Source organism: Mycobacterium kyorinense (assembly GCF_002101735.1).
GTDB lineage: Bacteria > Actinomycetota > Actinomycetes > Mycobacteriales > Mycobacteriaceae > Mycobacterium > Mycobacterium kyorinense.
Window position 1 is genome coordinate 1 of record NZ_LQPE01000016.1, and the last position, 57671, is coordinate 57671.

General features: G+C 65.6%; 53 protein-coding genes and 3 tRNA genes (1 of these 56 running past the window's edge). 35 read left to right on the top strand and 21 right to left on the bottom strand.

From position 1 onward, the window contains the following. Both trxA and AWC14_RS02795 read left to right on the top strand, forming a co-directional pair. Positions 1–309, top strand: a 309-nt coding sequence (gene trxA, locus AWC14_RS02790; protein WP_249026298.1) for a thioredoxin, incomplete at its 5' end; no start/stop codon positions are given. A gap of 121 nt (positions 310–430) precedes the next feature. Beyond that, positions 431–1651 (top strand): N-acetylmuramoyl-L-alanine amidase, encoded by a 1221-nt coding sequence (locus AWC14_RS02795; protein ID WP_045384709.1) that lies wholly within the window; start codon positions 431–433, stop codon positions 1649–1651. On the opposite strand, the gene AWC14_RS02800 is transcribed toward AWC14_RS02795, so the two are convergent. The 9 genes from AWC14_RS02800 to rpmH form a co-directional block, all read right to left on the bottom strand. Further along, entirely contained in the window at positions 1638–2369 is a 732-nt protein-coding gene (locus AWC14_RS02800) for a hypothetical protein (RefSeq protein WP_045384707.1), read from the bottom strand. The two genes, AWC14_RS02795 and AWC14_RS02800, sit on opposite strands and share 14 nt — an antisense overlap. A 205-nt stretch (positions 2370–2574) precedes the next feature. Continuing rightward, positions 2575–3561, bottom strand: a complete 987-nt coding sequence (locus AWC14_RS02805; RefSeq protein ID WP_045384705.1) for a ParB/RepB/Spo0J family partition protein — start codon at positions 3559–3561, stop codon at positions 2575–2577. Continuing rightward, positions 3558–4502 (bottom strand): ParA family protein, encoded by a 945-nt coding sequence (locus AWC14_RS02810; RefSeq protein WP_045384704.1) that lies wholly within the window; start codon positions 4500–4502, stop codon positions 3558–3560. Before AWC14_RS02810 ends, AWC14_RS02805 begins: the two co-directional genes overlap by 4 nt. Next, on the bottom strand, positions 4499–5203 hold the full coding sequence (gene rsmG, locus AWC14_RS02815) for a 16S rRNA (guanine(527)-N(7))-methyltransferase RsmG (RefSeq protein WP_162835666.1): 705 nt from the start codon (positions 5201–5203) through the stop codon (positions 4499–4501). The genes AWC14_RS02810 and rsmG overlap by 4 nt, the downstream gene beginning before the upstream one ends. 70 nt (positions 5204–5273) lie before the next feature. Beyond that, positions 5274–5828: a Jag family protein gene (locus tag AWC14_RS02820; RefSeq protein ID WP_045384701.1), complete on the bottom strand. Its 555-nt coding sequence runs from the start codon at positions 5826–5828 to the stop codon at positions 5274–5276. 92 nt (positions 5829–5920) lie between these two features. Then, positions 5921–6940 (bottom strand): membrane protein insertase YidC, encoded by a 1020-nt coding sequence (gene yidC / locus AWC14_RS02825; RefSeq protein ID WP_045384716.1) that lies wholly within the window; start codon positions 6938–6940, stop codon positions 5921–5923. Between the two features lie 43 nt (positions 6941–6983). After that, positions 6984–7307 (bottom strand): membrane protein insertion efficiency factor YidD, encoded by a 324-nt coding sequence (gene yidD / locus AWC14_RS02830; protein ID WP_045384699.1) that lies wholly within the window; start codon positions 7305–7307, stop codon positions 6984–6986. Continuing rightward, complete coding sequence (gene rnpA, locus AWC14_RS02835; protein WP_057003370.1) at positions 7304–7654, bottom strand: ribonuclease P protein component; 351 nt, start codon at positions 7652–7654, stop codon at positions 7304–7306. Before rnpA ends, yidD begins: the two co-directional genes overlap by 4 nt. 21 nt (positions 7655–7675) lie before the next feature. Beyond that, entirely contained in the window at positions 7676–7819 is a 144-nt protein-coding gene (gene rpmH / locus AWC14_RS02840) for a 50S ribosomal protein L34 (RefSeq protein ID WP_081968348.1), read from the bottom strand. A 560-nt stretch (positions 7820–8379) separates the two neighbouring features. Here rpmH and dnaA point away from each other — a divergent pair. The 9 genes from dnaA to AWC14_RS02885 all read left to right on the top strand — a co-directional run bounded on the left by dnaA (position 8380) and on the right by AWC14_RS02885 (position 19256). Further along, a complete protein-coding gene (gene dnaA, locus AWC14_RS02845) occupies positions 8380–9882 on the top strand; it encodes a chromosomal replication initiator protein DnaA (protein ID WP_045384695.1) in 1503 nt (500 codons plus the stop codon). Between the two features lie 467 nt (positions 9883–10349). Next, positions 10350–11549 carry a DNA polymerase III subunit beta gene (gene dnaN / locus AWC14_RS02850; protein ID WP_045384694.1) on the top strand — a complete coding sequence of 400 codons (1200 nt, stop codon included), beginning with the start codon at positions 10350–10352 and terminating at the stop codon, positions 11547–11549. 8 nt (positions 11550–11557) lie between these two features. Further along, entirely contained in the window at positions 11558–12697 is a 1140-nt protein-coding gene (gene recF, locus AWC14_RS02855) for a DNA replication/repair protein RecF (protein ID WP_045384693.1), read from the top strand. Further along, positions 12694–13218, top strand: a complete 525-nt coding sequence (locus AWC14_RS02860) for a DUF721 family protein (RefSeq protein ID WP_045384692.1) — start codon at positions 12694–12696, stop codon at positions 13216–13218. Before recF ends, AWC14_RS02860 begins: the two co-directional genes overlap by 4 nt. A 218-nt stretch (positions 13219–13436) precedes the next feature. After that, positions 13437–15464, top strand: a complete 2028-nt coding sequence (gene gyrB, locus AWC14_RS02865; protein ID WP_045384691.1) for a DNA topoisomerase (ATP-hydrolyzing) subunit B — start codon at positions 13437–13439, stop codon at positions 15462–15464. 8 nt (positions 15465–15472) lie between these two features. Further along, entirely contained in the window at positions 15473–17983 is a 2511-nt protein-coding gene (gyrA, locus tag AWC14_RS02870) for a DNA gyrase subunit A (protein WP_045384690.1), read from the top strand. A gap of 50 nt (positions 17984–18033) precedes the next feature. Next, on the top strand, positions 18034–18921 hold the full coding sequence (locus AWC14_RS02875; RefSeq protein ID WP_045384714.1) for a DUF3566 domain-containing protein: 888 nt from the start codon (positions 18034–18036) through the stop codon (positions 18919–18921). Between the two features lie 49 nt (positions 18922–18970). Beyond that, positions 18971–19044, top strand: a tRNA-Ile gene (locus AWC14_RS02880). A 139-nt stretch (positions 19045–19183) separates the two neighbouring features. After that, positions 19184–19256 (top strand) — tRNA-Ala (locus AWC14_RS02885). Between the two features lie 662 nt (positions 19257–19918). Here AWC14_RS02885 and cwsA read toward each other — a convergent pair. Then, a complete protein-coding gene (cwsA, locus tag AWC14_RS02890; protein ID WP_045384689.1) occupies positions 19919–20344 on the bottom strand; it encodes a cell wall synthesis protein CwsA in 426 nt (141 codons plus the stop codon). 109 nt (positions 20345–20453) lie between these two features. Between cwsA and AWC14_RS02895 the strand changes: the two genes are divergently transcribed. After that, a complete protein-coding gene (locus tag AWC14_RS02895) occupies positions 20454–21002 on the top strand; it encodes a peptidylprolyl isomerase (protein WP_045384712.1) in 549 nt (182 codons plus the stop codon). Here the strand turns inward: AWC14_RS02895 and AWC14_RS02900 are convergent. Beyond that, positions 20999–21418 carry a PH domain-containing protein gene (locus AWC14_RS02900; RefSeq protein ID WP_045384688.1) on the bottom strand — a complete coding sequence of 140 codons (420 nt, stop codon included), beginning with the start codon at positions 21416–21418 and terminating at the stop codon, positions 20999–21001. The genes AWC14_RS02895 and AWC14_RS02900 overlap by 4 nt on opposite strands. A 155-nt stretch (positions 21419–21573) precedes the next feature. Then, the gene (gene crgA / locus AWC14_RS02905; protein ID WP_045384686.1) at positions 21574–21855 is read right to left on the bottom strand and encodes a cell division protein CrgA; all 282 of its coding nucleotides are present in this window, start codon (positions 21853–21855) and stop codon (positions 21574–21576) included. A gap of 124 nt (positions 21856–21979) precedes the next feature. Here crgA and AWC14_RS02910 point away from each other — a divergent pair, with 124 nt between their 5' ends. Both AWC14_RS02910 and AWC14_RS02915 read left to right on the top strand, forming a co-directional pair. Next, positions 21980–22717: a DUF881 domain-containing protein gene (locus AWC14_RS02910; RefSeq protein ID WP_211282288.1), complete on the top strand. Its 738-nt coding sequence runs from the start codon at positions 21980–21982 to the stop codon at positions 22715–22717. Positions 22718–22737: 20 nt separating this feature from the next. Next, positions 22738–23409 carry an aminodeoxychorismate/anthranilate synthase component II gene (locus AWC14_RS02915; RefSeq protein WP_057003368.1) on the top strand — a complete coding sequence of 224 codons (672 nt, stop codon included), beginning with the start codon at positions 22738–22740 and terminating at the stop codon, positions 23407–23409. Here the strand turns inward: AWC14_RS02915 and pknB are convergent. From pknB to AWC14_RS02950, 7 genes are all read right to left on the bottom strand, one after another. Continuing rightward, positions 23387–25267, bottom strand: a complete 1881-nt coding sequence (pknB, locus tag AWC14_RS02920) for a Stk1 family PASTA domain-containing Ser/Thr kinase (protein ID WP_045379978.1) — start codon at positions 25265–25267, stop codon at positions 23387–23389. The genes AWC14_RS02915 and pknB overlap by 23 nt on opposite strands. Next, positions 25267–26568 carry a serine/threonine-protein kinase gene (locus AWC14_RS02925; RefSeq protein WP_045379975.1) on the bottom strand — a complete coding sequence of 434 codons (1302 nt, stop codon included), beginning with the start codon at positions 26566–26568 and terminating at the stop codon, positions 25267–25269. Before AWC14_RS02925 ends, pknB begins: the two co-directional genes overlap by 1 nt. Beyond that, the gene (gene pbpA / locus AWC14_RS02930) at positions 26565–28040 is read right to left on the bottom strand and encodes a D,D-transpeptidase PbpA (RefSeq protein ID WP_045379972.1); all 1476 of its coding nucleotides are present in this window, start codon (positions 28038–28040) and stop codon (positions 26565–26567) included. Before pbpA ends, AWC14_RS02925 begins: the two co-directional genes overlap by 4 nt. Further along, positions 28037–29476 carry an FtsW/RodA/SpoVE family cell cycle protein gene (locus AWC14_RS02935; protein ID WP_428838933.1) on the bottom strand — a complete coding sequence of 480 codons (1440 nt, stop codon included), beginning with the start codon at positions 29474–29476 and terminating at the stop codon, positions 28037–28039. The genes pbpA and AWC14_RS02935 overlap by 4 nt, the downstream gene beginning before the upstream one ends. Further along, positions 29473–30954: a PP2C family protein-serine/threonine phosphatase gene (locus AWC14_RS02940; protein ID WP_045379969.1), complete on the bottom strand. Its 1482-nt coding sequence runs from the start codon at positions 30952–30954 to the stop codon at positions 29473–29475. Before AWC14_RS02940 ends, AWC14_RS02935 begins: the two co-directional genes overlap by 4 nt. Beyond that, on the bottom strand, positions 30951–31418 hold the full coding sequence (locus tag AWC14_RS02945) for an FHA domain-containing protein FhaB/FipA (protein ID WP_045379966.1): 468 nt from the start codon (positions 31416–31418) through the stop codon (positions 30951–30953). The genes AWC14_RS02940 and AWC14_RS02945 overlap by 4 nt, the downstream gene beginning before the upstream one ends. A gap of 115 nt (positions 31419–31533) precedes the next feature. Continuing rightward, the gene (locus AWC14_RS02950; protein ID WP_057003367.1) at positions 31534–33090 is read right to left on the bottom strand and encodes an FhaA domain-containing protein; all 1557 of its coding nucleotides are present in this window, start codon (positions 33088–33090) and stop codon (positions 31534–31536) included. 235 nt (positions 33091–33325) lie between these two features. Here AWC14_RS02950 and AWC14_RS02955 point away from each other — a divergent pair. From AWC14_RS02955 to AWC14_RS02970, 4 genes are all read left to right on the top strand, one after another. Then, positions 33326–33411, top strand: a tRNA-Leu gene (locus tag AWC14_RS02955). 263 nt (positions 33412–33674) lie between these two features. Next, positions 33675–34541 carry a hypothetical protein gene (locus AWC14_RS02960; protein ID WP_249026299.1) on the top strand — a complete coding sequence of 289 codons (867 nt, stop codon included), beginning with the start codon at positions 33675–33677 and terminating at the stop codon, positions 34539–34541. Positions 34542–34792: 251 nt separating this feature from the next. Further along, the gene (locus AWC14_RS02965; protein WP_045379964.1) at positions 34793–36592 is read left to right on the top strand and encodes a serine/threonine-protein kinase; all 1800 of its coding nucleotides are present in this window, start codon (positions 34793–34795) and stop codon (positions 36590–36592) included. Between the two features lie 203 nt (positions 36593–36795). Beyond that, the gene (locus tag AWC14_RS02970) at positions 36796–37839 is read left to right on the top strand and encodes an MPT63 family protein (RefSeq protein WP_428838934.1); all 1044 of its coding nucleotides are present in this window, start codon (positions 36796–36798) and stop codon (positions 37837–37839) included. Between the two features lie 118 nt (positions 37840–37957). Here AWC14_RS02970 and AWC14_RS02975 read toward each other — a convergent pair whose 3' ends face one another. Beyond that, positions 37958–38248: a WhiB family transcriptional regulator gene (locus AWC14_RS02975; RefSeq protein WP_081968174.1), complete on the bottom strand. Its 291-nt coding sequence runs from the start codon at positions 38246–38248 to the stop codon at positions 37958–37960. 518 nt (positions 38249–38766) lie between these two features. On the opposite strand from AWC14_RS02975, the gene espM reads away from it, so the two are divergent. Continuing rightward, positions 38767–39855, top strand: coding sequence for an ESX-1 type VII secretion system transcriptional regulator EspM (gene espM / locus AWC14_RS02980; RefSeq protein WP_045379961.1), 1089 nt, complete (start codon positions 38767–38769; stop codon positions 39853–39855). An 8-nt stretch (positions 39856–39863) separates the two neighbouring features. Here espM and AWC14_RS27950 read toward each other — a convergent pair whose 3' ends face one another. After that, entirely contained in the window at positions 39864–40544 is a 681-nt protein-coding gene (locus AWC14_RS27950; RefSeq protein WP_142281533.1) for a hypothetical protein, read from the bottom strand. Positions 40545–40831: 287 nt separating this feature from the next. Between AWC14_RS27950 and AWC14_RS27955 the strand changes: the two genes are divergently transcribed. From AWC14_RS27955 to AWC14_RS03065, 16 genes are all read left to right on the top strand, one after another. Next, positions 40832–42373: an EspA/EspE family type VII secretion system effector gene (locus AWC14_RS27955; RefSeq protein ID WP_142281534.1), complete on the top strand. Its 1542-nt coding sequence runs from the start codon at positions 40832–40834 to the stop codon at positions 42371–42373. A gap of 98 nt (positions 42374–42471) precedes the next feature. After that, positions 42472–42789 (top strand): ESX-1 secretion-associated protein, encoded by a 318-nt coding sequence (locus AWC14_RS02995; protein ID WP_045379952.1) that lies wholly within the window; start codon positions 42472–42474, stop codon positions 42787–42789. 3 nt (positions 42790–42792) lie between these two features. Next, positions 42793–43635: an ESX secretion-associated protein EspG gene (locus AWC14_RS03000; protein WP_045379949.1), complete on the top strand. Its 843-nt coding sequence runs from the start codon at positions 42793–42795 to the stop codon at positions 43633–43635. Positions 43636–43654: 19 nt separating this feature from the next. Next, positions 43655–44197: a hypothetical protein gene (locus AWC14_RS03005; RefSeq protein WP_045379946.1), complete on the top strand. Its 543-nt coding sequence runs from the start codon at positions 43655–43657 to the stop codon at positions 44195–44197. Beyond that, complete coding sequence (gene eccA, locus AWC14_RS03010; protein ID WP_045379988.1) at positions 44190–45911, top strand: type VII secretion AAA-ATPase EccA; 1722 nt, start codon at positions 44190–44192, stop codon at positions 45909–45911. The genes AWC14_RS03005 and eccA overlap by 8 nt, the downstream gene beginning before the upstream one ends. Positions 45912–45914: 3 nt before the next feature. Beyond that, complete coding sequence (eccB, locus tag AWC14_RS03015; protein ID WP_057003366.1) at positions 45915–47354, top strand: type VII secretion protein EccB; 1440 nt, start codon at positions 45915–45917, stop codon at positions 47352–47354. Next, positions 47354–49585, top strand: a complete 2232-nt coding sequence (gene eccCa, locus AWC14_RS03020) for a type VII secretion protein EccCa (RefSeq protein ID WP_045380260.1) — start codon at positions 47354–47356, stop codon at positions 49583–49585. Before eccB ends, eccCa begins: the two co-directional genes overlap by 1 nt. After that, on the top strand, positions 49585–51360 hold the full coding sequence (gene eccCb / locus AWC14_RS03025; protein WP_045380263.1) for a type VII secretion protein EccCb: 1776 nt from the start codon (positions 49585–49587) through the stop codon (positions 51358–51360). Before eccCa ends, eccCb begins: the two co-directional genes overlap by 1 nt. A gap of 96 nt (positions 51361–51456) precedes the next feature. After that, positions 51457–51753 carry a PE family protein gene (locus AWC14_RS03030; protein WP_045380266.1) on the top strand — a complete coding sequence of 99 codons (297 nt, stop codon included), beginning with the start codon at positions 51457–51459 and terminating at the stop codon, positions 51751–51753. Positions 51754–51797: 44 nt separating this feature from the next. Then, positions 51798–53150: a PPE family protein gene (locus AWC14_RS03035; protein WP_249026300.1), complete on the top strand. Its 1353-nt coding sequence runs from the start codon at positions 51798–51800 to the stop codon at positions 53148–53150. 87 nt (positions 53151–53237) lie between these two features. Further along, the gene (locus AWC14_RS03040; RefSeq protein WP_045380271.1) at positions 53238–53543 is read left to right on the top strand and encodes a WXG100 family type VII secretion target; all 306 of its coding nucleotides are present in this window, start codon (positions 53238–53240) and stop codon (positions 53541–53543) included. A gap of 33 nt (positions 53544–53576) precedes the next feature. Next, the gene (locus AWC14_RS03045; protein WP_045380274.1) at positions 53577–53864 is read left to right on the top strand and encodes a WXG100 family type VII secretion target; all 288 of its coding nucleotides are present in this window, start codon (positions 53577–53579) and stop codon (positions 53862–53864) included. 93 nt (positions 53865–53957) lie between these two features. After that, a complete protein-coding gene (locus AWC14_RS03050) occupies positions 53958–55343 on the top strand; it encodes a MinD/ParA family ATP-binding protein (protein ID WP_057003365.1) in 1386 nt (461 codons plus the stop codon). Next, positions 55340–56872 (top strand): type VII secretion integral membrane protein EccD, encoded by a 1533-nt coding sequence (eccD, locus tag AWC14_RS03055; RefSeq protein WP_142281535.1) that lies wholly within the window; start codon positions 55340–55342, stop codon positions 56870–56872. The genes AWC14_RS03050 and eccD overlap by 4 nt, the downstream gene beginning before the upstream one ends. Positions 56873–56950: 78 nt before the next feature. Next, positions 56951–57133, top strand: a complete 183-nt coding sequence (locus AWC14_RS03060; protein WP_052425605.1) for a hypothetical protein — start codon at positions 56951–56953, stop codon at positions 57131–57133. Then, on the top strand, positions 57130–57671 hold the 5' portion of the coding sequence (locus tag AWC14_RS03065) for a hypothetical protein (RefSeq protein ID WP_052425606.1). 121 nt of this gene lie beyond the right edge of the window; only the first 542 of its 663 coding nucleotides appear in the window; its start codon is at positions 57130–57132; its stop codon lies beyond the right edge, outside the window. Before AWC14_RS03060 ends, AWC14_RS03065 begins: the two co-directional genes overlap by 4 nt.

Below are 57671 nucleotides of genomic sequence, written 5' to 3' on the forward strand. Positions count from 1 at the left end.
GTGGAAGTCTCTGACGCGACTTTCGCAACCGAGGTGTTGTCCAGCAATACGCCTGTGCTGGTTGACTTTTGGGCCACGTGGTGCGGACCGTGCCGGATGGTGGCACCCGTGCTGGCCGAAATCGCCGCCGAAAAAGCCGGGCAACTCACCGTTGCCAAACTCGACGTGGACGCCAATCCGGAAACCGCGCGTGATTTCCAGGTGGTCTCGATACCCACGCTGATTTTGTTCAAGGACGGTCAGCCCGTGAAACGGATCGTCGGCGCCAAGGGCAAGGCGGCGCTGTTGCGGGAGCTTTCCGACGTGTAGTCACGACACCGTCGCGATTTGCCTGGGGTTTTCCCGAAATCGAAGACCGTCTGAGACAATACCGCCAAGCCTGTCAAGCAAAGGGCAGGGCTGATCACACCGGCTCACCGGAGGCCTTGGAATGTCGACTCCGCATCGCGGCGCCGGCGAAGCGCTGCGCTGTGGTGACCGCTGCGCAGCGGTCACTGAGATTCGCGCCGCGCTGGCCGCGTTGGGCCATTTGACCAGTCCCGACGAAGACCTCACCACCGGAAGACATGTCGCGCTCGACCTGTTCGACGACGAGCTCGACCACGCGGTTCGCGCATTTCAGCAGCATCGCGGCCTGTTGGTGGACGGTGTCGTGGGCGAGGCCACCTACCGTGCGCTCAAAGAAGCGTCGTATCGGCTCGGTGCCCGCACGCTCAGTCATCAGTTCGGCGCGCCGATGTACGGCGACGACGTCGCTACCCTGCAAGCCAGGCTGCAGGATCTCGGTTTCTACACCGGACTGGTCGACGGATACTTCGGGTTGCAGACGCACAACGCGCTGATGTCGTACCAGCGTGAGTACGGGCTGTATGCGGACGGCATCTGCGGCCCGGAAACGTTGCGCTCCTTGTACTTTCTCAGCGCACGGGTCAGCGGCGGGTCACCGCACGCCATCCGCGAAGAGGAGCTGGTGCGACGGTCCGGCCCGAAACTGTCCGGCAAGCGAATCATCATCGACCCGGGCCGTGGCGGTGCCGACCACGGGCTGATCACACAGAACGCGGCCGGTCCGATCAGCGAAGCAGATATCTTGTGGGACTTAGCAAGTCGTCTCGAGGGCCGGATGACCGCGATCGGCATGGAGACATTCCTGTCGCGGCCGACCAACCGCAGCCCGTCGGATGCCGAACGGGCCGCAACGGCCAACGCCGTCGGCGCCGACCTGATGATCAGCCTGCGCTGTGCAACTCTGGCCAGCCCGTCGGCCAACGGCGTCGCGTCGTTCCACTTCGGCAACTCGCACGGCTCGGTGTCCACCATCGGGCGCATGCTGGCCGACTTCATTCAACGAGAAGTGGTGGCGCGCACGGGATTACGCGATTGCCGCACCCACGGCCGGACGTGGGATCTGCTACGGCTGACCCGTATGCCGACGGTTCAGGTCGACGTCGGCTACATCACCAACCCGCGCGACCGGGCGATGCTGGTTTCCACCCAGACCCGCGACGCGATCGCCGAGGGCATCCTCGCCGCCGTCAAGCGGTTGTATCTGCTCGGCAAAAACGACCGTCCCACAGGGACTTTCACGTTCGCGGAGCTACTTGCTCACGAGTTGTCGGTGGAGCAGGCCGGCCGGCTCAGTGGTTCGTAGCCGACGAGCCCGCCGCCACCGGCTGCTGCAGTTGCGCGCTTTCCAGTAGTCGCTCCAGGGCGGCCTCGACCTCGGCTTTCCAGCCCAGCCCCTTGTCGAGTTCCAGCCGCAGCCGCGGGAAATACCGGTGCGGCGCGACCTCGACGAATCCGACGTCGCGCAAAAAGTCGGCGCTGATCACACAGTGGTCCACCGAACAGTCGCCGACCGATTCCAGCACCGGCCGCAACTCGGGGTCGACGGCGTGCGGATCGGCCAGCTCGGCGACCTCCTCCGTGCGCCCGAAGGCCTCCAACGCCCGCACCCCCCGACGGACCAGCTCGTCGACCACCCGGGCAATCAGGCTGTACGGCAGGTCGTCGGCGCCGCGCCCCGGCTCCACCCCCATCGAGGTGAGCAGAACCGCGTCGGCCGACACCGGGGCGGTCGGAAACCGGTGAGCCCGCGGCACCGCCCGCGGCGGCGCATAGAGCACATACCCGAGGCAGGGCGGTTCGCTGGGCTCGCACTCCGCCGGCGGGGCCGTGGCCACCTGGCCGCACGATCCCCACTCCAGCATCACCATCGACAGCCAGGCTTCCTTTTCGAATTCCGGGTCGGCGAGGTGGTCACCCTTGCGCAGGATCGCGGGATCCACTTCCCAGAAGACGCAGCGGCGCGCATGCTTGGGCAGCTGCTCGAAGGCCTCGAGCCGCAGCGGTGTGATTCGAGCAGTCACTAGACTCCTGCGCCTCCGTGCTGACAGCCCTTCCAGGATAGGAGCATCGGGCCCCGCCGGGCCAGTAACGCCGTGTGGCCGACGTCGCACCGGCGCGCGTGACGAAAAGTGATGGGGGGCAGCATGATTGGCGGATATCGACGTTGACGGGCCGGGTGGGGCGGCGCCAGTGTCACAGTGACGTAATTACCCGGTGTGTGTGTATTCAGGCCTTCGACGAGTTCATCAAGTCGACGATGCGCTGCAAATCGTCCACCGACGCGAACTCGACGACGATCTTGCCCTTGCGTTTGCCGAGGCTGACGGTGACGCGGGTGTCGAAGGCGCTGGAGAGCCGCTCAGCAACGTCCTGCAGCCCGGGCATGTGGATCGGCTTGCGCTTGGGCGCGGCGGGCTTGCTCGCATCGCCGCGATTGGCCAACGTCACCGCCTCTTCGGTGGCTCGCACCGACAACCCCTCCGCGACGATCCGGGCGGCGAGTTCTTCTTGGGCTTCCGGCCCGCCCTCCAACGACAGCAACGCGCGGGCATGGCCCGCGGACAGCACCCCGGCGGCGACCCGACGCTGCACCGCGATCGGCAGCCGTAGCAGCCGAATCATGTTGGTGATCAGCGGCCGGGACCGGCCGATGCGGGCGGCCAGTTCGTCGTGGGTGACCCCGAACTCGTCGAGCAGCTGCTGGTAGGCCGCCGCCTCTTCCAACGGGTTCAGCTGCACACGATGGATGTTCTCCAGCAGAGCGTCGCGGAGCAGGTTGTCGTCGCCGGTCTCGCGCACGATCGCAGGGATCGCCGTCATCCCGGCCTGCTGCGCGGCGCGCCAGCGCCGCTCCCCCATCACCAACTGGTAGCGCTGACCGTCCTGGCCCGCGCCCAGCGCTCGGACCACGATCGGTTGCATGAGGCCGAATTCGCGGATCGAGTGCACCAGTTCCGCCATCGACTCGTCGTCGAAGACCTGGCGCGGCTGGCGCGGATTGGGCTCGATCAGTGCCGGGTCGATCTCGCGGTAGACCGCGCCCATCGGGGCCGCTGCCGTGCCCGCCGGGCCGCCCAGCACCACGTCGGCAGCGGCGTCGCCCATCCGCGGCCCCAGGCCCTGCGAGCCGGCTTCGCCGTCGGTCGGTCCGGTGGGAATCAGCGAAGCCAGGCCGCGCCCGAGGCCGCCCTTCCTGCGCAACGGCTGACTCATGGTTGCCCCTTCACTGGTCGGTCTCGTTCGGCGAGTTCGCGGCTGGCGTCGAGGTAACTCATCGCCCCGCGCGAGCCGGGATCGTAATCGATGATGGTCATGCTGTAGCCGGGCGCCTCGGACACCTTGACGCTGCGCGGGATGACCGTACGCAACACCTTGCCGCCGAAGTAGCGGCGCACCTCGTCGGCGACCTGGTCGGCGAGCTTGGTCCGGCCGTCGTACATGGTGAGGATGACGGTGGTCACCTCGAGCTGTGGGTTAAGGTGCGCCTTGACCATCTCGATGTTGTTCATCAGCTGCGAGACGCCCTCGAGAGCGTAGTACTCGCATTGGATGGGAATCAGCACCTCCGGCGCGGCGACCAACGCGTTGATGGTCAGCAGGCCGAGCGATGGCGGGCAGTCGATGAAGACGTAGTCGAAGTCCGACTGGTCCAATTCGGCCAGCGCGGTCCGCAGCCGGTTCTCACGCGCGACCATGCTGACCAATTCGATCTCGGCGCCGGCCAGGTCGATGGTGGCCGGCACGCAGAACAGCCGTTCGCTGTGCGGGCTGCGGCGCAGGGCGGCCCGCAGCGGCATCTCGCCGAGCAGCACCTCGTACGACGACGGGGTGCCGGAGTGGCGCTCGGTGATTCCGAGCGCGGTGCTGGCGTTCCCCTGCGGGTCGAGGTCGATGACGAGTGTCTTGAGCCCCTGGATCGCCAGCGCCGCGGCCAGGTTCACCGCCGTCGTGGTCTTCCCCACCCCGCCCTTCTGGTTGGCGATCGTGAACAGCCGGCGGTGACTTGGCCGCGGCAGCCGGTCGTGGGCGGTGTGCAGCACCTGCATCGCCCGCTCGGCGGCGGCGCCGATCGGAGTGTCGTATTCGGCCGATGTTTCACGTGAAACATTCGGCGCGGGCATCTGGGGAGCTTCGGGCCTACGCGGCGCAGTCATAGGCTCTCCCTGTTTGATCGTCGAGGCCGCTGGCGCGGCCGGCGGGGCATCGGCGCCGGCTTTCCGCGCCGCGCCACCACCACGGTTGCGGGCGGACTCAAGTAGTTCACGCCACATTTCACCACCCTGACATTCACGGCGCCCAACGCGGTCATTACACGCCGGTGTTCGCGCACTTCCTCCGTCGCTTGCTCACCTTTGATCGCGAGCATCCGTCCGCCGGGGCGTAGCAGCGGAAGACTCCACCGGGTCAGCTTGTCGAGCGGAGCCACGGCGCGCGACACCGCGACGTCGGCTCCGCCCACCCGGTGGCGGACAGGGCGGTCCTCCGCCCGGCCCCGCAGCACCTCCACGTCGAGACCGAGCTCCGCGACGGCGTCCCGCAGAAACTCCGTTCGCCGCAGCAGCGACTCGACCAGGACCACTCCAAGGTCGGGCCGCGCGATCGCCAGCGGTACCCCGGGCAGACCGGCACCACTGCCGATGTCGACCAGGCGCTCCCCCGACCCCAACAGTTCAGCGACCACGGCGCAATTCAGCAGATGCCTCTCCCAGACCCGGTCGACTTCATGCGGGCCAACTAATCCCCATTCGACGCCGGTGCCCGCCAACAGCTCCGCGTATCGCCGGGCCACTTCAAGCCGATCACCGAAGATTGCCGCGGCGGCATCCGGAGGAGAGGCCACCTCGACATGTTTCACGTGAAACATCCTCCGGTCTTTCGCGCGCCGCCAGGTGCGAACTACAAAGATGTAACTCTGGTCGCGGCGGTCAGTCGAGCAATACGACGACCCGGCGCGACGGCTCGACGCCCTCGCTCTCGCTGTGTACCCCGGGCACCACAGCGACGGCGTCGTGGACGATCTTGCGCTCGAAGGGTGTCATCGGGGCCAGTTCTTCGCGCTCGCCGGTCTCCAGCACGCGTCGGGCGACTTTGTCGCCCAGCGCCGCCAACTCTTCCCGACGGCGCCGGCGCCAGCTCGCGATGTCGAGCATCAGCCGGCTGCGCACACCGGTCTTCTGGTGTACCGCCAGCCGGGTCAGCTCTTGCAGCGCGTCGAGCACCTCGCCTTTGCGGCCCACCAACTTGTTCAGGTCGTCGCTGCCGTCGATGCTGACCACCGCGCGGTTGCCTTCCACATCCAGGTCGATATCACCGTCGAAGTCGAGCAGGTCGAGCAACTCTTCCAGATAGTCGCCCGCGATTTCTCCCTCGGCGACCAATCGCTCCTCCAAATCGGCATCCGTGTCGGGCTCGACGTCCGTCGTCTGGTCCTCCACCGGTTCGTCGTTTGCGTCGCGTTCTGTTGTCTCGGCGTCCGTCATGGCTGTCTCTTCCTCTTCCCGTCGTCGGGCTGCTTTCTGACCCAGCTACTGCGGACCGGCGTCCGCGTACGCGGGCCGCATCCGCGCGCCGGTCACCGTTTGCGTTTTTTCGGCTTGGCTCCCGGGCGCGGGGTCCGGTTGGCCGGGTTGGTCTTCGCGGCGGTCGGTTCCGTCGCCTCGCCGTCGGCTTCCGCGCTCGCCGGCGCCGGCTGGCCACTCGGCGTCGACGCCCCATTTCCTCCCGAGGCCTTTGGTGTGCGCTTCGGCTTGGCGCCAGGGGCCGGTGCGTTGGCGGCTCGTCGTTCCAGCGCTTCGCGCTTCTTGGCCTCTTCCTCTTTTTCGATCATGCCGAACACGTAGTGCTGCTGACCGAAGGTCCAGATGTTGTTGGAGAACCAGTACAGGATGATCGCCAGTGGCAGGAACGGGCCGCCCACCACCACGCCGAGCGGAAACACGTACAGCGCAAGCTTGTTCATCATCGCGGTCTGCGGATTGGCCGCCGCCTCGGGGCTCTGCCGAGCGACAGAGGCGCGGCTGTTGAAGTAGGTTGCGATGCCGGCCAGGATCATCACCGGCACGCCGACCGCAATCACGGCCGGGCGGCTGAATTCGGTGAACGCATCCAACCCGGTGCGCTGGGTCATGAACGCGCCGATCGGCGCGCCGAACAGGTTGGCGTCCAGGAAGTGCGCCACGTCGGTCGGGCTGAACACGTAGTTTCCCGTCGCGCGGTTCTCGGCTACCGACATGTGCGGCTGGCCGAACCCACCCGTCGTGCGGTTGAACGACCGCAACACGTGGTAGAGCCCCAAGAACACCGGGATCTGCGCCAGCATCGGCAGGCAACCAAGGATTGGGTTGAAGCCGTGCTCGCGCTGCAGCTTTTGCATCTCCAGCGCCAACCGCTGGCGATCCTTGCCGTACTTCTTCTGCAGCGCCTTGATCTGCGGCTGCAATTCCTGCATCTGGCGCGTGGTGCGGATCTGGCGAACGAAGGGCTTGTACAGGATGGCCCGCAACGTGAACACCAGGAACATCACCGACAGCGCCCAGGTGAAGAAGCTGGAGGGGCCCAGCAGGAAGCCAAATGCCTTGTACCACAACCACATAATGGCCGACACCGGGTAGTAGAAGATGTCCAGGCTGAACACATCAAACAACGGACTCGATCTCCCCTCGCTCCGCTGGGGGGTCCCAGACGTCTCGCGCGCCGGCCGGCGCTGCCGCGCGCTCCGGTATCGGATCCCATCCTCCCGGGTGCCACGGACCGCACTTGGCCAGCCGGACCGCGGCCAGCCAACTGCCCCGCACCAGCCCGTACTCGGTCAGCGCATCCACCGCGTACTGACTACAGGTCGGCATGAACCGGCAGGTTGCCGGCCGCAGCGGCGACACCATGTGGCGGTAGAGCTGAATCAGGAAAATCACCGCGCGTGCGGCGGTTGCCCCGGCGCTGCGCGCCCAGCTGCCAGTCATCCGCGTGATCCCGTCAGCTGACGGATCCGTCGCAGCCCGGCCCGCAGCTGGCGCTCCAGCTGTGCCGACATCGCGTCACGGCTGCTCGGCAACGCACGGATCACCACCTGATCGGATTCCAGTTCCGCCAACACCGACCGCGCCACATGCCGCAGCCGCCGCGCCACTCGGTGCCGTTGCACGGCCGAGCCGACCGACTTCGAAATGATCAACCCGATCTTCGGCGGCGAGATCTGCTGAACCTGCCGCGCATGGATGACAAGGTCCGGCTGCGCGACTCGCACCCCGTGCTTGACCGTCGCATCGAAATCGGTCGACCGCGTCATGCGGTTCTGCGCGGAAAGCACCGCTACGTCACCAGGAATGGATCAAGCAGTAAGTGAACGGCGCCCTTTACGACGCCGGCTGGACACGATTGCCCGCCCCGCCCGAGTGCGCATCCGCAGCCGAAAACCGTGGACGCGGGCTCGCCGCCGGTTGTTCGGCTGGAAGGTCCGCTTGCCCTTCGCCACGGCTCTCTCCTCGTTGCCTCTGGCATCGCGCTCCGGCCACCTGACTCGTCCGGCCGGACACGATTGCCCTCACGAAGCCCAAGTAGGCTCTGTGTCTCGCTGGTAACCGGCGCGGGCCCCGAGCCAAGTAGCTCGGATCGCAGCCGTATCGCCGACTTTCGGGCGACTGTTCGAGGGTACTGACGCGGCTTCGTCGGGTCAAACCAGTGCCTACAACCGGCGAACCTTAACTGGTTTCACACCTGCCACGCGGCGTCAAACAATCTGTTTGAAGCGCGCCAGGAATGTTGCAGAACGGTTGGCACTCGCACGGAAAACTGTTAGCTTCGGGCCATGCCGTTTCAGACCGAAACGGCGCCCGACAACGAAGCGAGGATGGCGGACCGGCTCTCTCCCCAGGCAACCTACGGTGGCTGTCTCGGGCGCCGATCTCGCGTGCCGTCGCCGATAGACTGCGTCGCGATGACGACCGTCCTGTCCACACCTGTGGATAACCATGTGGACAGTTCGTCGTCGCTACCAGTGGTTGTACCGCGATTTCTAGCCAGGGGGATCCGTCGTTGACCGATGATCCCAGTTCAAGCTTCGCAACCGTGTGGAACGCGGTTGTCTCCGAACTCAACGGCGAGACAAACGGTGACGGTACCCAGCCCAACGGTGAACCGTACGTCGCACCACTGACTCCCCAGCAAAGGGCCTGGTTGAACCTGGTTCAGCCGCTGACCATCGTCGAGGGGTTTGCTCTGCTGTCGGTGCCCAGCAGCTTCGTGCAAAACGAGATCGAACGTCATTTGCGCACCCACATCACCGACGCGCTGAGCCGTCGACTCGGCCATCAGATCGAACTCGGCGTCCGCATCGCCCCGCCGCCCGACGACGGGGCCGACACCGAGAACAGCCCGCTACCCGAAGACCCCGCCGTCGACCCCGACGAGGTTGACGAAGACCGTGAGGCACTCGCAAGCGCCCACGAAAGTTGGCCTACCTACTTCACCGAACGACCACACAGCAACGATGCGGCGGCCGCCGGCGGCACCAGTCTCAACCGCCGGTACACCTTTGACACTTTCGTGATCGGCGCCTCGAATCGGTTCGCTCACGCCGCGGCGCTGGCGATTGCTGAGGCGCCGGCTCGGGCCTACAACCCGTTGTTCATCTGGGGCGAGTCCGGGTTGGGCAAGACCCACCTTTTGCATGCGGCCGGAAACTACGCGCAACGACTGTTTCCCGGCATGCGGGTCAAGTACGTCTCTACCGAAGAGTTCACCAACGACTTCATCAACTCGCTGCGCGACGACCGCAAGGTCGCCTTCAAACGCAGCTACCGCGACGTGGACGTGCTGTTGGTCGACGACATTCAGTTCATCGAAGGTAAAGAGGGCATCCAGGAAGAGTTCTTCCACACCTTCAATACGCTGCACAACGCCAACAAGCAGATCGTGATCTCCTCCGATCGCCCACCCAAGCAACTGGCCACCCTCGAGGACCGGCTGAGAACCCGCTTCGAGTGGGGCCTCATCACCGACGTCCAGCCTCCGGAACTGGAAACACGCATCGCGATCCTGCGCAAGAAGGCACAGATGGAACGCCTGGCCGTGCCCGACGAAGTTCTCGAGCTCATCGCGAGCAGCATCGAACGCAACATCCGCGAACTCGAGGGTGCGCTGATCCGGGTCACGGCCTTCGCCTCGCTCAACAAGACACCGATCGACAAGGCCCTGGCCGAGATCGTCTTGCGTGACCTGATCGCCGACGCCAGCACCATGCAGATCAGCGCGGCGACCATCATGGCGGCCACCGCCGAATATTTCGACACCACAGTCGAAGAGCTTCGCGGGCCCGGTAAGACCCGAGCCCTGGCGCAATCTCGCCAGATCGCCATGTATCTCTGTCGCGAACTGACCGACCTGTCCCTGCCGAAAATCGGCCAGGCGTTCGGCCGCGACCACACCACCGTCATGTATGCCGAACGCAAAGTCCGCGGCGAGATGGCCGAGCGTCGCGAGGTCTTCGATCACGTCAAAGAGCTGACGACCCGGATTCGCCAGCGCTCCAAGCGCTGATCTCTCAAAAAATTTTTGCCGGCGCCGGCTGTGCATACAGCTGTGGGAAACCCGCTTACACCTTCACCCCTGCCTCACAACCGGGTGCACAGGCGCCTCACATCCCCAGTCCGCGCACACAATCCCCACAGCCGCCGAGAACTTCATCCACACCCCGATTCCCGTCCCCAACAGCATCGACACTGCACTGTCCCCAACATGCACAGCACTTATTACTGTTACGAGTATCTCTTCGTAGTTTCTTCTTCGAAAAGACCCTTGGGGACACGTCGTTCCACACCCTCGGACCGCCGCTAGGCGCGCCGCTTGTCACTGCGATCGATTAGCTTTCAAGATGACGACGGAAGCTCTACGGTTGTTGTTCGACTGCCATTACGGCCGTCGTGGCGGATTACAGGCACAGGCGTTCGTCAGCGGGGTCAGCCGCTGAAGATGAACCTTGCTGTTCGGGGTGACGAAGGGACGCTATGGACGTGGCGACGACCAAAGTCGGCTTGACTGACTTGAAATTCCGCTTGGTACGTGAAGACTTCGCCGATGCTGTGGCGTGGGTGGCGAGGAATCTGCCCACCAGACCCACGGTGCCGGTCCTGGCCGGCGTGCTGCTGACCGGCTCGGACGACGGGCTGACCATTTCCGGATTCGACTACGAGGTCTCCGCCGAGGCGCGGCTTGCTGCCGAAATCGCTTCGCCTGGAACGGTTTTGGTATCCGGGCGGCTGCTGTCGGACATCACCCGTGCGTTGCCGGACAAACCGGTCGACGTCCAGGTTGACGGCACCCGGGTGTCGTTGACCTGCGGCAGTGCGCGTTTTTCGTTGCCGACGATGGCGGTCGAGGACTACCCGACGCTGCCGACACTGCCCGAGGAGACCGGCGCGTTGTCGGCGGATTTGTTCGCCGAGGCGATCAGCCAGGTCGCCGTCGCGGCCGGGCGCGATGACACCCTGCCGATGTTGACCGGCATCCGCGTCGAGATTTCCGGCGAGACGGTGGTGTTGGCAGCCACCGACCGGTTCCGCCTGGCGGTCCGTGAGCTCACTTGGTCGGCGGCTTCCCCGGACATTGAGGCGGCGGTGCTGGTGCCGGCCAAAACTCTTGCCGAGGCCGCCAAAACCGGAGCCGACGGCGCCGAGGTGCGGCTGTCGCTAGGTGCCGGGTCCGCGGTGGGCAAGGACGGGCTGCTGGGCATCAGCGGGAACGGGAAGCGCAGCACAACACGTCTTCTCGACGCGGAATTTCCGAAGTTCCGCCAGCTGCTGCCGACTGAGCACACCGCGGTGGCCACCATCGGGGTGGCCGAGTTGACCGAGGCCATCAAGCGTGTGGCGCTGGTGGCCGACCGGGGCGCGCAGGTGCGGATGGAATTCTCCGACGACGTATTACGGCTTTCCGCCGGCGCCGACGACGTCGGCCGGGCCGAAGAGGACCTACCCGTCGAATTCGCGGGCGAACCGCTGACCATCGCGTTCAACCCCACCTACCTGACCGACGGGCTGGGGTCGCTGCATTCGGAAAAGGTGTCTTTCGGGTTCACCACACCCAGCCGGCCGGCGGTGCTGCGCCCGGCATCCGACGACGACCCGCAACCCGCCGATGCCGGTCCCTACCCCGCGGTCTCGACCGACTACGTCTATTTGTTGATGCCGGTCCGTTTGCCGGGTTAGCGGTTGGTGTGTACGTCCGTCACCTTGGTCTACGAGATTTCCGGTCGTGGGCGCATGCCAACCTGGAACTGGCGCCGGGACGCACCGTGTTCGTCGGACCGAACGGCTACGGTAAGACGAATCTCGTTGAGGCTCTGTGGTATTCGTCGACGCTGAGCTCGCACCGGGTGGCCACGGATGCGCCGCTGGTCCGGATCGGCGCACCACGAGCGGTGGTCTCGACGATCGTGGTCAACGACGGCCGGGAATGCGCTGTCGACCTGGAGATCACCAGTGGGCGGGCGAACAAGGCCCGGCTGAACCGTTCGCCGGTGCGCAGCGCCCGTGAAGTGGTCGGTGTCCTACGTGCGGTGTTGTTCGCCCCCGAGGATCTGGCATTGGTCCGTGGAGATCCTGCCGACCGGCGGCGTTACCTCGACGACCTGGCCACGGTACGGCGGCCACGAATCGCCGCGGTCCGCGCCGACTATGACAAAGTGCTGCGCCAGCGCACGGCGTTACTCAAGACCGCGACCGGCGGGCGGATGCGAGGCGACCGCGGAGTGCTGGACACGCTCGACGTCTGGGACGGCCACTTGGCTACCCACGGCGCCGAATTGATGGCGGCGCGGATAGAGCTGGTCAACGAGTTGGCCCCCGAGGTGGTCAAGGCCTACTCGCTGTTGGCGCCGGGATCGCGTACCGCATCGATCGGTTACCGCGCCAGCATCGACATCGGGGTTCTGGACATTGAGTTGCTGCAAGCCGCGCTGCTGGCCGAGATGGCACGCCGGCGCGACGCCGAACTGGAGCGCGGCGTGTGCCTGGTCGGCCCGCACCGAGACGATCTCGAGTTACGCCTCGGCGATCAACCCGCGAAAGGCTTTGCCAGCCATGGCGAATCATGGTCGATGGCATTGGCACTGCGGCTGGCGGCCTACGAATTACTCCGCGCCGAGGGAGGTGATCCGGTGCTCTTGCTCGACGACGTGTTCGCCGAACTCGACGCGGCCCGCCGTCAAGCGCTCGCGGCCGCGGCAGCGTCGGCCGAACAGGTTCTGGTGACCGCCGCGGTCGCCGACGACGTACCGCGCGATTGGGACGCCACTCAGGTCATGATCGCGTTGCGCGAAGACGACAGCGGCCGGGTTTCGGCGGTGCAGACATGAATGACGACGACGCGATGGACTTGGTCCGGCGAACGCTGGAAGAGGCCCGCGGCGCAGCGCGCAGTCAGGGCAAAGACGTCGGGCGCGGGCGGCGGCTGCTGCCGCCCGGACGTCGCGTCGCCGGCATGTCGGGTCGCCGGCGCTGGTCCGGGCCGGGTCCCGATCATCGCGACCCGCAGCCGCTCGGCACTGCGGCACGGGAAGTGGCGAAGAAGCACGGCTGGTCGCTGCGGGTGGCTGAGGGCGCGGTGTTCGGCCAGTGGCCCTCGGTGGTCGGCCAGCAGATCGCCGAACACGCCACCCCGACCGCCCTGCGCGACGGTGTGTTGAGCGTGTCCGCGGACTCCACGGCCTGGGCGACTCAGCTGCGGATCATGCAATCGCAGCTGATCGCAAAGATCGCCGCCGAGGTGGGCGACGGCGTCGTCACCTCCCTGAAGATCACCGGCCCGGTGGCGCCGTCGTGGCGCAAAGGGCCGCTGCATATCGCCGGACGAGGCCCCCGGGACACCTATGGTTAACGAATCGAAGGATCGGCTCAGGGCCGTCACAAAGGAACAAGTTGGCCCGGCAAGCGTCAGGACGCGGCCAATAGCAAGAAATTCCGCGCACGGCGCAGATAGCTGTGTAGAAACGCCCTCACAGAATCGGTGCCCCCCGCTGTTGCCGGTAGACTGGCAGCGAACTAGCGCGCGGTGACTGGACTGCGCCCCGCAACCCCAAGGAGAGCATTCCGACCGTGGCTGCCCAGAAGAAGGCCCGCAACTCGTACGACGCCGGGGACATCCAAGTTCTTGAAGGGTTGGAGGCCGTCCGCAAGCGGCCCGGCATGTACATCGGCTCCACCGGAGAACGTGGTCTGCATCACCTGATCTGGGAGGTCGTCGACAACGCGGTGGACGAGGCGATGGCCGGGTTCGCCACCAAGGTCGACGTCAAGATCCTCGCCGACGGCGGTGTGGAAGTCACCGACGACGGCCGCGGCATTCCGGTCGCCATGCACGCCACCGGCATTCCCACCGTCGACGTGGTGATGACCCAGCTGCACGCCGGCGGCAAGTTCGGTGGCGACGACGGCGCGTACGCGGTCTCCGGCGGCTTGCACGGGGTCGGTGTGTCGGTGGTCAACGCGTTGTCCACCCGGCTCGAGGTGGAGATCGCCCGCGACGGCTACGAGTGGTCGCAGTACTACGACCACTCCGTGCCCGGCACCCTCAAGCAGGGCGAGAAGACCAAGAAGACCGGCACGACGGTGCGATTCTGGGCCGACCCGGACATCTTCGAGACCACCGAATACGACTTCGAGACGGTGGCCCGCCGGCTGCAGGAAATGGCCTTCCTCAACAAAGGTCTGACCATCGAGCTGACCGACGAGCGCGTCGCCGCCGAGGAAGTGGTCGACGAGGTCGTCAGTGACACTGCCGAAGCGCCGAAGTCGGCGCGTGAGGAAGCCGAAGAGCGCAGTACACAAAAGGTCAAGCACCGCACGTTCCACTATCCGGGCGGCCTGGTCGACTTCGTCAAGCACATCAATCGCACCAAGAACCCGATCCACTCCAGCATCGTCGACTTCTCCGGCAAGGGACCGGGCCATGAGGTTGAGATCGCAATGCAGTGGAACGCAGGCTATTCCGAGTCGGTGCACACGTTTGCCAACACGATCAACACCCATGAGGGCGGCACTCACGAAGAGGGTTTCCGGGCAGCGTTGACCTCGGTGGTCAACAAGTACGCCAAGGACCGCAAGTTGCTCAAGGACAAGGACCCCAACCTGACCGGTGACGACATTCGCGAGGGCTTGGCCGCGGTCATCTCGGTGAAGGTCAGCGAGCCGCAGTTCGAGGGTCAGACCAAAACCAAGCTGGGCAACACCGAGGTCAAGTCGTTTGTGCAGAAGGTCTGCAACGAACAGCTCACGCATTGGTTCGAGGCCAATCCCAGTGATGCGAAGACCGTCGTCAACAAGGCAGTATCGTCGGCGCAGGCCCGCATCGCTGCCCGCAAGGCCCGAGAACTGGTGCGCCGCAAGAGCGCAACCGATTTGGGTGGGCTGCCCGGGAAGCTGGCCGACTGCCGCTCCACCGACCCGCGCAAGTCGGAACTGTATGTGGTGGAAGGTGATTCGGCTGGCGGCTCGGCCAAAAGCGGCCGCGACTCGATGTTCCAGGCGATCCTGCCGCTGCGCGGCAAGATCATCAACGTGGAAAAGGCCCGCATCGACCGGGTGCTGAAGAACACCGAAGTCCAGGCGATCATCACCGCGCTGGGCACCGGCATCCACGACGAGTTCGACATCTCCAAGCTGCGCTACCACAAGATCGTGCTGATGGCCGACGCCGACGTCGACGGCCAGCACATCTCCACGCTGCTGCTGACGCTGCTGTTCCGGTTCATGCGGCCGCTGATCGAAAACGGGCACGTGTTCTTGGCGCAGCCGCCGCTGTACAAGCTCAAGTGGCAGCGCAGCGACCCGGAATTCGCCTACTCCGACCGCGAACGCGACGGCCTGCTCGAGGCCGGGCAGAAGGCGGGCAAGAAGATCAACAAGGACGACGGCATCCAGCGTTACAAGGGCCTCGGCGAGATGGACGCCAAGGAGCTGTGGGAAACCACGATGGACCCGTCGGTGCGGGTGCTGCGCCAGGTGACCCTCGACGACGCTGCCGCCGCCGACGAACTGTTCTCGATCCTGATGGGCGAGGACGTCGACGCCCGCCGCAGCTTTATCACCCGTAATGCCAAAGACGTTCGCTTCCTAGACGTTTAAGGGAATTCATGACAGACACCACGCTGCCGCCGGGCGGTGACGCCGCCGATCGCGTCGAACCGGTCGACATTCAGCAGGAGATGCAGCGCAGCTACATCGACTATGCGATGAGCGTGATCGTCGGGCGGGCGCTGCCCGAAGTTCGCGACGGCCTCAAGCCGGTGCACCGCCGGGTGCTCTACGCGATGTTCGACTCCGGGTTCCGCCCGGACCGCAGCCACGCGAAATCGGCGCGCTCCGTTGCCGAAACGATGGGCAACTATCACCCGCACGGCGACGCGTCGATCTACGACACGCTGGTGCGGATGGCCCAGCCGTGGTCGCTGCGCTACCCGCTGGTCGACGGCCAGGGCAACTTCGGCTCACCCGGCAACGACCCGCCAGCCGCGATGAGGTACACCGAAGCACGGCTCACTCCGTTGGCGATGGAGATGCTGCGCGAAATCGACGAGGAGACAGTCGATTTCATCCCCAACTACGACGGCCGGGTGCAGGAGCCGACGGTACTGCCCAGCCGGTTCCCCAACCTGTTGGCCAACGGGTCGGGCGGCATCGCGGTCGGCATGGCCACCAACATCCCGCCGCACAACTTGCGAGAACTCGCCGAAGCGGTGTTCTGGTGCCTGGAGAACTTCGACGCCGACGAAGAGGCGACGCTCAAGGCGGTCACCAAAAAGGTCAAGGGTCCCGACTTCCCCACGTCCGGATTGATCGTCGGCTCACAAGGCATCGCTGATGCGTATGCCACCGGCCGCGGCTCCATCCGGATGCGCGGAGTCGCTGAGATAGAAGAAGATTCGCGCGGCCGCACGTCGCTGGTGATCACCGAGTTGCCGTATCAGGTCAACCACGACAACTTCATCACCTCGATCGCCGAGCAAGTCCGCGACGGCAAGCTGGCCGGCATCGCCAACATCGAAGACCAGTCCAGCGACCGGGTCGGTCTGCGCATCGTCATCGAGCTCAAGCGCGACGCCGTCGCCAAGGTGGTGCTGAACAACCTCTACAAGCACACCCAGCTGCAGACCAGCTTCGGCGCCAACATGCTGGCCATCGTCGACGGGGTGCCGCGCACCCTGCGACTCGACCAGCTGATCCGCCACTACGTCGACCACCAACTCGACGTGATCGTGCGGCGCACCACCTACCGGCTGCGAAAAGCCAACGAGCGGGCCCACATTCTGCGGGGTCTGGTCAAGGCGCTCGACGCGCTCGACGAAGTGATCGCGCTGATTCGGGCGTCGGAAACCGTCGACATCGCGCGCCAGGGCTTGATCGAGCTGCTCGACATCGACGAGATCCAGGCGCAGGCCATCCTCGACATGCAGCTGCGCCGCCTGGCGGCATTGGAGCGCCAGCGCATCATCGACGACCTCGCCAAGATCGAAGCCGAAATCGCCGACCTGGAAGACATTTTGGCGAAACCGGAGCGCCAGCGCGGCATCGTGCGCGACGAGCTCAAAGAGATCGTCGACAAGCACGGCGACGACCGTCGCACCCGCATCGTGGCCGCCGACGGCGACGTCAGCGACGAAGATCTGATCGCCCGCGAGGACGTCGTCGTCACCATCACCGAGACCGGTTACGCCAAACGCACCAAGACCGACCTGTACCGCAGCCAAAAACGCGGCGGCAAAGGTGTGCAGGGCGCGGGCCTCAAGCAGGACGACATCGTCGCGCACTTCTTCGTCTGCTCGACGCACGACTGGATCCTGTTCTTCACCACCCAGGGCCGGGTGTACCGGGCCAAGGCCTACGACCTGCCCGAGGCATCGCGGACGGCGCGCGGCCAGCATGTGGCCAACCTGCTGGCGTTCCAGCCGGAGGAGCGCATCGCACAGGTCATCCAGATCCGCAGCTACGAGGACGCCCCGTACTTGGTGCTGGCCACGCGCAACGGCCTGGTCAAGAAGACCAAGCTGACCGATTTCGACTCCAACCGCTCAGGCGGGATCGTCGCGATCAACCTGCGCGACGGCGACGAGCTGGTGGGCGCGGTGCTGTGCTCGTCCGACGACGACCTGCTGTTGGTGTCGGCCAACGGCCAGTCCATCCGGTTCTCGGCGACCGACGAGGCGCTGCGGCCCATGGGCCGGGCGACCTCCGGCGTACAGGGCATGCGGTTCAACGCCGACGACTACCTGCTGTCGCTGAACGTGGTCCGAGAAGGCACATACCTGCTGGTCGCGACGTCGGGCGGGTATGCCAAGCGCACCGCGATCGAGGAGTACACCGCCCAGGGCCGCGGCGGCAAAGGCATCCTGACGATCCAATACGACTCCCGCCGTGGCAGGCTGGTTGGGGCGTTGATCGTCGACGATGACAGCGAGGTGTACGCCATCACCTCCGGCGGCGGGGTGATCCGCACCGCGGCGCGGCAAGTCCGCAAGGCCGGACGGCAAACCAAGGGCGTGCGGTTGATGAACTTGGGTGAGGGCGACACACTGTTAGCCATTGCACGTAATGCCGAAGAAGCCGCCGTAGCCGACGGCGAGTCGGGCACCGAACCCGGCGCATGAGCTACCGCCGGCCGCCGGGCGCGGCCGGACGCACAGGTAAGGAGCCCGTGGTGACGTCACCGAACGAGCCGGGATATCCCGGACTGGGCGACAGCCCCAACGGGAACGGCTCGCTGGACCATGGGGGCGCGCACCGGTCCGAAACGCGCCCCACCGCAGGCCGGGGTTCCGATGCCGGATCTGAGGCGGGCGGGCCGCCGCCCTGGCAGCGCGGCGGCGCCCGGCCGTCGCAGCCGCCGCATCGCCCGCCGTCGGAGGCGCCCGGCCAGCACGAAGCCCGGTCCTCAGGCCACTCCCCCGGCGTCGAAGCGCGGCTGACCCGGTTCATCTCGGGCACCGCCGCCCCCGGCGCGAGCGCGACGCCGCAGGGCGGTCACGCGAAAACCCACGAGGCCGACGCCCCGCCCGCCCGCGGCGAAAGTCGGCACGGCGAGGCCTACGCCAGCGAGCTGCCCGACCTGTCCGGCGTTGCGCCGCGGCCGGCACCGCGCAAACCGATGCCCGAGCGCGGGCCCGAGGCGTCGTCGACATCGACGGCGGGCCGCCCGACCAGCCGCATCCACGTCGGCCGATCCCGGGGCCCGGTGCGGGCCAGCATGCAGATCCGACGGATCGACCCGTGGAGCACCCTGAAGGTGTCTCTGGTGTTATCGGTCGCGCTGTTCTTCGTCTGGATGATCGCCGTCGCATTCTTGTATCTGGTCCTCGGCGGCATGGGCGTGTGGAGCAAGCTCAACAGCAACGTCGGCGATCTGCTGAACAACACCAGCGGCAGCACCGAGCTCGTCTCCAGCGGCACGATCTTCGGCGGCGCGGTGTTGATCGGTCTGCTGAACATCGTCCTGCTCACTGCAATGGCCACGATCGGCGCGTTCGTCTATAACCTGACCACCGACCTGATCGGTGGCGTCGAAGTGACGCTGGCGGATCGGGATTAGCAGCCGAGCGGTCGGGTGCGGTAATCTCGTCGCTCGGTCGTCCGCGTGCGGGCCTATAGCTCAGGCGGTTAGAGCGCTTCGCTGATAACGAAGAGGTCGGAGGTTCGAGTCCTCCTAGGCCCACAACCATGTGCTCGCCCAGACGCTCCGTGAGATTGCTGTTGCCGCTCGCCGCGCTCGCCGTCGCGGCGGCGGTGGTCCGGTCGCGGCGGGGAGTCGAGGTCTGGCACGTGGCCGCTGACCAAACCGCGGACCGCGGCGAGGGGCCTTAGCTCAGTTGGTAGAGCGCTGCCTTTGCAAGGCAGAAGTCAGGGGTTCGAATCCCCTAGGCTCCACACATCGACATTGCGTTTTGGATGTCAGCGCGAACAAGGACATCCCGGCTTGCACGGTTGGATCGAGGTATGCGTGTGGTCAGCCTGCAGGACACCATCTCGGGCGTTCGTTGGGGTCCGGTCTTTCGCAAGGATGCCAGCCGGCGCACCAGCCGGGCGGGTCGGCTGAGTTGCAGGGGTGGTAGTCGCGGTCGTTGTCGTTCACGTTGACCTGAGCATCCGGCGGCACGCAGGTTATGCCGAAATAAGCTGCCGTAGTCGCAGTCATATTGCTGCAATCCGAATATTCCGGTATTGCATACGCGGTGGCGGTGCCGTTGAGAGTGAGTCCGCCCACGAGCGCCGCCGCTGCAGCGATTGCCTTCAGCCGCACGCTATACCTCCCGGTCGATCGGGACGCTATCAGATGCTGGAGGACCTGGAGCGAACTTTCGCGACGACAAGTGAGGCCAGCGATCCGACCGCGTGGGCACAACCCTAATTTGTAATGTCCCACCAAGTTGGGGACGCGCGGTCAGTCGCTCGCAGCGCGCTGGCTCCGAGATGCGGGCTTTCGATGGCAACCGAACCGGTTGGCCAACGCGTTCGGCTTCACGGTCGCGGGCCCGGAAGCGATGAACGCCGCCGCGCGGCACCTTCTCAATCGCGGATATGGATAGCCGTTACGGGCGTGGCTGGACATCGACACTTGGCGGCCGCGGCGACGGCTCGGGGCGCGACGAGCGGCGGATGATCGAGAACGCGACCGCCCCGCCGACCAACGCCGCCGCCGCAATCCCGGCAATCACCCACGGACGCTTGCTGCGGCGCTGGGCCCGGCGCGCCTGCTGAAGCGCTTCCGGCAGGCCGGCAACCACCTCTTGCGCCGCGGCCAGTTCCGCCGTGATGGTCTCTTGGGCGCTCTGCAGGTCCCGCGCGAGCCGGCCCTCCTGGTAGCGGCGACGCAGGTTCGACGCACCCGCCTGCGCGGAGTGCGCACCCAGGCCCACGACGCCGCGCGCGACGTCCACCGGACCCACCGCCGTGTAGGCCAGCCCTCGGGTCAGTCGCTGCCGCGGGGTCAACCGGGTCTTCGTCGTCGCGCTCATCTGCCGCCTTTCTGCCGACCGTCGGTAAAGCTCCAGCCTGCCATCATTGCCGTGTCTGCGGGTCCGATGCGCGGCTACCGGCACCGGCCGGCGGGTGGCCGCAGCGGTGATGGCAGACTGTGATGCCGTGACTACCAGCCCAATTCAGACTGCCACTGCCACACTGCACACCAACCGCGGCGACATCAAGATCGCACTGTTCGGCAATCACGCTCCCAAGACCGTCGCCAACTTCGTGGGACTGGCGCAGGGCACCAAGGACTATTCGACCGAGAACGCCTCCGGCGGCACCTCCGGCCCGTTTTACGACGGCGCGATCTTCCACCGGGTGATCAGCGGGTTCATGATCCAGGGCGGCGACCCGACGGGCACCGGCCGCGGCGGCCCGGGCTACAAGTTCGCCGACGAGTTCCACCCCGAGTTGCAGTTCGACAAGCCCTACCTGCTGGCAATGGCCAACGCCGGGCCGGGCACCAACGGCTCTCAGTTCTTCATCACGGTCGGCAAGACGCCCCACCTGAACCGGCGGCACACCATCTTCGGCGAGGTCGTCGACCCGGATTCGCAGAAGGTCGTCGACGCGATCGCCGCCACCCCGACCGACCACAGCGACCGGCCCACGGAACCGGTCGTGATCGAATCGATCACCATCTCCTAACCCGGCAGCGCGTACCCGGCCTCGGTGAGCGCGTCGAGCACCTCCAACGGGTTGGTGCCGAGGTCCCAGCGCGAGAAAATCAGCAGCCGGTCGTCGCCGGTCTCGATCTCCAGCAGCCGAGTCTTGCGTCCAATCCGCCGGAATTCGGTGATGCGGATGATCTTGATGTCGGGTCGCCGCAAAAGCTGCGTTCGCAACCACCCGCGGACTAGCAGCCCCTCAGGAGTGATTGCCAGCTTCGGCCGTGCGCGCCACGAAACGCTTGCAAACAAGATCAACCCCACCGCGGCAATACCGATGAGGATCCGGCCGGGGGCGTCTGTGACCAGAGTCACACACGCGATAGCCATCGCGACGCCGACGACGCCACAACCTGCGATTCCGGATGTCGACGGTGCCCATTCGGTTTGCTGCACGGGCGTCCTAGACCGTCCTACCTTTGGCGATGGAGTTATCCACAAGCGCTATCAACAATGGGGATGAATCACACGCGTGTGATTGAGTAAACGGTGGGTTGCCAGCACAGTAACGATGCGTGCCCCAAATGAATTCATTACGGTACCGAAGACTGCTACCGCCACCGCATGGTGAGCAACAGACCGGTGATCATGAAAGCAAACGCCACCGCGTAGTTCCACGGTCCCAGTTCGGCCATCCAGTCCAGCACCGACGGCGCGTTGGGTCCGGTAGCGGCCAGCTGAAACACCATCAGCCAGATCAACCCGATCAGCATCAACCCGACGAACAATGCGACGAACCAGACGCTGGACGGCCCGGCCTTGACCTTGACCGGCGTCCGGCTTACCGGACTCGCGGCGAAGTCGTTCTTCTTGCGGACCTTGGACTTGGGCATCGGTACCTCAGGACAGTCGAGCGGATGCAACGATAAAGCTGCAAGCATTGTTCGGCTACGAGACTAACCCACCCGAACACCAGCGAACGGGGAGCCGATGGCCAAACCCACGACGCGCCGTGCCATGAGCGCCCGCGCGCTGTGGCGCGTCGGCGTCCCCCTGGTTTGCCTGCTGGCCGGGCTGCTGCTGGGCGCGACGCACGGGGTGTCGCGAGGCGGTGAAATCCGTCGCAGCGACGCACCGCGGCTGGTCGACTTGGTGCGTGAGGCGCAGTCCAATGTCGACGGGCTGTCCAGCGAGCAGGATCGCCTGGCCGCCGCGATCGACTCCACCCACGGCCGGTCGGCGGATGCCGCGCTGGCGGCGATGCAGCGACGGTCCGCGGAGTTGGCCGGCGACGCCGGCCTGGACCCGATGCACGGACCCGGCCTGGTGGTGACGCTCACCGACGCGCAGCGCGACGCCAACGGCCGATTCCCCCGCGACGCCTCCCCCGACGATCTCGTCGTGCATCAGCAAGACATCCAGGCCGTCCTCAACGCGTTGTGGAGCGCCGGCGCGGAGGCGATCCAGGTGCAAGACCAGCGCATCATCGCCACCTCGGCGCCGCGCTGCGTCGGAAACACCTTGCTGCTCAACGGACGTACGTACAGTCCGCCGTACACGATCACCGCCGTCGGCGATCCCGGCGCCATGCAGGCCGCGTTGGCCGCCGCTCCCCTGGTGACGCTCTACAAGCAGTACGTGGTGCGCTTCGGACTCGGTTACAGCGAACAGGTCATGCCCGACGTGCGCATCGCCGGGTACACCGAGCCGGTCCGGATGCACGTCGCCAAGCCCGCCGGCCCGGTCAGCTACTGAGCCAGGGGTAGCCTGTTGCGATGCGGATCCTGGTCGTCGACAACTACGACAGCTTCGTCTTCAACCTGGTGCAGTACCTCGGGCAGCTCGGTGTCGAGGCGCAGGTGTGGCGCAACGACGATCCCCGGCTGTCCGACCCCGCCGCGGTAGCCGCCGAGTTCGACGGCGTGCTGCTCAGCCCGGGACCGGGTACACCCGAGCGCGCCGGCGCCTCGATCGGCCTGGTGCATGCCTGCGCGGCGGCGCGCACCCCGCTGCTGGGCGTGTGCCTGGGGCACCAGGCCATCGGCGTGGCGTTCGGCGCCACCGTGGACCGCGCCCCGGAGTTGTTGCACGGCAAGACCAGCAGCGTTTTTCACACGAATGTCGGTGTGCTGCAAGGCCTTCCGGATCCATTCACGGCAACCCGCTATCACTCGCTGACCATCCTGCCGGAGACCCTGCCGGCCGAACTCGAGGTGACTGCCCGTACTCGCAGCGGCGTGATCATGGGCGTCCGGCATACCGAGCTGCCCATCCACGGGGTGCAGTTCCACCCCGAGTCGATCCTCACCGAGGGCGGTCATCGGATGCTGGCCAACTGGCTGGCCTACTGCGGACACCCCCGCGACGACGCGCTGGTGCGCCGGCTGGAGAACGAGGTCGTGAAAAGCACTGCCGCGGTGGCGCCTACTGACCGAACTTCAGCGTGATCGGGCCGTCCTTGTTGACGCCTTGCCCTGCCGCCGGGCTCTGGTAGACGATCCGGTTGTGCTTGTCACCGCCGGCGTCGACGTCGGCGCCCTTGACCAGCACGCCCGTCCAACCCAGCGCCCGCAGCTGCGGTTCGGCGTCGGTCCAGAACATGCCGGACAAGTCGGGCATCGTGAACTGGTTGCCCTTGGATACCTGTAGCTCGATCACCGAGTCCACCGGGACGGTGGCGTCGGCGGGCGGATTGGTGCCGACCACCTCGCCGGCCGGGCGGGAGCTGTCGACGGCGGCCTCGGTGAACTTGGTGAAGCCGTAGACCGTGAGGTTCTTTTGGGCGAGCTCGACGGTCTGCCCGGCGACGGCGGGAACCTGTTTGGTCGCCGGACCCGACCCGACGATCACGGTGATTTCGTTGGTGATCGCCGACGTCTGGTTGGCCGGCGGGTTGGTCCCGATGACCCGGTCCTTCATGTCGGGGGTCGACGGCGAATTGACTTGCTTGAACCGCCCGAATCCGGCGGCCTTCAACTTCTTCACCGCCGACGCGTAGCTCAGCGACGACACGTCGGGCACCTCACGCTGCTCCGGTCCGGTGGAGACGTTGAGGGTGATCTCGTCGCCGGCACCCACCGACGAGTTGGCGCCCGGATCGGTGCCGATGACATGGTCGGGCGGGACGGTCGAATCGGGCTTTTGCTGTGTGCGGGTCTTGAAGCCGCGGTTCTGCAGCGTCGCGATCGCATCGGCGGATGCCTGCCCCCGCACATCGGGCACCTGCACCTTGCGCATGTTGCCGCCGAACGTGTTGATCACGATCGTCACGATCACGGTCAGCACGGCCAGCACCGCCACCGCGATCAGCCAGCGGCCCACCGAACCGGCATTGCGGTCCCTGGCGAAGTCGAGTTGCTGGCGCGGCAGCGGGTCGGTCTGCGGCCCCACCGGCACGGTGGGATGCGACGCCAGCATCGACGTGCGCTCGGCATCGGTGAGCACCTTGGGCGCTTCGGGCTGCTCGCCGTTGTGCACCCGAATCAGGTCGGCGCGCATCTCGGCGGCGGTCTGGTAGCGGTTGTCCGGGTTCTTGGCCAGCGCCTTGAGCACCACGGCGTCGAGCTCCGGAGGAATGCCCTCGTGTCGCTGCGACGGCGGGACGGGGTCTTCGCGGACATGCTGATAGGCCACCGCGACCGGCGAGTCGCCAACGAAAGGTGGCTCGCCGCAAAGGATTTCGTAGAGCACACAACCCAGCGAGTAGACGTCGGAGCGGGCGTCCACCGGCTCGCCGCGGGCCTGTTCGGGCGACAGGTACTGCGCCGTGCCGATCACCGCCGCGGTCTGGGTGACGCGGTTGCCGCCGCTGTCGGCGATCGCCCGGGCGATGCCGAAGTCCATCACCTTGACCGCGTTGTTGTTGCTGATCATGATGTTGGCCGGCTTGACGTCGCGGTGGATGATGCCGTGCTGGTGAGAGAAGTTCAGCGCCTGGCAGGCGTCGGCGATCACCTCGATGGCCCGCTTCGGCGGCATCGGGCCGTCGGTGTGCACGATGTCGCGCAGCGTGACCCCGTTGACGTACTCCATCACGATGTACGGCAACGGCCCGGCGTCCGTCTCCGCCTCGCCGGTGTCGTACACCGCGACGATCGCCGGGTGGTTCAGCGCGGCCGCGTTTTGCGCCTCGCGCCGGAATCGCAGATAGAAGCTCGGGTCGCGGGCCAAATCCGCGCGCAACACCTTGACCGCGACGTCGCGGTGCAACCGGACGTCGCGGGCGAGGTGAACCTCGGACATGCCGCCAAAGCCGAGGATTTCGCCCAGCTCGTAGCGGTCGGACAGGTGTTGCGGGGTGGTCATTACCGTATCTCGTGTCGGTCCAGCGACGCGTACGTCAACGCGACAGCCACCGGCTGCCCGTTTCGGTGTCCAGAATTACCGGTTACCCCGCGATCCGTCCAATTAGACGGCTGTACAGTCGACGAGCCCGCGTTACTCGGCGACTTGCTCGGTGTCCCGGTATCGGTGACCGTCGGCGCCGACGGCTGAGGCTGTGTGTTCTCGTCGCGAGAGTTGATGACGATGAGCACCGCGATGATGATCGCCAGCGCGCCCAGCACACCGGCCGCCCACAGCAGGGCACGCTGGCCCGACGAGAACGTGCGCCGCGGCGGCGGTGGCCGGTGCCCGCCCGTCGTCGGCCGTGATCGGCGCGCCGCCGGGGTCCGGCCGCTGGGGTTGGCGACGGCCCTTGCCTTGGCGCCGGACGGGATGGAGGCGGGGGTGGCTCGCCCGGGCGTCGCCGCCTGGTTGGGTCGCGGCGGCCGGCGGCCGGCGCGGACGGCGGCGACGGCGTCGGCGAACGGTCCACCGCTGCGGTAGCGCATGCCGGGATTTTTGACCAGCGTGATCTCGATGAGTTCGCGCACGTTGGGCGGCAGCTCACTGGGCAGCGGCGGCGGCGGCTCCTTGATGTGCTTCATCGCCACCGTCAGCGCGCCGTCACCGGTGAAGGGTCGACGGCCCGAAACACATTCGTAGCCAACAACTCCCAGCGAGTAAACGTCACTGGCCGGCGTGGCGTCGTGGCCCAGCGCCTGCTCGGGGGCGATGTATTGGGCGGTGCCCATCACCATGCCGGTCTGGGTGACCGGTGCCGCGTCGACGGCCTTGGCGATACCGAAGTCGGTGATCTTCACCTGACCGGTCGGGGTGATCAGGATGTTGCCCGGCTTGACGTCGCGGTGCACCAGCCCCGCGGCGTGCGCGACCTGCAGGGCCCGACCGGTCTGCTCGAGCAGGTCCAGCGCGTGGCGCAGCGACAGCTTGCCCATGCGCTTGAGGACGGAGTTGAGCGGCTCGCCGTTGACCAGCTCCATCACCAGGTAGGCGGTGCGGCCCTCGCCGTTCATCTGGGTTTCGCCGTAGTCGTGGACGCTGGCGATCCCGGGGTGGTTGAGCATCGCGGTGGTGCGTGCCTCGGCGCGGAACCGCTCGATGAATTCGGGGTCGGAGGAGAACTCGCTCTTGAGTACCTTGACCGCGACGCGGCGACCCAGCCGGCTGTCCACCGCCTCCCACACCTGGCCCATGCCGCCGGTGGCGATGAGGCGCTGCAGGCGATACCGGCCAGACAGCGTCACACCTACTCGCGGGCTCATGGTCCTCCCTGCAGCGCGGCCTCGATCACCGCCCGCCCGATCGGCGCGGCCAACGCGCCGCCGGTCGCGGACAGCCGGTCAGCGCCATCCTCCACCAGCACCGCAACCGCCACCTTCGGGGTCTGCGCGGGCGCGAAGGCGATGTACCACGCGTGCGGTGGAGTGTTGCGCGGGTCGGTGCCGTGCTCTGCGGTACCGGTCTTGGATGCGATCTGCACGCCGGGGATCGCCCCTTTCTGCTGTGTGACTTGCTCGGCGCCGACCATCAACTCTGTTAGCTTAGCCGCGACCTGCGGTGACACCGCACGGCGCTGTTCGTGCGGGGTGGCCCTGCTGATGTTGGCCAGGTCCGGCCCCTTGAGGCTATCGACGAGGTAGGGCCGCATGGTGACCCCGGCGTTGGCGATGGTCGCGGCCACCAGCGCGTTCTCCAACGGGGTCAGTGCGACATCCTTCTGCCCGATGCTCGACATGCCCAACGCGGCGGCGTCGGGGAGGGGGCCGAGGGTGGACTCGGCGACCTGCAGCGGAATGGGGTCCGGCGCGGCGTCGAGGCCGAACGACTGCGCGGTACTGCGCAGGGCGTCGGCGCCGGTGAGCATGCCGAGCTGAACGAATGCGGTGTTGCATGAGTGGGCAAAGGCTTCGCGCAAGGACACCGTCGGCTCCTGGCCGCAGGACGTGCCGCCGTAATTCTCGAGCGTGGCGCTGCTGTCGGGCAGCGGAATCTTCGGTGCCGCGGTCAACTGCTCGTCCTCAGTGGCGCCGGACTGCAGCGCGGCGGCGGTGGTGATGACCTTGAAAGTCGAACCAGGAGGGTAGGTTTCGGCGATCGCCCGGTTGGTCAGCGGGGAGGCGGGGTCGTCGCGCAACCGCTGCCAGGCCTGCGACTGTTCCTCGGCGTTGTGCGAGGCCAGCAGATTGGGGTCATAGGACGGCGACGACACCAGCGCCAGGATCTTGCCGGTGGACGGCTCCAGCGCGACCACCGCGCCCTTGCACGGACCACCGCAGCCTTGCTGGAGCGCGTCCCAGCCGGCCTGCTGGACGCGGGGGTTGATGGTGGTGTCGACGTTGCCGCCGCGGGGATCGCGGCCGGTGAAGAAGTCGGCCAGGCGACGGCCGAACAGCCGCTGGTCGGAGCCGTTGAGCAGCGGGTCTGCGGCGCGCTCGAGCCCGGTGCTGGAATAGCGCAGCGAATAGAAGCCGGTCACCGGCGCGTACACCGCCGGGTCGGGATAGACCCGCAGGAAGCGAAAGCGGTTGTCAGTGGCCACCGAATAGGCCAGCAGTTGCCCGCCGGCGGTGATCTGACCGCGTTGGCGCGAGTACTCGTCGAGCAGAACCCGCTGGTTACGAGGGTCGGAGCGCAGCCCGTCCGCGGTGAACACCTGGGTGAGGGTGGCGTTGAACAGCAGCAAGACGATCAGCGCCATCACGGTCAGCGAGATCCGGCGCAGGGAGGTGTTCATACCCGCTCGATCACCTCGGTGCTGGCCGCCGCGATCGGCGACGTGTTGCGCGGCCGGGCCCGGAACGGGCGTCGTGCGGCGTGCGAGATGCGCACCACAATGGCCAGCAGCACATAGTTGGCCAAAAGCGACGAGCCGCCGTACGACATCCACGGCGTGGTCAGACCGGTCAGCGGAATCAGCTTGGTGACGCCGCCGACCACGATGAACAACTGGATGGCCAGCGTCGAGGACAGGCCCGCGGCCAGCAGCTTGCCGAAGCTGTCACGCACCGCGATCGCGGTGCGCATCCCGCGAATGATCACGATCGTGTACAGCATGAGAATGCCTGCCAGACCGACTAATCCGAGCTCTTCGCCGAATGCGGCGACGATGAAATCGGTGGACGCGGCGGGCACGGTATCGGGTTGTCCGTTGCCCAGCCCGGTCCCGAAGATGCCGCCGGTGGCGAAGCTGAACAACGACTGCACCATCTGGTAGCCGTTGCCGTCCGGGTCGGCGAACGGGTCCAGCCACGTCTGGACCCGCACCCGCACGTGGTCGAAAACGTAGTAGGCCGCGACGCTTCCCAGCGCGAACAACGCCAGCCCGATGACGACCCAACTGAACCGCTGCGTGGCGAGATAAACCACGACCAAAAACGACGCGTACAGCAATAGCGAAGTGCCCAAGTCCTTTTCGAAGACCATCACCCCGACGGAGATGACCCAGGCCGCCAGCAAGGGCGCGAGGTCACGGGGGCGGGGCAGGTCCATGCCCAGGACGTGCTTGCCGGCGCTGGTGAACAGCCCCCGTTTGGCCACCAGCACGGCTGAAAAAAAGATGAGCAGCAGGATCTTGGAGAACTCGGCGGGCTGAATCGAAAAGCCCGGCAACCGAATCCAGATTTTGGCGCCGTTCTGTTCGGAGAACGACGCCGGCAACATCGCGGGAATCGCCAACAACACCAGGCCGGCCAGCCCGCTGATGTAGCCATAGCGGGCCAGCTGCCGGTGATCCTTCAGCGAGCTCACCACCAACGCGAACGCGGCCACCCCCACCACCGTCCACAGCATCTGCTGGTTGGCGCTGGGGCCGCTGTGGTGGCCGGGGCTGGCGAGGTCGAGCCGGTGGATCATCACCAGACCCAGGCCGTTGAGCAGGGCCACCACCGGGAGCAGGAGCGGATCCGCGTAGGGGGCGAACCGCCGGATAGCCAGGTGTGCGCCGACGAAGACCGCCAGGAATGCGGCGGCGTAAGTCACCAAATCCCAACGCAACCCGCGGTCCTGGTTGGCCTGGACGATCGTCAACGCCGCCGCAGTGATCACGGTGGCGAAGCACAGCAACAGCAGCTCGGAGTTGCGCCGAGTCGGAAGCGGAGGAGTTACTGCGACTGGCGGCTGCGGCGCCGTGCTCAATGCGCGCGTCGCCTCGTCGTCGCCGGCGCGGGTCATGCCGCCGCCCGGCAATCGGTTCCTGGCTCGGGCGGTGGCGGGGGAAGTGCAGTCACTGTGGGCGCGGTCGTCGTGGGCGACGGACCTTGCGCGGGTTCTTCGGGACCCGCCGTGCTGCTCGGCGGTGCGCCCGGTTCGGGTGTGCGGCTGGTGGGCGACGGGTTCTTTGGCGCAGTCGAGGGCGGCGAGGTAGCCCTTGGCGGCGGACACGGCGGCAGCAAGGAGCCGGCGGACAATTGATGAAGTTGCGCGATGGCGTCCTCGAGCGTGCCGGCGGGCAACCCGGCTGCGACCTGTGCGCGTTCGGACGGGCGCAGGTCGGACAGTTTCATGGGCTGGCAGTTCAGCGTGCCCTTGGACTGGCCGTAGCTGATCTGCGACAGTTCGTTTCGGCCATTGAGACAGCCCACCAGATATGGCTCGTGCAGCGGAAAGCCCAGGATCGAACCCTGGATGCCGCGCATGATCGACACGTTGCCGTTGTAGGCGGCGACGTAATAGTTGCTGCGGATCACCGTGCGTCCGACCGCCAGCCCGGACAGGATCAGCAGCACCACCAGCGCGGCGCCGATCGCCATCCGCCGCCGCGACCGCCGCGGGCGCGGAAACGTATCTATTTGCGGCAGAACACGTTTGACGACGCTCTTGCGGGGATTGATGGCCGATGCCCGCCCGGCGGCAGTGTTGGGCCGGGTGAGTTGGTCCTGATCATCGAAGTCACCCGATACCGCGCCGGCGATGATCGGCTGGGTCGGCCCGTAGTTGTCGTCAACGACGTCGGCGACCACGACCGTCACGTTGTCGGGTCCCCCGCCGCGCAGCGCCAGTTCGATCAGCCGGTCGGCGGCCTCGACCACGTCCGGAATCTTCAGCGCCTCGAGGATGGTCTCGTCGCTGACCGGATCGGACAGTCCGTCCGAGCACAGCAGGTAACGGTCGCCGGCGTGCACCTCGCGCATGGTCAGTGTCGGCTCGACCTCGTGACCGGTCAGTGCCCGCATGATCAGGGAACGCTGCGGATGGCTGTGCGCCTCTTCGCGGGTGATGCGGCCCTCGTCGACCAGGGTTTGGACGAAGGTGTCGTCCTTGGTGATCTGCGTCAACTCGCCGTCGCGCAGCAGGTATCCACGCGAGTCGCCGATGTGCACCAATCCAAGTCGGTTGCCCGCGAACAGGATTGCGGTAAGAGTGGTGCCCATTCCCTCGAGGTCGGGGTCCATCTCGACCTGGGCCGCGATGGCCGAGTTGCCGGCGCGCACCGCGGCGTCGAGCTTGGCCAGCAGATCACCGCCCGGCTCGTCGTCGTCGAGGTGAGCCAGCGCGGCGATCACCAACTGCGAGGCCACTTCGCCGGCCGCGTGACCACCCATGCCGTCGGCCAGAGCCAACAACCGCGCGCCGGCATAGACGGAGTCTTCGTTGTTGGAGCGCACCAGGCCGACATCGCTGCGAGCCGCATAACGTAAGACCAGGGTCACGGGCGCAACTCGATTACCGTTTTGCCGATGCGAACCGGCGTGCCAATGGGAACCCGTACCGCCGTCGTCACTTTCGCCCTGTCAAGGTAAGTACCGTTGGTCGATCCTAAGTCCTCGACGTACCATTCCGAGCCTCGCTGGGATAGCCGCGCGTGCCGCGTCGAAGCGTAGTCATCGGTGAGCACCAAGGTCGAATCGTCGGCCCGGCCGATCAGCACCGGTTGGCCGCTCAACGTGATCCGCGCGCCCACCAGTGAGCCCTCTGTCACCACCAGGTAGCGCGCGGTGGTCCGCCGCTGTCGCGACGGCAACAGGGTGCCGCGCAACGCCAAGCCCCGCCGCACCATGACCGCGCCGGTCGGCGCGTAGATGTCAGTCCGCAGGATTCGCAACACCGACCAAATGAATAGCCATAGCAGCATCAAGAATCCGGCGCGCGTCAGCTGCAGTACCAATCCCTGCATCTGGCGTCCTCTCCGTCCTGGCATCGCTCGCTCCGCCCGCGACACCGAGCACATCAGCAACGTCACGATACTTGGACAGCGCTTGACGCGGGGTTAGCTTGGCCCGGCTGTGAGCTCAGTGAATATGGACGATGATCTCCGAGTGGCCCAGCCGGATCACGTCGCCGTCGGCAAGCTGCCATTCCTGCACGGGCGCGTTGTTGACGGTGGTGCCGTTGGTGGAGTTGAGGTCGGAAAGTAGCGCGACCTGTCCGTCCCAGCGGATTTCCAGGTGCCGGCGCGACACCCCGGTGTCGGGCAGCCGGAACTGTGCGTCCTGCCCGCGACCGATAATGTTGGCGCCCTCGCGCAGCTGGTAGGTCCGCCCGCTGCCGTCGTCAAGCTGCAACGTGACGGTGGTGCCGGTGGACCCGTAAGCACCCTGGCCGTAGGCGCCGTAGCCGCCGGCGCCCGCCTGGCCGTAGTCGTAGTCGCGGCCCGCGGGCTCGGCGTAACCTCCGGCGGCCGGGGCGTAGCCGCCACCGGCCGGACCGGCGTCCGGGTAGCGGCCGTAATCGGGTTGGCCGTAGTCCTGGCGCCCGTAACCCGGGGCGCCTTGGTAGCCCTGGTCGTAACCGCCCTGGTCCGGATACGGCGCGCGCTGGTCGGGCTGCGCGTAGCCGCCCTCGTCGGGGCGAGCCGGCCCGCGCCCGTAGTCGCCGTAATCGCCGTAACCCTGGCCGGCGGGTGGGCCGCCGTAGCCGCCTTGCCGATAGCCCGCGTCATAACCCTGGGCGCCGTAGCCACCGGCCGGGCGCTGCTCGTACGGCTGATAGCCACCGCCCTGCTCCGGGTAGCCGCCCTGCTCGGGGTAGCCACCCTGCTCCGGATAGCCCCGCTGATCGGGGTAGCCGCCTTGGTCCTGGTAACCGCGCTGGTCCGGGTAACCGCCCTGCTCGGGGTAGCCGCGATGCTCTTGGTAGCCGCGCTGGTCTGGATAACCGCCTTGGTCGGGGTAGCCGCCCTGCTCGGGGTAGCCGCTCTGGTCCGGCTGCCTGGGCGGATAACCGTGCTGGTCCGGATAACCACCAGACTCCGCTGGATACGGGCCCCGCGGATCCTGGCCGCCCCGGGGCTCGTCGGGGCCTCGCCCGTAGGGCTCGTCGTAGTAGTCATCACCGGGCCGCCCCTGCCCCTGGCCGCCGCGATAGCTCGAATTCTCAGTCATCGGTGGTACTCCTGGTTCTGCGCTGAACGCATGATCTGATTGTGGCGGGGCGAAATCAATGGCGGTCGGGTGGGGCTCCACGTCGGGGTTGACAGCGCCGCGGGCGCGGAACTGCCCGGTGTGCAGGTTCGACGACTGCTCGAACCGGACGACCACATCACCATACGTTTGCCACCCCTGTTCGCCGATATATGCCGCCAAGTGCTTAGCGAAAGCGTTGGAAGTGAGAGCCGGGTCGGTGCCCACTTTCTGGTAGTCGTGCATACCGAGGGTAATGATGTATTCGTTCGGAGCCAAAAGGTGATTACCCTGCAGCGGCCGAATACCGTCGGCCGCTTCCCGGCGCAGCATGGCCTCAAGCTCTTGCGGGACGATCGAGCCGCCGAACATGCGGGCAAACGCATCGCCGACGGAGGCTTCGAGTTTGCGCTCGATGCGTTGAACTAGCCCCTTCTGGCTGCTCATGTCAAGCGCTGCCTCACTCGTTTTCCTGCCTCGCCGCTGCAGGGCGGACGACCTCCCTCGCGTCGCATCACCCGTGTCCTTCCCAAATGGTATCGGGCCAGCGCAGCTCAGCGGCACCTTCAGAACTCTGAGAATCGCATCTCAGCAGCTCACGCCGATCGGACCATGCCCGTTCGGGGCACTGGCGCGATTGGGGAAGCCAACTATTACAGTGGTAATCTCCACCGGTTGTTTAGGGCGAGTGGCGGAATGGCAGACGCGCTGGCTTCAGGTGCCAGTGTCCTTCGGGACGTGGGGGTTCAAGTCCCCCTTCGCCCACCATCGTGACGAGGCCGGTCGTCGCGACCGAGGTGTCGCTGGATCGAATGTAAACGGCGCCAACGACTTCCAGAAAGCGGGCATGACGCCGCCACCAATCCGCTAGCCAGTTAAGCCGCTCCGACCGAGCGAAATCGCCCCCACCCTTGTATATGAGGACGCCCGCGGTATCAGATCCCGACTAGGGCTAATCGGCCGAATCATTATGATGCTCGCTTACGAGCACGGTGGGGGGCCGATTCGAGTGCCAGCGGAAGGTGGAGTCAGTGGGGTGGATTAGCGACCGATGGCATGACCTGAGCGACTTCGGGTCCACCGCCTGGCTGGGCCTTGCGCTGTGGGTGATTGTCGTCGTCGCTCTGGTCGCGCTGGTCTACGTGCGCTACCACCTGGTCCGGATGCGCAAGTTGAGTTTCGAAGACCATCGGCCGCAGGTCAGCATGTTCATGGAGCCGCACGCCGCGGACTGGCATCTGGTGGAGCTGGTCGTCAGGAACTTCGGTCAGCGGACGGCCTATGACGTCCGGTTCCAATTCAACAATCCGCCCACCGTTGCGGAGTACGAGAACGCCTACGAGGGCATGGTCGACATCACCGAATTGCATCTGCCGGAGGAGCTGCCGGAGTTGGCTCCCGGACAGGAATGGCGCACGGTGTGGGATTCCGCCCTGGATCGTCATCAACTCGGCGGTGCTATTGCTTCGCGCTTCACCGGAACGGTCACCTACTACGACAGTCCCGCGCCGCAAGGCCGGTGGAGCAATTTCAAGGCGCGGCGACGCAAGCCGATCGAAACCAAGGTGGTGCTCGATTGGAGCACGCTGCCGCCGGTGCAGCGGATCGAATTGATGACGACGCACGATTTGGCCAAGCGGGAGAAGCAAAAGCTGGAGTTATTGCGGTGCCTGCTGACCTACTTCCAGGTCGCCAGTCAGGAAACCCGGCCGGAAGACGTGCGTAGCGAGATCGACCGGATCAAGCACGCGACGCAGGAAATTCGGAACCGGTGGCGCAGCAGGCAGCTCGAAGAACCGACCGACGTCAGGATGCGCCGGCCGCACTCCGGGCGCCCGCCGATCCGTGACGGGGAACCGGAGCCCGAGCCCAGCCGACGTCGTAACGAGTTGACATAGCCGTCAGCCGACGTCAAGGTGAGCCCGGCTGAATGACTCCCGTAGAATTTATCTGCCTGACTGGCGACGACTTGACGTGCTAACTAAGAGCCGAGTAGCCCCCTCGGGGCGGCTGCTACGGTAACCGTGTGACCAAAGTGCCGAGGAATTACCGTCATAGCTGACGCACCCTGGCGTCGCGGTCGGTGGGTCTGCCGGAAGATCGTCTCGCCGCTGCCGGTGGGGTCGTGGGTTGACTTAAGGAGTCGGCGATGAGCGACACCGCGCAGGGTTCGCGCGTGGGGTCACAATTTGGGCGCTATCGCCTCACGCGCCTGCTCGGGCGTGGCGGGATGGGCGAGGTCTACGAGGCCGAGGACACGGTAAAAGAACGCGTCGTCGCGCTCAAGGTGCTCTCGCCGGCGCTGTGTCAGGATCCGGTGTTCCGGGAACGACTGCAACGCGAAGCGCGAACCGCGGGCCGCTTGCAGGAACCACACGTGGTGCCTGTCCACGACTACGGCGAGATCGACGGACAGCTGTATCTCGATATGCGGCTGATTCAGGGCACCGACTTGGCCACGTTATTGAAAGAGTCCGGCGCATTGACTCCACCGCGCGCGGTGGCAATTGTGCGCCAGGCTGCTTCGGCATTGGATGCTGCGCATGCGGCCGGGGTGATACACCGCGATATCAAGCCGGAAAATATTCTGGTCACCCGCGACGATTTCGCGTATCTGGTCGATTTCGGTATCGCAAGCGCCACCACCGACGAGAGGTTGACCCAGGCGGGCAGCGCGGTGGGCACGTGGAAATACGCGGCGCCCGAGCGTTTCACAAATGCCGAAGTGACCCACAGCGTCGATGTTTATGCGTTGGCTTGCGTGCTTCACGAGTGCTTGACCGGCTCGCCGCCATATCGCGCCGACAGTGCGGGAATGCTGATTACCGCGCACTTGATGGAACCCATTCCGCACCCGAGTCAACTGCACCCGGGTATCCCAAGTGCATTCGACAAGGTGATTTCTCGCGGGATGGCCAAAGACCCCAAGGACCGTTATGCCAGCGCCGGCGAACTGGCGCAGGCAGCACTCGAGGCGCTCAGCGCCCGAGATCAGGACCGTGCGGGCGACATCATCGAACGCAGCGAGGAAGCCACTCTCCCCGACCTCGAAGCCCGTCCGCTTCCGACGCCTCCCCCACCTCCGCCGCCGGCCACTCCGCCTCCGCCGCCGGGTCCCTCGGTTCGTCAGGCGAGCACGGAGGCGCCGCCGCGCCCGACACCACCGCCACAGCCCGCCGGTCCCGGATGGGGTGGCGGCGGCGGTACGGGCCCAGTCCACGCGGCCCCCACCCCCGGCGAAGCACCACGCTCTGCGCCCTCGTTCACTCCCACTGGGAGTAGCTGGCCTGGCCAATTCGGTGCTCCCCCAATAGGAATCCCCCCGGGCCGACCGGCACCCCGTAAGCCCCGCAAACAGAACCGTCGGCTTCCCCTGGTCGCGGCCGCGGTGGCCGTGATCGCCATCGGCGGCTTGATCTGGCTGCTGCTGCCCTCAAACTCCTCACCCGGTCCGTCGCCCACCAACGAGCCGACGTCCAGCCCCACCGCTGCACCAGCACCCTCGATCTCCACACCGCCGCCCGCCGAGTCCCAAGCTCGGTTGTTCGGCATGCTGCCGCCGGGCTACCCGCCCGACGTCTGCAAACCGATTACTCCGCCAAAAGGTGCGTTCGCGAAGGTGTCATGCGGCAGAAATATCGATCCCGACGGGCCGCCGTCGGCGACTTACGCGCTATTTCCGGATAAGGCGACGGCGCGGGCTGCCTTCGACAGAATCGTCAAGACTTCCGCTCCGGTCGATTGCCCGGGCCGAATACAATCGCCGGGCCCGTGGCACCGAAACGCCACACCGGATCAAGTCAGCGGCATGCTGCTCTGCGCGATGCAACAGGGCTACCCGGTGGTGGTGTGGACCAATGACGACGCACAGGTAGTCAGCGTCGTCCAAGGCGAACCGCAGGGGCCGACGCTCGAGCAGCTATATATGTGGTGGAGCACCCATTCATGACACCTGCCGCCTGCCGTTAAATGCGGCAGCCGCATACATGCGTCATGCGATGCAGTGGGGAGGGTGGTAGAACAGGGGTGTTAATTACCGCTCGCGACATCTAGGCTCCACAGAATCGGCATAATGTGCCGGTGTTGGCAGCGATCCGTCGCAGCGAAGCCGCCACCGAAAGACGATTGAAGAAGAAAAAGGAGTGAGCCATCTTGAAGATCAGAACAACCGCAATGGCAGCAGCAGCTGCCGCCGCCGCTGGTGCGATCGGCATCGCGGGTGCATCGTTCGCTTCGGCCGATGAGGGTGCGGCTACCACCAGCCAGAGCTTGGGCAGCCAGGCGAAGATCGTCAACGGCACCAACGTGCAAGGCTGGACCGTCACCGATCTGAAGCAGAGCTCGGACACCATCCCCTATCAGCCGCACGGCACGCTGTGGGAAGCCACCGCCACCGATGAGGCCATCCAGGGCGGGGCCACGCCGATCGTGTCGAACTTCAATGCGGTGTCGCCCAGCGGCCAGACGTACCGCGTCCTGTACCAGGTCGCCACTCCGCAGGGCGTCAACCCTGCCGGCCTTGCCCAGGGCCAAAAGACCAGCGGCAAGATCTATTTCGACGTGACCGGCGACAACCCGAACTCGATCGTTTACACGGACGGCGGCGGCAACCAGCTCGCATCGTGGGTGCAGTCGTCGCAGCCGCAAGGCCGAACAGGCGGCGGACGGGCGACCTCGTCTCCGGCCGGCAACTCCAACTCGCCTGCGCAGACCGGGACGCCTGGCACGGCGACTCCCGCCGGCAACCCCGCCGCGCCCGCCGCCACCGGTAGCCAGGGGACGCCGATCCCCGCCGGCAGCCAGGGAACGCCGCCGGCCGCTGGCGGCGCCGCCACCACCCCGGCCGTCAGCCCCACGGCTCCCGGGGCCGCCGGTACCCCGGCAGCGCCTGCAGGACCCGCAGCTCCTGCTCCCGGCGCGGCCGGTAGCCCGGCAGCCCCAGCTCAGGGAGCGGCAGGTGCGCCGGCAGCTCCGGCGCCGGCCAACAGCCCCGAGGCGCCGGCCACGTCCGGTAGCCCGGAGACGGCGCCCGGTGGTCAGCCGGCTGGCAGCCAAGGCACGCCCACCTCGGCAGGCACCCAAGAGGCGCCCGGTACTGCTGGCAGCCCCGACACGACGGCCGGCAGCCCAGCGTCACCGACACCTGGGGCAAGCCAGGCGACCCCGGCGGGTAGCCAGGGCGGGTCAGGACGTTAACGGCTAAGCGCTTCCTGACCCCAGACAGAATCCGACCCCTGCGGTTATCCGCAGGGGTCGGTTTCATATGCGACGCCTCGCTGCCACCCCCTCGTTTGGCGGCGGGGCGTCGACTTGGTTATGCGGGGACCGGGCAGGCCTTGCGGTCCCTCACCGGGTAACCGTTGCGCTCCGCCAGTGAGCGCAACTGGCGCAGTGCAAACGTTCGTGCCCGGCCCGTTTCGGGAACCACCACTCCGGCCCAAAGACCTTCGACTCCAGGTAGTTCGCAGGCTTCGCGAGCGCACAGCCAGCGACGCGGGCAAGACCGGCAAATCATCTTGGCCTCGTCGTCGGCGATCGTCGTCCAACGCTCCGGGTCTCGCGTGCACGCACCCAGCGGTAGTTCGTAGAGAGCTGTTGCGGTCATGTGTCCCGTTCCTTCGGTAAGTGCCGCGGTTTAGCGGCCGATGGTTCAGAAGCGTATAGCACAAACCGTAGCAGTGCAACAGTTAGCGCTACATTCTCTGAAGCGCCTGCCGCAACACTTTACGAACTGCATCCCGAACGTCACGTCTGGCCTGGGGTCCCGTTCTCCCAGACCGGGCAGCGCAAGACTGCCGGGTGTCGCCGTAACGGTGCCGACAGCGTCACACCAGGTCACTTGGCAGATAAGGCGGGCGCAGACGGCCTCGGAAGGCCGCGGCAGTGTGTTCGCGCAGGCAGCATTGGCCGGCACGCCACCGATGCCTACTCTTTGCGATGTCGCGCGCCGGTTTTGTGAGCTAAGCCGTAGCGCTGTGACGGTTTTGCAATCTGCTGCACTTGTTATCGGGAGAAGCGGGGCAACGGACAAACGTAGCTGTGGCCATAGCGCAGAGCGGGGTGCAACGGCTACCATCGAAGCGGCGGCCAAAGCCCACCGAATCCCGAGGAAACCCCCGCAAAATGACCAACGTCGAGCCGACTGCCGACTCAACTTTGTTGATCGTGCAGGACGGCGAGAAATCCCATGCGATCGAGGCCGGTCGCGGGGTTGCGACGATCGGTAGGAACCCCGAAGACCGGGTGCAGATCAACGATCCGCGGGTTGCGCTCAAGGTCGAGTCGATCGACGGGCAGTGGCGGGTCGTCGACAGCAGTCCTTACGGGATGTTCGTCGACGGGTTGCGGACGAGCTCGGTGGCCGTCAAGGGTCGGACAACTGTGCGTCTGGGCGATCCGACTCAAGGCAGGCCGCTGACGTTCGACGTCGTCGAGCCGAATAAACCCGATGACCAGCAGCGCTCCAGCGAGCCCGAAGACCTCGACGTCACCGGAACGTGGCAGATCGATGATCTGGACCCCGGGGTGGTCCGCGCCGGGGCGGCGGCCGCGGCACGTCGTCGCGAGCTCGACATCAGTCAGCGCAGCCTTGCTGCCGATGGGGTCATCAACGCCGGGGCGCTCATCGCTTTCGAAAAGGGTCGTAGCTGGCCGCGGGAGCGCACCCGGGCCAAGCTCGAGGAGGTGTTGCGCTGGCCGCCGGGCGCCATTGCGCGCATCCGGGAGGGCGGGCCCGTCCCCGGTGAAGAGGTCACCGAGATTCTGTCCGGCGACGACCAGGTGCCCTTGATCGCGCAGGCCGTCATTGCCGCGGTAGACAGCTGCAGCCTGGCGATCTCGGCCCTGCCGCCGGTGCAGGATCCGGAGTTCACCCCCGGAGTGACCTCGATCCTGGCGGACTTGCGCAGGCTCGAGGCCGTTGCCGTTCGGGCAACGCAAATCGGGAAAGTCACTCCCCCGTTGATCAAGGCGCTCAGCACGGTGCGTCACCACTACGACCAGCTGATGATGCTGGGTGCGACGGCGCCGGGCGCGACGCTCGGGCAGCGGCTGTATGCAGCACGTCGGCGGGCGAACCTGTCGATATCGGAGACCGCGCAGGCCGCCGGCGTAACGGACGACATGATCGTCCGCGCCGAAACCGAGGAAGCGCTGCCCGCCGCGACCGCCGATGCGCTCGAATCGCTCATCGCCCAGATCAGCTGGCGTTGAGCGCAGGCTCACACAATTTGGGTGGCGAAAGCGGCCGCGCACATCGGCATCAGGGTCGCCAACACGACCGCATTGGGAACCGTCGTATCCAGCCCGGTGACTAGGCGCGTCTTCCGCTTCTCCCCCGACTGCGCCCATACCCGGACCTGCCCGTGGTTCTTACCCGGAGACAGATTATTGAAGGCAGCGTTAACCTCGACGTGGTAAAAATCGGACCATGAGTATGTTCGGGCGCGAAAGACCTTTCCGCGGAAGCCTGAATTGGACAGCGTAATAAAACAACCGCCGTCGTCGATTGTATACTCCACGCCCCCTCGCAGGGACGCGAGAACACGCTGAGAGACTCGCGGTTCGATAAACCGACGAGAGATGTCGGCCAAGCCTCTCCAGGCTACCTCGTTTTCTGGCACGTCTCTCGCCGCCGGATTGTCCAAGGTGAGAGCGTAATCTTTTCCACAAGTATCTTTTACAGAAAACCCTCGGTAGATCCACATTCCGCTGCCATAATTATTGGCCGGACCAGGTACACCGATTATTGTTCTGTTCCAGTAGGCAACTTCGGTAATATCGCTCAACGCTATCCACTGCCCTTGAAGCATTAGGTGGTCGCTGGTAAGGGATATCAACCAGCGGTGACCATCCCAGAAACTGGTGACGTATTGACCGTCAGAACCTGGATACCACGGCATGACCGATACCTTCTCACAACTTCGCTCTGTGCGCAGCGACCGCCATCGCAGCTGCTGCCCTTGGCTGCGTGCAGCTATGCCACGGTGCGGAGCGCACCATGCGCCGGAGTGAACATCCGTGGGCCTGGCGCCCTTATCCGCGTGGCTAGCAGGCACTTTGGCCAACACTGCTGCCGTAGTTTTTCGGAGGAGAGCGATATACCGGCGGGTCCTCGACCACGAAATTCATGCGCTGAGGACCACCGGAACGCTGTTACGCTGTGATCCGACGAAGGGAGCTGCCCGGTATGGGTGATGGTCCGAATGAAGACGCAGGCCTGCAGAAGTTCTATGACTTATTAGGGGTGCCTGAAAAGTTCTCAGAACTGCTGGATGCAGGCGGCGGCGGCGCTTTTCGAAAAAGCGGCAAGGCCCTCAATAACCTTAACGACGGTTGGAAAGCACTGGATCATCTGTCGGGCGCGCTGGACGGTAATCCGAAGGACATCGTAGACCTCTTCGGCGACCTTGGAAGTGGCGTCGGTAAAGGTTTGAAACTAAAGAGTCTTCCGGACACGCTAAAGACTACCGGCAGGATGATCGAGGCTGCTGGGAAGAAAGCAGGGATCGAGGGTCTGGAGCAGTTTGGGAAGCAGCTATTCTCTAAGGCGGGCTCAAAGTGGGTAAGCGGGCTAGCAGGCGCAGAGACCCCAATTATCGACGCCGCTTTGTTAGCCCTTACCTTGATGAGCTTACAGCTGGGCTTTGGAGATCCGGATTCGGGTGACCGTTTTGGTAACGGTTCGACGCAATTCCAGCAGGTTTACGAATTGTTGGACTCTGCCTTCCCAAACGGCTGGGCAGGCGCGGGGTCGCAAGCCTATACCAAACAGAACACCAAACAACAAGGTCGCGCTGAAATCATGGCCCACGCCGATAACATGATGCACGGGATTGTGCAGGAAGAGGCGCGCCAACTCACGGAGACCCAAACATACATAGACGTCGCATCGGACTTCCTAATGGCCTGCATTCCAGCAGCCATCGCGTTGTATGCCGTACCTGTGGTCGGCCCAGAGATGTCGTTGGCATTCCAGGCCGGAGCTGTCGCTGGCGCAATGCCACTGCCGACTGCGCGAATGGCCCAGATGGTCTTTCAAGCGATGCAGAACGCGGCGCAAGTCCAGCAAGCGATCGGCAAGTACAACGAAGTCGCCTCCACCGCGCACTCCACCGGCGCGCCGTCTGCTTTCTGCCCGTCGCCGGGAACTCCGGGCAGCCCGAGTGGGACTGGCACGTCCGGTACACCCGGCGGTCCCGGCAAATCGGGTTCGCCAACTGGGCCCGGCAGGTCGGGATCGCCAAGTGGTCCTACTAAGCCAAGTTCACCGAGCGGGCCTGGTCAGTCCGACGCGCCCAGCACACCGGGAACGCCCAGCGCTCCGACCGCGCCTGGCGCCCCCACAATGCCTCCTGCTCCGAGCGGACCCACCGCGCCCAGCATGCCGAGCCAGCCTCCCACGCCCACCGCACCCAGCACGCCCGCGTCGCCGGGGACGCCGTCCACGCGAAACGTCCCGTGGGTGACCACTACACCGAGCGGCGGCGCGACCCCGGTAGCGACGGCATTCAGCGCGCAGACAGGCGGAGGCGGGCTGGCAAGCACTACCCCGCCAGCGCAACCGGTTACGCCTGGGGCTGGGCCGGCACCCAGTGTCCCGAAACCCCCTGGGCCGCAGATGGTTCCGGGTGCAAGACCCGACCCGAGCAAGCTGCCGCCGATAGGGCGGGCGCCCGTTAGCCACGAGATCGAGACCGATACCGATCAGGTGAAGGAGCGGGCGACCTAAGGTTGGATCCGGTCAATCCATCGATACCGCAGGCCACCGGGTCGGCGCAGTTGTAAATAAGGCAGTGCAAACAAAGAGTAGGAAGCCGGGGTCTATCCATGACCGACCCATTACAAGTCACAACGGAAGAACTACACGAGCTGTCGAGCAAACAGCGACAAGCCGCGTCCCAAGTGGGAGCAGCATCCGCTGCCGCCCAAGGCGTCAGCAGCTCGATGGCGGTAAACCACGGGGTCATCTGCGCGGGCACTACCGCAGCGGTAATGATGGCCGAACAGACGCGAAATGCCGCGAGCGCGGGCATGCAAGCGGTGTCGACCGACCTCGCGGAGAAGCTGAACATGGCGGCAACCAACTACCAGTGCACCGACCAACAAGAGGCCGGCAAGCTCGACGGACAGATGCACCCGAGGTAAGCGATGACGAGTCCCTATACAACCGACCACACGGCTGCCAACATCGACGACGTCGTCGGGGTGGAGGTGACCATCGACGGCATGCTGGTGATCGCCGACCGCCTGAACTTGGTGGATTTCCCCATCTCATTGGCCATCCGGCCCAACATCCCCCAATTGGAGCTGCGGGACCTGGTTTGGGACCAAGTGCGACGTGATCTCACCGATCAGGGAGTCCTTGACCTCTACGGCACGCCGCATCCGGCCGTGGCCGCCATGGTCGACACGCTCAGCCGGGCGGACCGGACGCTGGAGGCGCGGTGGTTCCGCCGTGATTTCGAGGGCGGCAAGATGATCCGCTTCGTCGTCTGCCGCAAAGGCGAGCGCCATGTTGTCGCTGCCCGCGACGGGGACATGCTGGTCCTCCAATGGGTGGCGCCGCAGGTTGGCCTGGCCGGCATGGTGAATACCGTGCTGGGACCCGCCGAGCCCGCCGACGTGGAGCCGCTCACCGGCGTCGCCAGCAAGCTTGCCGAGTGCACGACACCCACCCAGATCGCGCAGTACGGCGTCGCTCCCTCCTCGGCCCGCATTTACGCTGACATCATCGCCAACCCGACGAGTTGGGTCGAAATCACCGCAACTGAACGCCACCCAGGTGGCACGACCACAACAACCGACGTCGCAGCCGGTGTCGCGGACTCGCAGAAGGGCAGGTTGGTGTCGATTCCGCGCCGCGTCAACGGCGAGCTCTACGGCAGTTTTCTACCCGGGACAAATGAGAACCTCCAGCGCGCGCTGGAGGGGTTGGTGGGATTCTTGCCATCGGGTAGTTGGTTCGACCGCGCCGACGCGGAGTACTCATAGCAACGGTTGGGAAGGAAGCATGGTGGATGGCGTTCCGCCATACGATCTAGAGGGCGACGACGACGATCACGATGATCTGTCCGCCCTGGATTTCTCCGTCGCCGATGACGACGCCGAGCAGTCCGTGCTAGATGTGTTCGACGAGTATGTCCCGAGCGGGGAGGCGGGGGATACTGACAGCGAATTGGACGCCTTCGGCACCCCCGAAGAGGAGGCCGAAGAGCTTCAATCGCCGCTGTTCACTGTGACCAACCCGCCCGGGACGGTGACAGTGACGGCGTACATGGATGGGCGCGTGCAGCGGATTGATCTGACGGCGAAAGTGACGACTATGACCGAATCGCATCTCGCTGAAGAGATACGCGTCATCGCGGACCTGGCCAGGCAAAAGGCGCGGTCCGCGCAGTACGCGTTCATCTCTGAAGCGATGCGTGATCTCGGGCAAGACAACGCGGCCACACGCGACTTCCTGACCCGAGACCTGAACCTGCCGACGCCCGAGGAAGCAACGGCAGCGACGGCGCAGGTCTTTGCGACACGATATGCAGGTGACCATGACTGATCATTTGGCCAATATGTTCGCCAGCGCCGTGAGCATGCTGCCCATGTCGCCAGCGCGATCCATGGAGCTGTTCACGGAGATCACGAACTACGACGAGTCCGCCTGCGATGCCTGGATCGGTCGGATCAAATGCGGCGACACCGACCGTGTGACGATGTTTCGGGCCTGGTACTCGCGGATGAATTTCGGGCGCCTTGCCGGGGCTGCAGAGATTTCCATGAACGCCCTCAACGCCAGAGTTCCGATCGGCGGGTTGTACGGCGATATCACCTACCCGATCACCTCTCCCCTGGCGATCACTCTGGGCTTTGCTGTCAGCGAAGCATCCGCCGGCAGCTATGCCGACGCGATGGACGCCTTGGAGAGCGCGCCGGCCGCGGGTGCAGAGTTCCTCGTTTCGTGGGTCAAAGCGGTGGTCTACGGCGCAGCGGAACGTTGGACCGATGTGATCGACGAGGTGAGAGGATCATCCACCTGGACGGACAGCTTCTTGGCTGCTGCTGCCAGCGTTGCTCACGGGGTTGCAGCAGCGAACCTGGGTCTGTTCAGCGAGGCTGAGCGTCGGCTCACGGAGACGCACGATTCGCCCGCAGGTCAAGCATGTGGACGCGCGATCGCCTGGTATCTGGCGATGGTTCGGCGCGGCCAAGGCAACGAAGAAGGCGCGGTACCGCTGCTGGAATGGCTGCAGGCCAACTACCCGGAGCCCAAAGTGGCTGCGGCACTGCGAGATCCGGGCTACCGGCTGGTGCCTACCAGCGCCGAAAAGATCGCGGCCCGCAAAGATCCGTGGGATCCGTCCAGTGTTGTCGCCGACACCTCGGGGCAGGAGAAGCTCCTCGCCGAGGCCCAGGCCGAATTGGACCGTCAGATCGGATTGGGCCGGGTCAAAGAGCAGATCGAAAGATACCGGGCAGCAACCCAAATGGCGAAGGTGCGCGCCGCCAAGGGCATGAAGGTCGCCCAGGCGAGCAAGCACATGATCTTCGCCGGACCACCCGGCACGGGCAAGACGACGATAGCCCGGGTGGTGGCCAATATCTTGGCCGGACTCGGGGTCATCGCGGAACCCAAACTCGTCGAGACGTCGCGCAAGGACTTCGTGGCCGAATACGAAGGCCAGTCGGCAGTCAAGACCGCCAAGACGATCGATCGCGCGGTCGGCGGTGTGCTGTTCATCGACGAGGCCTACACACTGGTCCAGGAACGAGACGGCCGCGCCGACCCGTTCGGCACAGAGGCCCTTGACACTCTGCTGGCCCGCATGGAAAACGACCGGGACCGCCTCGTGGTGATCATCGCGGGCTACAGTTCCGACATCGACCGGCTGTTGGAAGCCAACGACGGGCTGCGGTCACGCTTCGCAACCCGGATCGAATTCGACTCCTACTCACCAGAGGAGATCCTCGAGATTGCGAAAGTGATTGCGACAGCCAACGACTCGACGCTGAGCATCGATGCTGCCGAAAAGCTTCTGGAGGCGGCGAAAGTGCTGAGTCAGCGTTCGCTCGGTGATAAGCCGGCGCTCGACGTGGCGGGTAACGGCCGCTACGCCCGGCAACTGGTGGAGTCAGCCGAGCAGTTCCGCGATATGCGACTGGCGCAGGCCATCAACATCGACGACCTGGACGTCGACCGCCTGCGTGAGATCAACGGGCAAGACATGGCGGAGGCCATCGCCGCCGTGCATCGACGGCTCAATATCGGCGAGTGAGATATGGCGGGTTTTCGGCTTACCACCAAGGTTCAGGTCAGCGGTTGGAGATTTCTGCTGCGCCGTGTCGAGCATGCCATCGTGCGGCGGGACACCCGCATGTTCGACGACCCATTGGCCTTCTACAGCCGGGCCGTGGGGTTGGGCATCGTCATCGCGGTGTTGGTCGGGCTCGGTGCCGGCATGCTGGCGTATTTCAAACCACTGGGCCGGCGAAGCGGCGACACGTTGCTCGTCGACCGCACCACCAACCAGCTCTACGTGGTCTTACCGGGAACCGGTCAATTGCATCCCGTCTACAATCTCACCTCTGCGCGACTGATGTTGGGGAGCGCCAGTAATCCGTCGGCGGTGAAATCCGCCGAATTGGACAAGATGCCGAAGGGACAACGCATCGGGATCCCCGGCGCTCCGTACGCCACCCCGGTCTCATCCGATACGTCGTCCGACTGGGCGCTGTGTGACACCGTCGCCAACCCGGAGAGCGTTGCTCCCGCGGTCGACACATCGGTGATCGCAATGCCGTTGACCACCGATCGGTCGGTCGGTCCGATGCAACCGAATCAGGCCTTGCTGGCCTCTTATCACGGCAAGGAATGGGTGGTGACCAAGACCGGCCGCCACGTCATCGACTTGACCGATCGGGCCGTCGCGTCGGCCGTCGGGATACCGGTGACCGCCAAGGCGACTCCCATGTCTGAAGGGATGTACAACGCCATTCCCGATGTCGGGCCGTGGCAGTTGCCGCCGGTGCCGGGAGCAGGCGCACCCAATACCGTTGGGCTGCCGGAGAATTTACTGATCGGTTCGGTCTTCCAAACGCAAAGCGAGTCGGGCCCGCAGAAGTTCGTGGTGCTGCCGGACGGTGTCGCTCGAGTGAATGCGACGACGTCGGCAGCGCTGCGCGCAACCAATTCGTTCGGATTGATCACGCCTCCGACGATCGAGTCGAGCCTGGTCGCCAAGATTCCCGAACGGGTCTACGCATCGCCGCTGCCGGACGAACCGTTGACGATCCTCGCCCGCCAGGATGCGCCCACCTTGTGCTGGTCATGGGAACGTGAAGCCGGCGACCAGTCACCGAAGACCGCGGTTCTGAGCGGACGGCACCTGCCGATTCCGCCGTCGGCGATGAACACCGGCATCAAGCAGATAGACGGAGCCGCAACGGTTTTCACCGATGGCGGGAAGTTCGTACAACTGCAATCTCCGGATCCCAAACACGGGGAGGCGTTGTACTACATCGATCCGCAGGGTGTGCGCTACGGGCTGCCGGACCAGGAGACGGCCAAGACGCTGGGCCTGACGTCGCCGAAGAAGGCGCCATGGGAGATCGTGCGGCTGCTGGTGGACGGTCCGGTGCTGTCGAAGCAGGCAGCATTGCTGGAGCACGACACCTTGCCTCCTGACCCGAAGCCGCGAAAAGTCCCGGGAGAGAGCTGATGACGACTAAGAAGTTCACTCCGACCGTCAAGCGCGGGCCACGGCTGACGCCGGGCGAGATCAGTGTCACCCCGCCGGAGGATCTCGGCGTCGAGATTCCTCCATCAGGCGTCCAGAAGGTGCTGCCCTACGTCATGGCCGGCGGCATGCTCGGGATGATCGCGATCATGGTGTTCACCGGCGTCCGGCAGTTGTCGCCGTACATGTTGATGATGCCGCTGATGATGATCATGGCGACGGTGGGCTTCATGGCTGGGGGCGGACCGGGCGGCAAGAAAGTCCCCGAAATCAACGCTGACCGTAGGGAATATCTGCGCTACCTGGCGGGCTTGCGCACCCGCGTGACGTCATCGGCCAGTGCGCAGGTGACCTTCTTCGGCTATCACGCACCGCATCCGGACGACCTGCTTTCACTGATCGGCACTCATCGCCAGTGGTCCCGTCCTGCCAACGCCGACTTTTTCGCGGCCGCCCGCATCGGGATAGGTTCCGAGCCCGCAGTGGACCGCCTGTTGAAGCCGGCCTTGGGCGGCGAGCTGGCCGGACCTGATGCCGCGCCGCAACCGCACCTGGAACCGGTGAGCCACATGTGGGTGCTGAAGTTCCTGCGCACCCACGGGCTTATCCATGACTGCCCGAAACTGGTTCAGCTGCGGACATTTCCGACCATTGCCGTCGGAGGCGACCCGCAGGGCGCGGCCGGATTGCTGCGCGCGATGATCTGCCATCTGGCCGTGTTCCATCCGCCGGACCTCATGCAAATCCGGGTGCTCACCGAAAACCCCGAGGACCCGGACTGGTCGTGGCTGAAATGGCTTCCGCACGTTCAGCATCAGACCGATACCGATGCCGCCGGGTCGACCCGGATGATTTTCACCCGTCCCGACGGGCTGAGCGATCTGACCGCGCGTGGTCCACACACGCCGGACGCGGGCCCCGGCGGACCGCACATCGTGGTGATCGACTTGACCGGTGGATCCGCCGGGTTCCCGGTCGACGGCCGGGCGGGAGTAACCGTCATCACGTTGGGCAACCACCGCGGCTCGGCTTACCGCATCAGGGTCGACAAGGACGGCACCGCCGACGACCGGCTGCCCAACCAATCATTCCGTCAGGTGACATCAGTAACCGACTCGGTTTCGCCTGAGCTAGCCACCCGCATCGCGCGCAAGCTTGCGGGCTGGTCGATCACCGGGACCATCATCGACAAGACCACGCGCGTCCAAAAGAAGGTGTCCACCGAATGGCATCAGCTGGTCGGGGCGCAGACGATCGAGGAAGTGACGCCGGCGCGCTGGCGGATGTTCGCCGACACCGACCGGGACCGGCTGCGGATCCCGTTCGGGCACGAGCTCAAGACCGGCGAGGTCATGTATCTGGACATCAAGGAAGGTGCGGAATTCGGGGCTGGCCCGCACGGCATGCTCATCGGCACGACGGGTTCGGGTAAGTCGGAATTCCTTCGAACGCTCATCCTGTCGCTCGCCGCCACGCATCATCCCAACCAAATCAATCTGCTACTCACCGACTTCAAGGGCGGCTCGACATTCCTGGGCATGGAACGATTGCCGCACACTGCGGCGGTCGTCACCAACATGGAAGAAGAGGCCGAGCTGGTCAGCCGGATGGGTGAGGTGCTCACCGGCGAACTCGACCGTCGGCAAACGATTTTGCGTCAGGCCGGCATGCAGGTCGGTGCCGCCGGTGCGCTCTCCGGCGTGGCCGAATACGAGAAGCACCGCGAGCGCGGCGCCGACCTTCCGCCGCTGCCAACGCTTTTCGTGGTTGTCGACGAGTTCGCGGAGCTACTGCAGAACCACCCGGACTTCATCGCGTTGTTCGACCGGATCTGCCGCGTCGGCCGGTCGTTGCGGGTCCACCTGCTGCTGGCCACCCAGTCGCTCAACACCGGCGGTGTGCGCATCGACAAGCTCGAACCGAACCTGACGTACCGAATCGCCTTGCGCACCACAAGTTCTGCGGAATCCAAGGCGGTGATCGGTACCCCCGAAGCGCAGTACATCACCAACAAGGAAAGTGGTGTCGGATTCCTGCGCGTGGGTATGGAAGACCCGGTGAAGTTCAAGAGCGTCTACACCGGTACGCCGTACGTCCCCACCGTCCACAAGGACGGCGAAACCAACGGTGAAGCGCCCGTGCAGCAACGGAGACGCGACATCCAGATCCATCGGTTCACAGCGGCGCCGATCTTCGACAGGGCGGTGAGGTGATGACCGTCGAACCGGAACAGCGGGTACTGCGTGAGGTCGTCCTCGACCAGTTAGGCACTGGCGAAGCGATCGCTTACCGAATGTGGTTGCCGCCGTTGAAGGATCCGGTGCCGGTCAACGAACTCGTCGAGCGCGACGTCGGACAGCCGCTGCGCTTCCCGCTCGGAATCATGGATGAGCCGCGCCGGCATCGCCAAGACGTCTGGGGCGTCGACGTATCCGCGGCGGGCGGCAACATCGCCGTGGGAGGCGCACCGCAAACCGGCAAGTCCACCTTCCTGCAGACCCTGGTGTTATCAGCCGCGGCCACCCATTCGCCGCGAGATGTCCAGTTCTATTGCATCGACCTTGGTGGTGGTGGGCTGATCTATCTCGAGGACCTGCCGCACGTCGGTGGGGTGGCGACTCGATCGGAACCGGACAAGGTCAATCGCATGGTTGCCGAAATGAAAGCCGTATTGCGTTCGCGGGAGGCCATCTTCAAGCAGTATCGGGTGGGTTCCATTGCCGCGTATCGGCAGATGCGCAACGACCCCAACCATCCGGCTGCGGCCGACCCCTTCGGCGACGTCTTTCTGGTCATCGACGGCTGGCCGGCGTTCATCTCGGAGTTCCCTGACCTCGAACCGATGGTGCAGGACCTCGCCGGACAGGGTCTGGCTTTCGGTGTGCACACTGTCATCTCCACGCCTCGCTGGACGGAGCTGAAGGCACGGGTCCGGGACTACTTGGGTACCAAGGTGGAGTTCCGGCTCGGTGATATCAACGAAACCCAGATTGACCGGATGACCCGGGAGATTCCGGCGAACCGGCCTGGCCGCGCGATCTCGATGGAGAAACACCACCTGATGATGGGGGTCCCCCGGCTGGACGGCGTGCACAACGCTCAAAATCTGGTCGAGGCGATCACGGCAGCGGTGCAGCAGATCGCGGCCGCTCACACCGAACAGGCGCCGCAGGTCAGGGTGCTCCCGGAGCGCATCTACCTGCACGAGCTGGATCCGAACCCACCCGGGCCCGACGCCGATTACCGCACCCGGTGGATGATCCCCATCGGGGTGCGCGAAGCCGACCTGTCGGTGGCATACGCCAACATGCAGATGACCCCGCACCTGCTGATTTTCGGTGCGGCCAAGTCGGGCAAGACCCGCATCGCGCATGCGGTCGCGCAGGCCATCTGCTCCCGCAACAGCCCCAAACAGGTGCGCTTCATGCTGGCGGACTACCGGTCCGGCCTGCTTGATGCCGTGCCGGAGTCGCATCTGCTTCCGGCAGGTGCGATCAACCGGAACAGCTCGTCGCTGGACGAGTCCGTCAAAGCGCTGGCCGAGATCCTGCGGAAACGGCTCCCGCCGCCCGATCTGACGACGGCGCAGCTGCGGTCACGGTCCTGGTGGAGCGGGCCCGACATCGTTCTGCTGGTCGACGACTGGCACATGATCGTCGCCGCCGGCGGTGCGATCCCGCCAATGGCGCCGCTGGGGCCGCTTTTGCCGGCGTCGGCCGATATTGGTTTGCATATCGTCGTTACCTGTCAAATGAGCCACGCGCATCGCGCCACGATGGACAAGTTCGTCGGGGCTGCATTTGGCGCCGGCTCGCCGACTCTGTTCCTGTCCGGCGATAAGCAGGAGTACCCGTCGCAGGAGATCAAGGTCAAGAGAAGGCCGCCTGGCCAGGCCTTTTTGGTATCACCGGATGGCAAAGAGGTCATCCAGGCGGCGTATGTCGATCCTCCAGAAGAAGTGTCGGCACCACCCTCCATGGGCGGTTAGGATCATTCCGACAGCTTTCAAAACCGAAGACATTGGCAATGGCGCCAGACCACCGCAGGTCACCGTCTTCGACAGAAGTAAGGGGAGGTTAGCTAAATGCAACCGATGACATTCGACCCGTCAGCCGCTGGAATCGGCGCGGCAATCATCGCCCACGGCACCCAGGGCCTGGCGGCGGGTACAACGGCGTCTGCAGCAGTGACGGGCATGCTGCCGGCCGGAGCCGACGAGGTCTCGGCACAGGCCGCGCTGGCCTTCGCGTCGGAGGGCGTCGAGACACTGGCGCAGAACGCCTTCGCGCACGAGGAGCTCACCCGTGCCGGCGCAGCGGTGGTGGAGATTGCCGGTATCTACACCGCGGTCGACGCAGCCAGCGCCGCCACTCTGCTGTAACCGGCCCGACCGAACAGCTACGCACAGAGCAGGTCGATGCACCGATGCCTCCTACGCTGCCCATCGGGATGGACTGGCATGCAATGCCGCCAGAGGTCAACACTTCGCGCCTGATGCTCGGCGCGGGCGAAGAGCCGATGATGCAGGCCGCCGCGGGGTGGGAGGCATTTGCCGCGGCCCTGGAGGCTCTGGCTGCCGAGTTGGGCGCGACCTTGGGTGCGCTGAGTGGGGCATGGACCGGGATGGGCAGCGAGCGCGGAGTAGGCGCGATCATGCCTATGGTGATGTGGCTGCAGACGGTAGCGGCTCAGGCACAGAAACGGGCCGCCCAGGCAACGGCGCAGGCCGCCGCCTATGCCGCAGCGATGGCCGCCACCCCTCCGTTGCCGGAAATTATGCAGAACCGCATCACCACCCCGGTTCTGTACGCCACCAACTTTTTCGGTGTCAACACGGTGCCCATCGGGATCTACGAGGAGGACTACTGGGTCCGAATGTGGAACCAGGCGGCTTTCACCATGGATGCCTACCAGGCGGAGACCCAGGTCAACGTCATGTTCGAGCCCATCATGCCGATGACGCCCATCGTCATCCCGGGTGTCGGGGAAGGCGTGCTGGGCGCGGCACTGGGCCAGAGCGCCGCTGGCGTCGCGGGGGCCGCCATGCGTGATGCAGTGTTCACGCACGTCACCGGTCAAGCAACGATCGAGTCGGTGGGGTTGAACAGCGGCAAAGGTGTCGACCTGGCCAACATGGCAGCTACCGACGCTCAGGGGGCGGCAAGAATCGGTGAGAATGCCGGCCAGACCGCCACCAATCAGTCGACGCAGCAGACCCAGGCTCCGCAGCAGGTCATGCAGCAGGCGATGCAGATCGGCACTCAGGTGGGTTCGCAGGCAATGCAGATCCCGCAGCAGCTCGCCTCGATGGTGAGCAGCCCGATGCAGCAGCTGACCCAGCCCGTGCAACAGGCGATGTCGATGTTCACTTCGATGGGCAGCAGCATGGGCTCGCACGACCAGAGCATGCAGGTAGGCCTCGTCGGGGCCAGTGCACTGTCCAATCACCCGTTGGTGGGCGGGACGGGCCCCAGCGCCGGCGCTGGGTTGATGAGGGCCGCGTCCCTGCCCGGCATGAGTGGCTCACCGCCGCGGACGCCGCTGCTGGCCAAGCTGATCGACAAAGTTGACACGGCGCCGGCCGACGTCGAACCGGTGGGCGCGGCTGCCGGAGTCTCGGCCACGGCGGGCGCGGCCCCCGTCGGCGGCGGCAGCGGAGGAGCGCCCCCGATGGGGCTGGGCGGCCAGGCCCCGAAATCGGGTGGCACCAAGGCGGGCCTGAAAGCGCCCGCACCCCTCGCCCAGGACCTGGGCGAAGAAGAAGGCGACGACTGGTAGTCGCACACCGAAGACTTCCCGGCCATCCGGGCCGGAAAGACTCGCCATTTCGTGGTGAGGACACAGGAAGAGAGAAAGTAGTCCAGCATGGCACAGATGCAAACCGATGCCGCTGTCCTCGCCAAGGAGGCCAGCAACTTCGAGCGGATCTCCGGAGAGCTCAAGGGCGTCATCGCGCACGTGGAATCGGTCGCGGGTTCCTTGGCCCCGCAGTTCCAGGGCCAAGCGGGTTCGGCCGCACAGGCAGCGCTGATGCGGTTCCAGGAGGCTGCCAACCAGCAGATCCAGGAACTGAACGACATCTCGACGAACATTCACACCGCTGGTGCGCACTACACCTCGACGGATGAAGAGCAGCACTCGGCGTTGTCTCAGGCAATGGGCCAGTTCTGACCACCACACAGACCAAAAGAACGGAGCTATAACATGAGCGAACAGGTATGGAATTTCGCCGGCATCGAGGGCGGTGCCAGCGACATCCAGGGCGCCGTCCAGACCACGCACGGCCTGCTTGACGAGGGCAAGGGGTCCCTCGCCTCACTGGCAGCGGTGTGGGGCGGGTCCGGTTCCGAGGCCTACCAGGCCGTCCAGCAGCGCTGGGACAACACCGCCGCCGAGCTGAACATGGCACTGCAGAACCTCGCGCAGACCATCAGCGAAGCGGGTCAGACAATGGGACAGACAGAAGCCGGTGTCACCGGTATGTTTGCCTAGTACGGCAGGGCGTGGGGGGCGAGTTCGACCCAGCTGGGGGATCTCGCCCCCCACGTGCGTCCTGTCAACTTCGATTGACTTTGAGAGGTGCTCATGTCGGCCGACTATGACCGGCTCTTCAACGCCCCGGAAGATGCCCCCGGGGACGCGACGACGCAGGTGGATCTGGAGTCCATCCGACGGTTCCAGGCCCCGATGCCGACGAGCCCACAGGCGCCCACCGATGCGCCCGTTCCCCCAATGCCCATCGGCGGACAGGGAGGACAACAATCGGGGCAGACCTGGCAGACCCAGGCTCAGCCGCAACAACCGCCGCGCACGGAGATGCCCATCCCCAAAGCGAACGGCGGTGCCACAGGGATGCACAGGAGCGCGGGCGCCGGCGCGCAGTACGAGCAGCCACGCACGCCGCCGCCCCCACCGCCGCCGATGCAGCCCGCGCCCGCACCGAGCCAACACTTCGCCGAATCGCCGCCGGAGACCGGTTGGCGGGCCGCTCCCCCGCCGCCCAGCCAACCGACCCAGACCTCCGCTGCCACGATCGGCAATCACCGTGCTATCGACGCGTTATCCCATGTCGGTGTCAAGTCGGCGGTCAAGATGCCGTCGCAACAAGGCTGGCGGCACTGGCTCTACCTGCTGACGCGGGTCAACCTCGGCCTGTCTCCCGACGAACTCTACGAACTGGACTTGCAGATGCGAGTCCGCCGCAACGCCCGTGACTCCTACCAAATCGCGATATTGGGCCTGAAGGGCGGCGTCGGAAAGACGGCGGTGACCGTCGCATTGGGTTCGGCCCTGGCGAAGGTGCGCGGCGATCGGATTCTGGCCATCGACGCGGACCCGGGTGCGGGAAACCTCGCCGACCGTACGGGACGTCAGTCGGCGGCGACCATCGCAGACCTGCTCGCCGATAAGTCGTTGTCGCGGTACAACGACATTCGAGCGCACACCAGCATGAACACCTCGAATCTCGAGGTGCTGTCCTCCGAGGAGTACAGCGTGGCGCGCCGCGCGTTCAACGACGAGGACTGGAAGGGCGCCACCGAGATCGTCTCGCGGTACTACAACCTGGTCTTGGCCGACTGCGGAACCGGTCTGTTCGACTCGGCGAGCCAGGCCGTGCTCGAATCGGTATCCGGGATAGTCATTGTGGCGAGTGCATCCATCGATGGTGCCCGCCAGGCCGCGGTCGCGATGGACTGGTTGCGGCAAAACGGCTACCAGGACTTGCTTTCGCGGGCGTGCGTCGTGATCAACCACGTCGTGCCGGGCAAGCCGAACCTCGACGTAGACGACTTGGTGCAGCAATTCGAGCGACACCTGCAACCCGGCCGCGTCATTGTCCTGCCGTATGACAAGCACATTGCGTCGGGAACCGAAATCCAACTCGATCTGCTGGGCTCCACCTTCCAGCGCAGGATCCTCGAGCTGGCGGCGGCCCTGTCCGACGACTTCGACCGTCTCGAACGGCGGTGAGCGCACCCGCCGCGGCCCCGGCAACGCCGGGCACGACACCTCCGAGCAGGCCGGCGACCACCCGGGTGACGATCCTGACTGGGAAGCGGATGACGGATCTGGTGTTGCCGTCGTCAACGCCGATCGAGGCGTATATCGACGAAACCGTCTCGGTGCTAGCCGATTTGCTCGAAGACACGCCTGCTGATGTGTTGGCCGGCTTCGATTTCTCGGCGACCGGCGTGTGGGCGTTCGCCCGGCCGGGCGCGCCGCCGTTGAAGCTCGACCAATCGCTTGACGAAGCGGGTGTGGTCGACGGCTCGTTGCTGACGTTGGTGTCCGTCGCTCGGACGGAACGGTATCGGCCACTGGTCGAGGACGTCATCGACGCGATTGCTGTGCTCGACGAGTCACCGGAGTTTGACCGGTCGGCGCTGAATCGCTTTGTCGTTGTTGCCCTTCCGGTTGCGATGCTGGCGATCACCGTCGTCTCGCTACTGTGCTGGACAAAAACCGGACACCCGATTTGGTGGGCACCAGCGCTCGGTGTTCTGGGTATTGGTCTGCTGGCGGGCAGTGCCATCGCCCGAAGCCGGTACGGAAACCTGAACATGGCGGAAAGCCTGTTGGTTGCGGCATTCCCGGTGATCGCCGGGGCGGTGGCGTTGGCGGTTCCGCTGCCGCGCGGCTTCAGTTCGCTTGGCGCGCCGCAACTTGCGGGCGGTGCAGTGGCCGTGCTGCTGCTGACGCTGGCGACCCGCGGTGGGCCGCGCCGGCGGGCGGAGTTGGCGTCGTTCCTGACGGTTACCGCGATCGCGGTAACGGCGGCGGCAGTCGCCTATGGGTACGGCGCGCAGCGCTGGGTGCCGCCCGTGGCGATACTGTTCGGCTTGTTCGTCGTGACCAATGCGGCCAAATTGACTGTCGCCGTTGCGCGTATCGCGTTGCCGCCGATTCCCGCGCCCGGTGAGACGGTAGGCAACGAAGAGTTGCTCGACCCGGTCGAGGCACCCGATGCCGTGGAAGAAGAATCGTCGACCTGGCAAGCGATCATGGCGTCGGTTCCTGACTCGGCCGCGCGGTTGACCGAGCGCAGTCGTTTGGCCCGGCAGCTGCTGATCGGGTTTGTTGGCGCGGGGACACTCGTGTTGGCAGTCGGCGCCATTGCGGTGGTGGTGCGTGGGCACTTCTTCGTCCACAGTGTTTTGGTGGCGCTGCTGGTGACATCGGTCTGCGGATTCCGGTCGCGGCTCTACGCCGAGCGTTGGTGCGCGTGGGCGCTTTTGGCTGCTGCGGTGGTGATCCCCACCGGTGTGGTGGCCAAGGTGAGTCTGTGGTACCCCGACAGCGCGTGGGTGATGCTGAGCATTTACCTTGTCGCGGGAATCGTCGCGGTCATCGCAGTCGGGGCGACCGCCGGAATCGGTCGTGTTTCGCCGGTGACGAAGCGAATTCTGGAATTGGTCGACGGCGCAGCGATCGCGGCTGTCATTCCGTTGCTGCTGTGGATCGCCAGTGTCTACGACCTGATCCGAAATATCCGGCTGTAAATCACTGCATTTCGACCACGGTATGACCGGTTAGGATTTGCACAACAGAAGAAGCGCACAGCGGCGGGAGGGTTAGCGATGGCGCATGAGACGCTGAAAGTGGACACAGAGCGCTTGGCGCAAGCCGCGGCGCAGTTGGGAATGCATGCCGACGACATCCCTACGATTCCATCGGGTTTCAGTGTTTCCGGGAGCGATCCGCTGTCGTCGGCGATCGCCGCTCAGGTACCCAAGCTCGAAGAGCCGGTGGTCGGTCCGTGACTTTGGACGAACTCAAGGCGGGCGCCAAGCAGGACGCCGCGAATCTCGCTGAAGCGGCTCGCCGTTACGCGGGAACGGATCAGCATCTGGGCGACAAATTCAACCAGCAGCAGTTCGATCGGAACGGTCAAGGCCAGCCCGGGGCTGCGCCCGGCAGCGGTACGCCTGGAAGCGGCACTTCGGGGGGTGCCGGCCAGTCGGGTAACCCGATGGGCGAGATGATGGGTCAAATGGGCCAGCTGATGCAGATGCCGATGCAAATGGCGTCTCAGCTGGGCCAGATGCCCATGCAGATGGTGGGGATGGCCGGCGCTGTGCCGCAAGCTGTCATGCAGGGCGTGCAACAGTTCAGCCAGATGTCAGGCCAATTCGGCAAGGGGCAGGGGCAGAATAAAGACCCGCTCGCTGACCAACCGCAAGACGACAAGCCGGATCAAGACAAGGCGAAGGACGACAAGCCCGCCGAGGAATCCGGTCAGCAGCCGGGCGCGGCGCCCGAAGCGAAGCCGCAGCCCGCGCCGGCACCCGTGCACCAAGG

Excerpts from the sequence above, each read along its gene's own strand:
- AWC14_RS02795 (WP_045384709.1), top strand. The coding sequence starts at position 431 with ATGTCGACTCCGCATCGCGGCGCCGGCGAAGCGCTGCGCTGTGGTGAC.
- AWC14_RS02805 (WP_045384705.1), bottom strand. The coding sequence starts at position 3,561 with ATGAGTCAGCCGTTGCGCAGGAAGGGCGGCCTCGGGCGCGGCCTGGCT.
- AWC14_RS02810 (WP_045384704.1), bottom strand. The coding sequence starts at position 4,502 with ATGACTGCGCCGCGTAGGCCCGAAGCTCCCCAGATGCCCGCGCCGAAT.
- AWC14_RS02820 (WP_045384701.1), bottom strand. The coding sequence starts at position 5,828 with ATGACGGACGCCGAGACAACAGAACGCGACGCAAACGACGAACCGGTG.
- yidC (WP_045384716.1), bottom strand. The coding sequence starts at position 6,940 with ATGTGGTTGTGGTACAAGGCATTTGGCTTCCTGCTGGGCCCCTCCAGC.
- yidD (WP_045384699.1), bottom strand. The coding sequence starts at position 7,307 with ATGACTGGCAGCTGGGCGCGCAGCGCCGGGGCAACCGCCGCACGCGCG.
- dnaN (WP_045384694.1), top strand. The coding sequence starts at position 10,350 with ATGGACGTGGCGACGACCAAAGTCGGCTTGACTGACTTGAAATTCCGC.
- AWC14_RS02860 (WP_045384692.1), top strand. The coding sequence starts at position 12,694 with ATGAATGACGACGACGCGATGGACTTGGTCCGGCGAACGCTGGAAGAG.
- gyrA (WP_045384690.1), top strand. The coding sequence starts at position 15,473 with ATGACAGACACCACGCTGCCGCCGGGCGGTGACGCCGCCGATCGCGTC.
- cwsA (WP_045384689.1), bottom strand. The coding sequence starts at position 20,344 with ATGAGCGCGACGACGAAGACCCGGTTGACCCCGCGGCAGCGACTGACC.
- AWC14_RS02895 (WP_045384712.1), top strand. The coding sequence starts at position 20,454 with ATGGCAGACTGTGATGCCGTGACTACCAGCCCAATTCAGACTGCCACT.
- crgA (WP_045384686.1), bottom strand. The coding sequence starts at position 21,855 with ATGCCCAAGTCCAAGGTCCGCAAGAAGAACGACTTCGCCGCGAGTCCG.
- AWC14_RS02910 (WP_211282288.1), top strand. The coding sequence starts at position 21,980 with ATGAGCGCCCGCGCGCTGTGGCGCGTCGGCGTCCCCCTGGTTTGCCTG.
- AWC14_RS02915 (WP_057003368.1), top strand. The coding sequence starts at position 22,738 with ATGCGGATCCTGGTCGTCGACAACTACGACAGCTTCGTCTTCAACCTG.
- pknB (WP_045379978.1), bottom strand. The coding sequence starts at position 25,267 with ATGACCACCCCGCAACACCTGTCCGACCGCTACGAGCTGGGCGAAATC.
- AWC14_RS02925 (WP_045379975.1), bottom strand. The coding sequence starts at position 26,568 with ATGAGCCCGCGAGTAGGTGTGACGCTGTCTGGCCGGTATCGCCTGCAG.
- pbpA (WP_045379972.1), bottom strand. The coding sequence starts at position 28,040 with ATGAACACCTCCCTGCGCCGGATCTCGCTGACCGTGATGGCGCTGATC.
- AWC14_RS02935 (WP_428838933.1), bottom strand. The coding sequence starts at position 29,476 with ATGACCCGCGCCGGCGACGACGAGGCGACGCGCGCATTGAGCACGGCG.
- AWC14_RS02945 (WP_045379966.1), bottom strand. The coding sequence starts at position 31,418 with ATGCAGGGATTGGTACTGCAGCTGACGCGCGCCGGATTCTTGATGCTG.
- AWC14_RS02950 (WP_057003367.1), bottom strand. The coding sequence starts at position 33,090 with ATGAGCAGCCAGAAGGGGCTAGTTCAACGCATCGAGCGCAAACTCGAA.
- AWC14_RS02965 (WP_045379964.1), top strand. The coding sequence starts at position 34,793 with ATGAGCGACACCGCGCAGGGTTCGCGCGTGGGGTCACAATTTGGGCGC.
- AWC14_RS02975 (WP_081968174.1), bottom strand. The coding sequence starts at position 38,248 with ATGACCGCAACAGCTCTCTACGAACTACCGCTGGGTGCGTGCACGCGA.
- espM (WP_045379961.1), top strand. The coding sequence starts at position 38,767 with ATGACCAACGTCGAGCCGACTGCCGACTCAACTTTGTTGATCGTGCAG.
- AWC14_RS27950 (WP_142281533.1), bottom strand. The coding sequence starts at position 40,544 with ATGCCGTGGTATCCAGGTTCTGACGGTCAATACGTCACCAGTTTCTGG.
- AWC14_RS27955 (WP_142281534.1), top strand. The coding sequence starts at position 40,832 with ATGGGTGATGGTCCGAATGAAGACGCAGGCCTGCAGAAGTTCTATGAC.
- AWC14_RS02995 (WP_045379952.1), top strand. The coding sequence starts at position 42,472 with ATGACCGACCCATTACAAGTCACAACGGAAGAACTACACGAGCTGTCG.
- AWC14_RS03000 (WP_045379949.1), top strand. The coding sequence starts at position 42,793 with ATGACGAGTCCCTATACAACCGACCACACGGCTGCCAACATCGACGAC.
- AWC14_RS03005 (WP_045379946.1), top strand. The coding sequence starts at position 43,655 with ATGGTGGATGGCGTTCCGCCATACGATCTAGAGGGCGACGACGACGAT.
- eccA (WP_045379988.1), top strand. The coding sequence starts at position 44,190 with ATGACTGATCATTTGGCCAATATGTTCGCCAGCGCCGTGAGCATGCTG.
- eccB (WP_057003366.1), top strand. The coding sequence starts at position 45,915 with ATGGCGGGTTTTCGGCTTACCACCAAGGTTCAGGTCAGCGGTTGGAGA.
- eccCa (WP_045380260.1), top strand. The coding sequence starts at position 47,354 with ATGACGACTAAGAAGTTCACTCCGACCGTCAAGCGCGGGCCACGGCTG.
- eccCb (WP_045380263.1), top strand. The coding sequence starts at position 49,585 with ATGACCGTCGAACCGGAACAGCGGGTACTGCGTGAGGTCGTCCTCGAC.
- AWC14_RS03030 (WP_045380266.1), top strand. The coding sequence starts at position 51,457 with ATGCAACCGATGACATTCGACCCGTCAGCCGCTGGAATCGGCGCGGCA.
- AWC14_RS03035 (WP_249026300.1), top strand. The coding sequence starts at position 51,798 with ATGCCTCCTACGCTGCCCATCGGGATGGACTGGCATGCAATGCCGCCA.
- AWC14_RS03040 (WP_045380271.1), top strand. The coding sequence starts at position 53,238 with ATGGCACAGATGCAAACCGATGCCGCTGTCCTCGCCAAGGAGGCCAGC.
- AWC14_RS03045 (WP_045380274.1), top strand. The coding sequence starts at position 53,577 with ATGAGCGAACAGGTATGGAATTTCGCCGGCATCGAGGGCGGTGCCAGC.
- AWC14_RS03050 (WP_057003365.1), top strand. The coding sequence starts at position 53,958 with ATGTCGGCCGACTATGACCGGCTCTTCAACGCCCCGGAAGATGCCCCC.
- AWC14_RS03060 (WP_052425605.1), top strand. The coding sequence starts at position 56,951 with ATGGCGCATGAGACGCTGAAAGTGGACACAGAGCGCTTGGCGCAAGCC.